This is a genomic window from Enterococcus crotali (assembly GCF_000633635.1).
Classification (GTDB): Bacteria; Bacillota; Bacilli; order Lactobacillales; family Enterococcaceae; genus Enterococcus_L; species Enterococcus_L crotali.
Genome location: NZ_AYPQ01000007.1, coordinates 173,015 through 230,685, shown reverse-complemented (window position 1 = coordinate 230,685; position 57,671 = coordinate 173,015). Strand labels below are relative to the sequence as shown.

Sequence of the window (57,671 nt, the reverse complement as noted above, 5' to 3'; positions counted from 1 at the left end):
AGTTGCAAGTCCCGTCTGTCCCGTAATTCCTAATACTGTTTCATTAGTCACTTGTTGCCCATATGTAACATTGACAGAATCAAAATGCCCATAGTAGGTTACAAATCCCCCCACATATTCTACAATGACATAATTTCCCTCATAACCAAGATTTGAGCCAACAACTAATACTTTGCCAGCCTTAACACAATACATAGACGGTTTACTACCCGCAGACGTAATCAGTACCGCCATGAATCACATCCGTTTGATCCCCAATAACATCCCATTCTTGCGATACTTGATAAGGTGTTCTTACTGGATTTTTCCAAGTTCCATCACCTTTGCCATCACCATTTGAACCCGCATTAACATAACTCTCCGCAATATTTAAAACTTTATCTACATACCAATCGGCATGATTATAGGCAAATACAGCTTTTCTTATATCTGTTTCGACACCGGTAGACTTTAAATAATTTTCAAACGCAAATACTGATTTCAACCAAAGTAAAAAAAATAATATAATATTTTGTAACTCTAACGGTCAATACATGAACCGTCAAGACGTATATCAACGAGCTACAAGGTTTTCTAAGGCGTGCAACACAACATAGGTTCTCTTGGTTATCGATATACACAAGCTTCAATGCTCTTTGTGAGTGGCACAACAATGAAAGAGACACAAGATTGTCTTGGTCATAGTTCCATCAAAATGACAATGAACGTTTATACTCACTTAACACAGAAAACTAAAGGAAAAACAGCCGACAAACTAGCCAAATACGCCGACTTTTAACAAACCGTATTCAAGTGTATGTTTACCCCAAACAAAAAAGCTCTATCCCTTACTACACAAGGAATAGAGCCAATCAGTTCAAAAATTATTGAGCTACTGGGTATAGCCCCTAAGCTATCAGTTCTATAAGAATAAACGTGTTTCTTCTAAAATTTTAAATTGAGAATTACTTTATACTTTGGCGCTGTTCTTTTTCAACCAAATAAAAAGTCCTAGAGGAAAAGACCTCTAAGACTCATACTAAATGATTTAATTCTTTGGATTTTCTTCACCAACATTAGTTGACAAAGAGCCATAAAAAGCCACCGCATAAGCGATGACTACAGGATATTATCGATTCTTAAGGTAATCTTAAGACTTTCATATTACAAATATATTTCATTTATGTTACAATCGATTCAGAAAGGAATGATTTATATGAAAAAATTAGCTCTTATAATTAGTTGCTTTGGTTGTATCGTTTTATTAAACATGCCTTACGTTTCGGCAGAAGAACCTGTTCCAGAGAGTACTTCTACAAGTTTGGTAAATGATTCTTCAACAACAGATTCTTCCGTAGCAGAAATGACCAGTTCTGATTTAGGCGTATCATCTATTAATTCTACTGAAACAACTTCAGATGATATTGAATTAACTCTTAGGCAAAACTTATTATTGACAGTTCCATACTATGGTTTGACTGAGGAACTGATAAACCGATTGTCTGATGAACAATTAGGGAATGCAAAAAATATGGCATTTCACTTCATAAACCAAGATATTAGCGGATCAGCAAAAATGGTAGTTAAAATTTATGGAGATAATCCTATTCCGAAAGAGTCATATTCAATAAACTATACTACATTGTCCACAGATGAATTGAAAAATTTCTTGCCTCAAATCAGACTCTCATTAATATACGTTTACGATTTGGATAAAAATCTTATAAATAGCTTAAGTAATCAAGAACTTATAGATATAATCGATAACATAAAACTCTCTTATGACAATAGTGATGACCCCACACTGAATGCTCACGGAGAATATGCTTTAGCTGCAATGGCAGACCAAATAGAATCTGGTAACTACATCAGTGGTAGTTCGAACTCTTCAGCAGACACGGACAGTACAAGCGGTACATCCTCTACTGATACAACGAAAACTACTGAGTCCAAAAAAAATACCTCCAAAAAAGAAAGCTTCCCAAACACCGGAGAAAAAAGAAATAAAGCATTAGTTATTTTGGGTGTTTCTATAATCATTCTTTTAATAGCTACCGTCTTTATAAGAAATAGAAAGAAACATTTTTAATATTATTTCTTAATTAGACACCTTATTTGTTTATTGATGAGGTGTCTTTAATCTGCCTATATCTCACTACATTAAAAATAAATCTGATCCTCATTGAGCTTTATCTCAATAAAACACCCACAGGCTGTAAACTAGGTATTTACCTGTGAGTGCCATAAACCATCCGCAACAATGATCATATTTTAAATTTGGGAATGATTGTGTAATTGTTTGCTTTGGATGGTTTATCTTAGTATTTCATAATATCAATATATCATCATCACATACAGTCGGGAGGCAATTTTTGGGCAAATCAGATTTCTAAATTTAGCTCCCTTGCCATTTCCTCAAAAAACTTAGTACGTAAATTACTTGCCGTCCGTCTACTACAGAAAATCAACTCATTTTCAATCAACCTCGTAATGTAAATTGTGGACGCTTCTTTAAATAAAATTCTTCGATAATCGTTGCCGTCTCTTCGCCTGTCTCGCTCAGTAATTTTGAAATAACACACTTATTGCGCCCTAAGTTAGTCAACCTCTTGTCTTGCTCGATCGTAATCGTCAAGTTAACCTGATTGTCATAACTCGCCTTGCTCCCTTTGATATCTCCATTGGGATCAGACTCACGGTGCGGATAACGCAGCTCGTCCTCACGCTGCTTGATATACTCACCTGTTTTGTAGTAATCCGCTAAGATATCTTTGATATAGTTAAATATTGATGTTCTCAATCCGTTCCCCCTCCTGTACCTTAACAACCTTCTTAACCGCTTTGCATTCCATAGCCCACTTGATAGCCGCTTTTCTAGATGGCTGCTCAAGCATCAGTTTGCCAAACTCCCCCTTATGTGATTGACATATTAGTTTATATGTTTTCATCGTCGACCTCCTGTATTAATTGAATAGTTTTTAATTATATTTTGTCAGGTTAAATCCTCAGGAAAGACTTGGACATAGTTCAATCGAAATGACTATGGATATATATACCCACGTTACCAAGAAGTCTAAAGAAAAAATCGTTAAACAACTAGCGAAGTTTGCAAGCTTTTAGCTGTTCAAGGTCAATCTCAAGGTCAGTCGAAAATTGAAAAAAATAAAAAAGCTCTATCCCTTACTACACAAGGGATAGAGCCGATCAGTTCAAAAATTATTGAGCTACTGGGTAAACAGACACTTGTTTTTTGTCGCGGCCTTTACGTTCGAAACGTACTACACCGTCAACTTTAGCAAATAAAGTGTCGTCTCCGCCGATACCTACGTTTGCTCCTGGGTAAATTTTAGTTCCGCGTTGACGGTATAAAATTGATCCACCAGTAACAGTCTGTCCATCAGCACTTTTAGCGCCTAGGCGTTTAGATTCTGAATCACGTCCATTGGAAGTAGAACCTCCACCTTTTTTGTGGGCGAATAATTGTAAATTCATATTTAATAACATAGTCTGCACCTCCTATTTTTCATTTATGGTTTTGACTTGAATAAATTCAAGACTTTCTTGCTCGATCGCTTGTAGACCTAATAAAAGATTTTCCAAGAGAATTTGGGCAATATTGGTTTGTTCCTGATTAGCATTAGAAATCATCTCAACATAAAGGTAACCACCTTCATCTTCGTTGGTTTCAACAATCGGTTCAAAGCCAGCTAATGCATCAATACCATTGACTGTACTAATCGTTAACGCAGACACAGCTGCACAAACGATGTCACTGCCATATGGACCTGATTCAGCATGCCCCGAGACTTCAAAAGAAACGATTTGGCCTGCGCCATTACGTTTAAAGGAACTTTTAATCATTGATAGGCCTTCTTTCCTATGCAACTTAAAAGAATTATGCGTTGATTGCGTTGATTACAACTTTTGTATATGGTTGACGGTGACCTTGTTTGCGGTGAGTGTGTTTTTTAGGTTTGTATTTGAAAGTCACGACTTTCTTTTGTTTGCCGTGTTTTTCTACAGTTCCTTCGACAGTTGCACCTGCAACAGTTGGAGCTCCTACTTTCGTAGATTCGCCACCCACTAAGATAACTTCGTCAAAAACAACTTTTTCGCCAGCTTCTACGTCTAATTTTTCAACGTAAATTGATTGACCTACCTCAACTTTTACTTGTTTACCACCAGTTTTGATAATTGCGTACATGCTATACAGCACCTCCTTCTTCTAGACTTAGACTCGCCATCCCAAGTGACAACGATTGTTGTGCTTACAAAAACTTGTTCTGTGCGGTTGTAGCTGTGGAGTCCACAATTACAACATTAGTATCATATCAAAATAAGAAGCCCGAGTCAATAAAAACTTAGTGATTTAGCGATATAAACTACTTTTCAAAAAAACTTTGTTGTTATTTCTAATTTATGATTGACTTTGTTTTAGATGTTCATTATAATAAATTCTGTTGCGTTAACGTTTTGCGCCAATAGCTCAGCTGGATAGAGCACTCGCCTTCTAAGCGAGCGGTCGGGAGTTCGAATCTCTCTTGGCGTATTCCTATTAAAAACTATTAACAAGATTTAATTCTTGCTAATAGTTTTTTGTTCCCCCACCTATCAAAAACCTCTTTAAACGGCTTTCTAAGCTTCTTAAAAAGAAACCAGTAAATCGTTTATCAATAGCCGAAAGACGCCTTTAGCCCTATGTTATGTAGCTTAAAGAAACATCCTCAGCTTAAAAGCTATTTAGTATTTGCTTTCCCCCTTTAATTTGACACTATTCTTATTAAATCCAAGTCCATACACTGAAATCCTATCAAAAAAGACCTAAATCCGTTTTGTTATTTCGCTAATCTTCTACCTATTATTTCGTTATTTTTTCAACAAATAAAAAAGCCTATAGGAAATGAATTCCTTATAGACTTTAACATGAATTAAATATTACTTTATGATTATCCTCTGTTTCCTTGTAATGCTGACATCTAAGGGATCATACTTTTCTCTCATCTCGTCATAATATTATTATTTATTATTAAAGAGGCGTAGCCGCAAGCTCCCAAAGTATCTCACCTTGGTAGGTACCTACTTTTTTAACGTCCCCTGGGTCAACTTCTAGTTTAAGTCCATCACCCGTTTTCGTTCCTGACCATGTGCTACTAATATTGTATAGCTCTTGATCACTATTATTAGTGTGGACCATAATAGGTAATGCTTCAACAGTATTCAAGATAATTTCTTTGCCATTATATACATAACGAATAGCATTTCTCAATACAACATTGGAAGAATCCAGCTCTGTACTTTGCATTTCTTTAGTTAGTTTTGCTCTTAAAGTCCAACGGTCTTTTATTAAACGCCCATCTTGTACAACCAAATCTTTATCGTAAAGTGGCTGATCTACGCGGGTAACAGAGCCATTATATTTATAAACATCAAAATTAATATTTTCTGGTGCTGAAAATAATGTAAGCCTTCCTTCAAAAACATATTTCGCTTTATTTTCACCTTCAACGATTTCAAAGTTCGTGACATTATCCGGCTCTGTCAATAATTTATACGGTTTCTCTTCAACAGTTGCAATAGCAGCAACTATCTCTGAATCGTTTTTCAAGTTGATAAATTCTCCAATATTCTTTGTCTGCACGATTGAAGGAAATAATTCCTTACCTGCTAAATCGACAAATTCTATTGTTAATGTTGTTGTTGCTCTTTTATAAAATAATTGGATAGTCTGAGCTTCTTTTATAAATTTTCCTTGTAAAGCTGCACCTTGAGCACGTACAAAAGTATAATTTTTTACTGTCTCAGTCTCTGTATTTACTTCATAGCCTTCTCCAACAATACCTGGAATTGTTTTTGCTTCTTTTAAAACCTTATTGGTCTCTTCTTCCAAATACTCAACGACTACCTTCGATTCCCGTGAAATGATTGTGGTCGTAACCTCATTTGACTGAAGCGGAGTCACTGACAGACTCACCCCATCTTCAAATTCTCCAACAGCAGAAGCTGTTTGAACAATTTTTTCACCTACTAATGCTGAGTCTTTAATCGTTGCATCATACTCTAAATTAAGAACTCCACTTGTTTCAATTAAAGCTTCTGGGATAGTCACTGCTATTGTTTTAGCTGTTTCATTATAATCAAAGGCTTTGTCTGGAACAGGCAATTTTACACCTTGATCATTTGTCACCTGGAAATGTTTAAAGTCCGTTAAGCTATCATGTAGTTGGTTAACAGAAAGCTTCAATGTTTTATACTTAATCGGCTTATACGAAGCAGGTGTTTCAGAAGGTAAAGTTAATGTTGTACTAAACTTATTCTTATAGTGTAATATTTCGTTGCGTCCTGCTTCATTTGAGACTACATCATCAACAGTAAAGGACAGGTCTGTCACAGGTTTGATTTTTTCATAAATATAAACAAATTCTTGTGGGTCCTCTGTATACTTTCCTGATTCAACGTCAGGTGATTTTACCAGTTTATAGCCATATAAATCATTTTTGGAAGAAACAGTAAAATCTGTATTAATTTCTCCAGTCTGATTTACAGTATCTAAAATATTGCCTTCTAAATCCTTGTGTATAGCTGATACCGTACCATCCGTTACAATTTTAGAGTATTTGTAGTAGACATGCCGCTCTCCTTCGATTATCTCAATGTTTGGAGTAAGCACATTTCCAGCTTCATCCACAGGACCCTCAGCTAAATTATAGCCATTAATTATTTCAGACTTTGGTGTAAAAATGTCTCCTTCTATCCCACTAAAAATAATAGGTGGAATCAATTCCGCTTGTGTTTTCTTATCTATATAATGAACATTAATGCTGCCATATGAAACAGCTTGCAAATTGGACATCATTAAATAGCTATCAAAAAATCCGTCCTCAGCATCGCCAATTGCTAATTTTAAGTGATACTGCTTTCCTACTTCTACAGCTTTTTTGGCAGTTAATTTTGTAGTATAACCATTAATTGAAGTAGGGTTGTGTAATGTATAGTTGGGCACAAAATATTGAGGATTTTTAGCTTTTGCACCAGTCTGTGGATTTCCATTATTTACATTATTAATAGAAACGTGCTGGTTTGTCGTCCCTGGAATCAAGGCGATATTTTCTTTTTGTGCTTCTTTTCCTTTTTCGTTTATAAATAAACCAAATACATCATTAAATTCACTACCCACATAGCTATAATACTCTTCTGAGCCAAATACATAGTCGAATATTAAAATATCTTTTTTAGGAATGAAATCAAACTCGATAAAGTTAGCATCTTGAATTTCAGTACCAGCTCCTAATAGTTTTAATAGATCTGCATCTCCAGGACCTTCCAGCCAGTTACTTTGAACCCTGTCTGCTTCAGCTCCATTATTGGTTAATTCAGTTAAATTTCCCGTTGATAAAATAATTCCACCTTTTTCATTTGTAAAACCAAATAGCCCTCCACCAGTAAATGTTCCTTGCTGAGTTTTCTGAGGTCTAGTATTCATTTTCACATTGGAATAATCAATAAATTCTGGATTGATCAACGCCTCTGCTAATGAACTAATAACTGCTGTAGTTGTAATACTTAAGTTTTGAGCAACAGCTTTATTTTCTGGTTGTAAAGGTCCAATTATCGTCTCTTTGTTCTCACTGCTTTTTGGTGCTATAGTTTCTTTAGAATTTTCTTCTTTTATTTCTGCCTTTGGCGCAGCATTTATTTTACTTTTAGAACTAAATAACATACCTATACCACACAATAAAAATAAACTAATTAATATAAACTTTGTTTTTTTCATTTAAGTACTCCTCCTCCAACAAATAACATTGTTTCTTCTATCCTTACTTTCACTAAATTCTCTAATTTATATGTTAAAAAAATGAAAGATCAAATTCACTATTTTGATATGAAAGCGAATACCATACATTAAAATATAAAATGATCTCATTACTTATCTTTAAACATATTATAGATATAATTTACATAAATATAACATGAAAATAATAATTGTAAAGGCAGATCTCTACTTCCTTTTTCAATTATATCAGGTAAAAGAGCTACTCTAAACTTTGGAAGTGCTGTTTCTATTTAATCTGAAAACGCCAGGAATCCTTGCCTATCATAGATAAAAAAACTGTCAATATGAAAAATCTTATTTTCAATTTGAAAATATATTACAATTTCAACTTTTCCTATTTTTTTATTAAAAATAGGAATTAATTTATTTTTTACATAAAATAAGTTTTATCATAAAAAAAGACTACTCAAAGGACTACATAACAACCTGCTTAATTGCATAAAAAAAAGATTAGGGAGTAAGTCCCCAATGAAAAATCCAAATATCAGTCGAATTGATTGGCACTTGAACCACTTTTTGTACAAAACAAGACGCCCCCTTTTAAATAATTTAAAAGAATGTTTCTCTGACGTATCAAACTATACTGTTGCCGACATCAACTACGGAGGAGATGAAAAAGGTAAAATTTATCATCAACAAAAAATTGACATCGAACTTGCTTTCGGCTCTTTGAAGGCTTGCTTAAGCTTCGCTCGGTTTTCTGTTCGTGGGAAACAACAAGTACACAATGAAATTGTGTTCGCTCTAATCGCAGTAAATTTAAGGCAATATTGGCTAAATAAGCGGATAACCCAAATTGATTCCCTCCTTAATCTAAAAATAGAAGATCGAAAAATCATTTTTATGATTTTCGGTCTTCTATTTTATATTTCTTAGGACTTACTTCCCAAACTCATTCTTTAACTGAGTATACGATCAGAAAAAATAGATTCTTCAGCAATAAAGTATGTGTTGATGTTACACAATATCTATCAAGTTCTCGGATTTGAACACTTTTTTCGTTTTCGATAATTTTACTTTACCATTTTTTGACACTACGAAAGTTCTACTTTCCCTGTATACAACTGATGATAGATTCCCTTTTCTTCAAGTAAATCTTCATGCTGCCTCGTTCAATAATACGCCCATGATCCATAACCATAATCGCATCTGAGTTTTGAATTGTCGACAATCGATGAGCGATAACAAATACCGTTCTACCTTTCATCAAACGATCCATTCCTGCTTGCACATGTTTTTCTGTTCTCGTATCTATACTAGAGGTCGCTTCATCCAAAATCATTACAGGTGGATCAGCGATAGCCGCCCGAGCGATCGACAACAATTGACGTTGACCTTGTGATAAGCCTTCACCGTCACCTGTGATGACAGTATCATATTTTTCTGGTAAGTTTTTGATAAAGTCTTCTGCATTGGCTAATTGAGCTGCTTGATGACATCGTCATCTGATGCATCCAATTTTCCATAACGAATATTTTCACGGATCGTTCCTGTAAATAAATGGGTATCCTGCAGCACGATCCCTAATGATCTTCTCAAGGAACTTTTCTTGATTTTCTTCACATTAATTCCATCATAACGGATTTTTCCTTCTTGAATATCATAGAAACGATTGATCAAGTTAGTAATTGTTGTTTTTCCTGCTCCAGTCGCGCCAACAAAGGCAACCTTTTGACCTGGTTCAGCATATAAATTAATATCTTTTAACACCCGATTGTTATCTGTATAGCCAAAAGACACATCTTCAAAACGCACATCTCCAGTCAATTCTGTATACGTAACAGTTCCGTCATTGTGAGGGTGCTTCCAGGCCCAAAGTCCTGTTCTTGCTTCACTTTCAACAAGTCCATTTGCTTCTCGATTTACATTAACTAGGGTTACATAGCCATCATCGACTTCAGACTTTTCATCGATCAACGTAAAAATCCGATCCGCTCCAGCTAAAGCCATGATCACGAAATTGATTTGTTGAGAAACTTGACTGATCGGCATGTTCAGCGAGCGACTTAGCTGTAGAAAGGAAGCAATCATCCCGATCGTTAAACCAGAAACACCATACACTGAAAAGATTCCGCCAACTACGGCTAAAAGCACATATTGGATGTTTAACAAATTCATCATGATCGGCATCAAGCTATTGGCATATTTATTGGCTTGAGTAGCACTTTGACGTAGCTCTTCATTGATTGTCGTGAATTCTTCGATTGTTTGCGGCTCATGATTAAAAATTTTCACCACTTTTTGCCCATGCATCATCTCTTCAATAAAACCATTGACTCTCCCTAAATCTCGTTGCTGCTTACCAAAATAACGACTACTGCGTCCTGCGATCATTCGAATCGTAACGATCATTATTGAAACAGAAACGATTACGACCAATGTCAGTGGTACACTTATGGTAAACATTGCAATAAACACACTCACAAAGCTGACCACAGCCGCCACCAGATTAGGAATACTTTGAGAAATCATCTGACGCAAGGTATCTGTATCGTTCGTAAAATGACTCATGATATCTCCATCTGAATTGGAATCAAAATAACGAATCGGCAACGTTTCAAGATGAGTAAACATTTCATCCCGAATTGTTTTCTGTGTTCCTTCACTGATTCGCACCATGATTAGGTTAAATCCTAAATTCGAAATGATCCCGACACCATAAATCAACGCCATCGTTGTGATTGCTTTTAATAATCCCGAAAAGTTAGGATTACTTTGTCCCAGTAATGGCGTGATATAATCATCGATCACCACTTGCAGAAATAAAGAGCCCCGAACATTGGCAAAGGTACTTAATAAAATGAGGATCATTACTAGTACAAGTAGAAATTTGTATTTTTTAAACATATATGAAAACAGTCGCTTCAATGTTTTCAAAGGATCTTGACTTTTGCGAATCCCTTTTGTTTGTTCATCACGCATCCTCTTCACCAAATCCTTTCTTTTGAGACTCATAAACTTCTTGATAAATCTGATTACTAGCTAATAGTTCATCATGAGTGCCAATCGCATTGATCAAACCCTTATCCATAACAATAATACGATCAGAATCTTCAATAGAAGACACACGCTGTCCAATGATAAACGTCGTTGTTCCAGGAATTTCTTGTCTCATTCCTTCTCTGATCAGACGATCCGTTTTCGTGTCCACCGCACTCGTTGAGTCATCTAAAATAAGAATCTTCGGTTTTTTCAGCAGCGCTCGTGCAATACACAAACGTTGTTTTTGACCACCAGAAACATTATTTCCCCCCTGAGAAATAACAGTGTCATACTTATCAGGAAACTCTTGGATAAAACTATCAGCCTGTGCGATTTTACAAACTCTGATCAAGTCCTCATCAGTGGCATGTTCATTACCCCAGCGCAGATTTTCTTTGATCGTTCCTGTAAATAGGACATTATTTTGTAAAACCATACTGACTTGATCACGCAATGATTTTAAATCGTACTCCCGCACGTCACGTCCACCAACTTCTACTGATCCTTGTGTCACATCGTATAACCTTGGAATCAACTGTACTAAGGTTGATTTAGAACTACCTGTTCCACCCACGATCCCAATCACTTCACCTGATTTGATTTCAAGATTTGCATGCATCAATGCTAATTTTTCGAGATCATTAGCATAACTGAAACTCACGTCATTAAAACGAACAGATCCATCTGCCACTTCATAAATAGGATTAGCGTTATTTTTCAAATCACTTTCCTCAGCTAATACTTCTGTGATCCGCTCGGCTGAAGTCCGTGCAATCAATACAATAACAAAAACCATAGATAACATATTTAAGCTCATTAAAATCTGCATTGTATACGTAAACATGCTGACTAATTCTCCAGTAGTTAAGGTGCTCCCTACTACAAATTTGCTCCTAACCAAGAAATCAATAACATACAGGTATAGACTGCAAACTGTAAAATAGGATTATTAAAAGCAACAATACTTTGAGCTTTTGAGAATGTTTTGTAAATATCTTTAGAAACGGTTTTGAATTTCTCATCTTCATGTTTTTCTCTTACATAAGATTTCACGACTCGAATCCCCTGCAAGTTTTCTTGAACAACGTTATTTAATTTATCATAAATACGGAAAACTTTATTGAAATTAGGATGAGCAAAATAAATAACTAGCGCTAAACCGATCATTAAAAATGGTACAACACCTAAATAAATCAATGATAGGTCCTTGTTGATACTATAAGCCATCGCTAATGAAAAAATCATGATCAAGGGACTACGAACTAACAATCGAATAATCATTTGGTACGCATTTTGAACATTGGTCACATCCGTTGTCATTCGTGTAATCAAGCTTGAGGTAGAAAAACGATCGATATTTGAGAATGAAAATCCTTGGATTCGAACAAATAATTGATCTCGTAAATTTTTTGCAAAGCCAGCTGAAGCAACTGCCGCATAGCGACCTGACATCGCACCAAAAAATAACGCAATAATTGCACAAACAAATAAAATCGCGCCATACATTAAAATCGCTTTGGTATTTCCTTTTTCGATCCCATTATCGATCATCATCGCCATGACTAGTGGAATAATGATATCTAAAATCACTTCGCCTGTTACGTAAATCGGTGCAATGATACTTTCTTTTTTATAGACGCCTATATTGGCAATCAGTTTTTTTATCATGTAATCCGTTCACCTTCCTTATTTATTTTTTTGCTGTTTTCTGATAGTTTTTCCATTAACTTAAAGAAAATCGTTAGATCATTTTCTGAAATTCCTTGAACTAATAATTCATCGAATTTATGTAGCTTCACAATATTTTCTTTAACTTTCTGTTGTCCTAGTTCAGTTAAAATAATCGTTTTGTAACGATTGTCTTTTTCGCAACATTTTCTTTCGATAAATAAGCGTTTCTCCATCGTTTGCAGAACCCCTGTCGCAGTAGATCGACGAATATCAAATTCTTGCTCGATGTCTTTTTGATAAACGGGTACCTGTTGGCTATTGCGGCGATGAATAAAATTTAGAATACGCATTTGGATGCTCGAAGAAGCTTCACCATCATCTTCTTTTAAAATTTCTGCCGCTTTTCGATTTAGTTCATTGGCTAAAATTCTGATTTTTAGACCGATTTTTCTGTCCATGATTTACCTCCTTGCTGGATAGTTCGGTTCCTAACTATATTACGATAAGTGTTAGTAGCAGTCAAGTAAGAATTTCTCGGATAAAGTCCTATCAAACATATTTTTCTGGCGTTAATTTATAAAAAGAGGCACTCCAAATAGAGCACCTCTCACTTCATTTATAGGTTTGTTTAACTTATCAATCATTAAAGATATTAAATTAGCTACTTATAGTTTTATATCATTTTTTCTAATATTCATAAATCTCTGTTATAGCTTGAATATTATTAGGTGCCTGTCCATTCAAAGAATGTCCTTTAATTTGAGTATCACTAATATAAAGATACTTCACACCCATGGTAGCTCCATTATAATTAGATATCTGAAAAACTAACCCTCTATTGTTATGTTTAATCACATGACATTTTGGAACATGAAAATAGTGAAAGGCAGAACTATTCGTTGCTCCTTTATCATATTCTTGAAAAACCAATATCCAGCCTGTCTTACAATCAGATAATTTCTTTTTAGGTGTTATTGTTTGAAGTTCATTTAAAATCCAAGTACCAGTCCACAAAATTCCTGAGTCCAGTTTAGTTTCAACTGATTTCCCATTTAATTGCAAATCACCTTTAAAATTCTTGACCCCGGCAATTTCTTCATTACCAGTTTTCTTCACAACTGTCTCATCAAAATTATCAATAGCGCTTGTATGTGTCTTCGGATAAAGCAAGTTCCCTTTTTCTTCTAATTGTACGATATCTGCCATTATACTGCTCCCACCTTACTAAAAGTTATTGTTGGTAATGTATCTAATTTTTTCTTATCAACGGCACTCATCAATCCATTGACAGTTTGTGTTGCTACAGCTGTCGTTGTAGCATTTGTTCCGGCTGGTCCCTGTGGTCCTGTAGCCCCAGTTGCCCCTTTTAAACCTTGTGGACCAACCGCACCTGCAGCTCCCGTTGCACCTTGTGGTCCTGCTGGTCCTGTTTCTCCTTTTTCACCTTTGATTGTTGTTAATCCTTCTACAGCATTTACATGTGTTTTAGGATAAACAACAGCTCCATCACTTTTTAATTCAACGATATCTGTCATACTGTTCCCACCTTATCTATTGTTATATTTGTTCCTTGGATACCTAAATCTTTGGCTGTTAATGTGATATCTCCGGTTTTTCCATTGATTGATCTCACGCCAGTGCCTGCTGCTGCGATATTCTCTAAACCAAGGATTGCACTGACATGTGTTTCTGGAAAGACTTGGCGTTGTACGCCGGCTTTGTCTGTTTCCATAACTTTTTTGATGTCTACTTCATGCGCCATTATACTGATCTCACCTTTCTTATAAAGAAGGTATTTTGCATTTCACTGTCAATTTCTGCTACAACTAGAGCGGAAGCTTCTTTTTTATGCAAGACTGTTCCTACTTTAGTTACCTTATGATTCAAACTGAATTTATCATCTCGAATGGTTCTAAGGATGCCAGTTTCACCACTTTTCAAGGTGAAATGTGCTAATTTTAATTCTTCGATTACGTTCAGAAGATTACCAGCAACATTTTCATCTAAAATCCCTTTAATTGTAGTAAACCATTTATCAAATTCTGCTCTTTGAACTTCTGTCCATTTGTCATAACGTTGCTGACTTGTTGTAATCCAGCCTTTGAATTCAACAATAATCCGCTGTAACTCTTCTTGTGCTACTAAATACCAGTCATCATAAATCTCCTGGCAGGTTTTCACCCATTCAGTGAAATAGCGCAAGATTTCTTCAAATGTCCAAATATAGTTACGGTCTCTGATTCCCTCGTCGTAAATACTTTCTTTGACTTGATAAACAAAATCTCTCGTCGAAAATTGTTGTCGCCAACTTAAATCTTTTTGAAGTTCTTTAAAGCTGAAGTACGCTGTATTTTCTCCGATATTTTGCATATCATAATTGGTTAATGTATATTGTAACTTTCCTTTTTTTGCGTCGATGATTTTAACGACTTTTTGCTCAGATAAACCGAGTCCAGCATGATGTCCTTGTTTGACGCAGAAAAAGGGGTTAAATTTGAAATGTCTTTTGGTTTTCCATGTTCTGTTACGGTCACATCCAGTACTTGTGTTCCTTCGTCAAATTGACGAATCATGATTGTTGGAATATTATCGTTTGGTTGTGTGATTGATAAGAAAATTGGATATACGATTGACATTTACTCACTCCTTTCTAAAAATTGATTATTTGGGTGGAATCACGATTGAGCTGATTTCGCTTGATCCAATCCATTGACGTTCATATTTACCGACAACTTGCCCTAATCCGATATTTTGTTCATAGGTTTGGAAACCACCATGGGTTAATCCTCGAATAACGCCTGTATGACCATAGGTATAGTCAACGTTAAAACCACCGATATTTCCACCGCGTTTCCAGTTGATGATTGCACCCGGTACTAATTGTTCGTATGACGGATTATATATTACTTTCCATCCAACAGCTGCCCAATCATAAGCGCTACCGATTTCTGCCGCAGCCTCAGTGTCTCCTATGTTATGGCTTAACGGATAGCCAGTACTTGCGCCTAAACCGCAACCACCTAAAAATCCAGAATACTCTGCTGGCACGGCATAACATTGTCCATTGCCTAAAGGCTGTTTATATAAGGTGTCTAAATGAGCTAGCCCTGCAGCTCCAGTTGAAGCTCCTGGTTTCAAATTTCTTAACTTGTCATACCAATATTGAGCTTGTTGTGCTCTTATTGGTTGATTAGGATATTTAGGATGCTCATAAAATGCAATAAAATATTCTGCTGACAATTTGACATCCGAAAGCTTAGTGAAATCTCTAAAAGAGATGTTTGATAAATCTGGTCTTTCATAGTTTGGAAACCATTGCTGATTATTTTCCATTTCCCATTGTATTCGTTGGCATTGGGAATCCAGCGTTCGATGATCCAAACCATTTTCATTACACCAATTAACTAGCTTGGATTTAGGTGTCCATTGAGTTAGTCCATAACCACCGCCTCCACTTAGTTCGTCGATATCAGGCATGATCCCCGATTCTGATTGGATATTCCCCAACATTCCAGCGATCGATTGTTCAGTCCACCCTTTATTTTTAAAGAATTGCCAGATACCCCAAGCGTTTTTTTCTTGATCGGTTGTCAACTCTGGTGGTATTCCTCCACCGATGCCACCAGATCCTCCACTGCCGTTACCGGTTATTTCTTTGCCATTAAGAAATAGCTTGCCATTTATATTTAACTCACCCTTTAAAGCAACTTTTCCATGAATCTCTAATTTGGGATTGTCTGCTGTGCTGTCAGGTGGAATACTGATAACATTCGCATGAACTTTTGCATCTGTTGATTGAGTCGCTATATTGATTGAATAACCTGATTTTTGAATAATTGTATATCCTTTTAATGCTCCGTCTACAAATGCTGGAGCAATAGCCCCGATTTCTTTTCCAGTGTCTGAATTGAGAAACCGAATTTTGCCATCAATAATATGAACTTTAAATCCGCCACTATCTGATTCAAATTTAGAACCATAGATATTGACCCCTTTTATATCAATTGCTCTTAATGTACCTGTATTGATGTAATCGGCATTAAACTGACCATCAATCGTCCAAGCTGTTTTAGGCTTGTTTGCAAAATTATCTTTGATAAAACCAATTCCATCAGAGTTCATTACTAAAAAACGTTTACTATTTTCTAGCGAATTTCCATCCATAAAAACTTGTTGATACGGCTCACGACTATTTGATTTTCCCGTTTCGATTCCATTCATCAGTTTTATCGAGCCGCCTTTTGCTCCACGTATAATGTCATCTTGCCACTTTGAAATTTCTTCAGAATCATAAAACGTCATCTTTTTCTCTTCTAAGGTATCGACATTGCCTTTTAACTCCGAAGTAGCTTTTGAGATGCTTTTTGAAATATTATCTCCTAAACCAGCTTCGACTTTTCCTGTCAAACGATCGATTTTCACTTTAAAAATTCGTGTTTGATAGTGATAGTTTCGGTCATGACGATGGATCGTCACGGTATTACCAATTGCATCTCCACCTAAGATTTCTGTTTTAAATTGAACAAGTGGTCGAGAATATTCGATGAGTGAATCGTATGTTTTTTGTAGTAATTTTTCTGGACTTTCTTCTTCATCAAACGTAATGACTTTTTCTCGTCTTCTCATGCCGCCATTTTTAAGTGGAATACCGTATTGTGTTGTCATTTCAGGAAATTCTAGCCAATTTTGTCCCTTTGGTTTATTTAAAGGTTTACCGTTTGCTTTTTTCCACTCTATATTTGTGAACTCGATACGTTTGCCTTTTCCGTCACCGACATCTTCACCACGTCCGCGTCCGATCAGACTTGTATACACTTGATTGCGATCTTGCTCTTTTATGATGCTTAATGCTTTATCACCATACGTAAAACGTTGGTTGCTTTGCTCGCCAATTTCACGATAGACTTCTAGCCATTTATCTGTGATACCGATACCATCTATTTTATATTTAAATAAAATCTCACAGCCTTTTGTTTGAATATTTTTTAGTGCATCACGCACAGAGAAAAAACTAAAATCTTCTGTGATGACTGGTAAGTTTGTATCGATTTCTCCTAGACGCCACTCTGTTTCTGTTAACAATTTTTGTATTGTATTTTTGATCGAATCGTTTTTAACTTCAACATTTTTTACTACATAAGAATCAAGTTCATCCGGTGCGAAGCTGATTCCTACAAACGATAAAATATTCTCAGATTCAGTGTCTAAAATAATTCTGTATAAGCTATAATAAGAAGCTTCTTCTTTTACAGCCATGTATGCCGCTTGTTTTAATTCTTCATCGTAAACAGTGGAGACATTTAGTGTATCATTCATCAATTCTTCTTTATTTGAAGTAATTTCTTTTTCCTGAATAACTTCTATCAGCTCGTTTTCTTTCACGATCCGAAGTAAGTGCTGACGCTCATCAAAGAAATAAACACTTTTGCTCATAGCTGTACCTCCCGATATGAAATGATCATTTGTCCATTGCTACAACCAATAGTTTGACCTTCTTGAATCGTAAAATTTTCAAAATCACTTTCTAAATCAAGTAGAAACGTTTGATCCAACTTATTTACAAAAACTTTTCCTTTTAAGAAATCAAAAGCGACTTGATCACCTGCACTTAAATTGTAGCTGGTGATTCTAATCGTTTTATCACCATTTGAAATCATTAATGAGCCAAATTTTGCAATATTGACTTCAATCTTTTCAGGAGTCGTTGGATATGGCAAATAGGTAGTAATTGCGCCATCTGTTTTTAATAATACAGAATATTTTTTGGGGTCCGCACAAAGAATTTCAAAACTTGCAATAATGCTGTTGGTATCCCCACGCACCTCATCTGTTGCCACATACTGCCCATAATAATGATAATCAAGTTCGTCTTTGAATCGAATTTCAACATCAGATTCTTTATAAAGCAAACCCATCAACTGATGGTATTTTTTTTGCACATCTTTTGCATCTTTTCCAATTAGTTGATAACTCACCTTGATCGTTCGAGCAGGTAGCTTTTGATTTAGTTTGATACTGCCGACTTGTGTTTCTTGCGTTTCTATATTGAGAGATAACATTTCCCTACCAGTTACAGCTAGTGTGCGGTAGCCTGAGATCATTTTTTCAAGATAAAGGCCGTCATACATCATAGCTGACGAAGGAAGGATCAAATCATCTTTGTGGACTTTTTTGGTTGTATCTTCAAAATAATACATTTTTTCCCTCCTTCTAAAAGGCTAAATTGATAGCTGAATCTTGTCCCATTGCTTCTGAAATATCTGAAACAAAAGCTTTGAATTGTTGATTGCCGAGTTTGATGTTGAAGGTTGCTGGTTGTTTGGTTTGGATCATCATTTGTTTACTACTTGATTGAACTGATACGTCTTTGACCGTTTCTAAATGTTGATCTAAGCTGTCTAAGCTCGGTAGCATAATTTGAGAAGCTAGTTTATCCATTGGTTGATCGATGACATGGGCATTTCTTTCGATACCGATTGCTAAACCTGCTGGCAGCATTGCTCCGATTTCATCTCGCATCCAGCGAGATGGTGAATGGATTTTGAAAAGACCTTTAAATGCATCTCCAATACTTTTACCAATGTTCATTACTGCATCTAATGCAGATTTTGCCATGCCTTTGATACCATCTACCAAGCCTCGTATTATATTCCCACCAATTTCAAATAAATCTACTCCTGTAAGTTCTTTGATTATTTCGTTCCCCATTCTCAATCCTGCACTAGCAATATCTGGTAAAAGCCCAATTATCCCTTCAACAAATGTCGCTAATAACTTACCTGCAGCTAATAGAATATCTGGTAAACTATCCCATAATCCTTTACACAAAGTCGCGACAATTTTAATTGCTGCGTCAATTAAAGTAGGTAACTGTTCTAATAGTGTTCCAACTAAAGTTGCAATTGCTTCTATAGCTACTGGAATTAACTTAGGCAATACAGAAGCGATACCTTCTGCAAGTTTCGTTAACACTTCAACACCTTTTTTAATAATTTCAGGCAATTTATTCGTAATATTGGTAGTGAACGCTTCAATAATATTTGTTACAGTAGTAATAATTTGATCCTTATTAGCTAAAATTCCGTCAACTAAAGCAATTAATAAATCTAATCCCGTTAATAACAACTGGGGTGCTGCAGCTAATAAGCTTGTGGCTAAGGATTCAATCAACATTAAAGCCGCTGGTATCAATGTTGGTAAACTTTCAATTACCCCATTAACTAAAGCTCCGATCAGATCAACCGCACTTTGCATGATTACAGGTAGATTTACGGAAATTGCTTCTGCTAATCCTGCAATTAATTGCGTTCCCGTTTCCATCAATGCAGGAAGCTTCTCTATGATACCTTGAACAAATCCAGCAATAATAGCTGGTCCTTTTGTGGTTGCCGTTTCTATCATCTTACCGATTTGTCCATCGAACTGACTATCTAATAAACCAAAACCAGCTAATGCAATCCCTAAAATAGCTGCTGGCCCCAAAGCTTTTAAGGCAAATCCAAAAACAGAGGACAATCCTTGAACCATTGAGGTCATAGCCGTTGTCCCGATATTAGCTGATCCTTGTAAGGTTGTTCCTATCCCACTGAAAGTCGCTTTTAACAGCTTTGAATTTGTAATCGTATCAGTAAATTTACTTCCTAAAGCGCCAAATTTAGTAGCAACTGTAGAAATAGTTCCACCTACTTGGGAAGACATGTCAGAAAACTTTGTTCCTAATTCAGCCAAAGCCGGATGTTCACTTCTTATATGCATTCCTAAAAGCTTCATTTGATATCTTGCACTTTCAGGTAAACCAGTCATATAGGTTTTTACCCCGTTGAATCCTTCACCGACTTGGCGAAATGCTGACCCCATCATCCCAGAGCTTTGATACATTTTTGAAAAACCTGAAGAGACTTTTGTAGAAACCGTATCAAATGCTGTCCCAAGTTTATCAATTGGAGAGCCTTCTGTCCTCATTGCCATAGTAAAGAGCTTCATTTGATATTTAGTATTTTCTGTAAATCCAATAAGATTTTGTTTCCAATTTGATATGCCTGAAATCATTTGTTTCTGTTTATTCCCAAAACTTTGAGCCATTCCGCCAAAAGACTGTGTTACTTTATCTATGTTACCGTTGATATTCCCGAAGATCGATTCATCCCCTATCATCATTTTCCCCAAGCTAGGCATATGAAATTGTTTTAACTTATCATTGATATCAACGATTGCTTTATCGACAGCACCTATCATTCCAGTAAAACTTGGATTTTCAACAACTGGAGTAAATCTTTGTTTTAATTTTTCCCCAAGAATATCCACCATGCTTGAAGCCTCTTTAGCACTGTGTTTGAACACATCGAAACTCTGTGGTGCAACAGTATAGGATGATAATTTTGCAAAAGATTCAGCTAAACGATCTGATGTACCTTTCGTGCTATTTAGTGCAGCATCAGCACTAGTCAATGTTTTGAAAAAATTATTCTCCATAATAGATAAAACCGTCGTCAGATTATTTTTATTTTCCATTTTCTCCCTCCTTTCCTATGAATTGAAATTGGCAATCCAATTTCGAAGTTTTTCTTTATCAGGAGAAGTGCTTTTTTGTCGGCCTAATAGTTTCTCTTCTGCTTTGCGATAATCGAAGAATTTATCAAAGGTCCTAAAAATTGGTTTCCCTTTTCGTGTTTGCCCCGCCATAACAGTGGCCCAAGCTTGCATATGAATTTCGTATTGACGATCCAATTGTTTTAACTGATAGGCTTTCATTCGAAGTTCGTACTCTGGAATCGTCAACCGATCTATTTCATTAAATGTTTCGATCTTCAAAAAACGTAGACAGTTTAAACGAACCTGCTCATACACTTCATCAAAATCTATGCTCTTTACACTTGTGCTTCTTCCAACATCTTGCTGGTCATCATCCCGGTATATTCCGACTTTTTTAACTCATCGATCACTTCTTCAAACAGATTTTTTGTTCCATTTTGTTCAACATAATCTTCTAAAAATTTAACGGTCATTCTAGGCTTTTCTGTCATATTGGCAATCAACAGAACTTCGAAAAGCGTGTCGACATCCGATAAAAGAAGATTTGAAACAATTGCGCCAACACCTATCTTCAACTGCATTCCACTACGTTCTACTGAATAACGTTTGTTGATTTCTTTTAAAAAGCCGTAGCCAAATTTGCAGCTAAATATTTTTTCATCCATTGTTAGTTCCATCTTTATTCCTCCTGATTTTGAAAGAGGTTAGTTAGACCAACCTCTTCATTTATATGCTTGTGTTTGAAATATTAGGGCGTTTTTTCTACTTTTACAGTGTCTTTAAATTCATAATCGCCGCCTTCAGACGTATCTAGCTCTAATGCCGCAAAGCCGTTCTTACCAGCGCCTTCGATTGCCCACTCTAAAGAATATTCCACTTTATTTTCAGCTGAATCCGTTTCTTCAAAGGAAGTAAAATAACCTTCAAAATATTTAGCTTTGAATTTTCCTTCATCATTACCCGTGCCAATTTCTTTGGTATTAATACGCCAAATTTGAACACGTTTATTTTCATCCATCGCTGTTTCTAATTTATCGATTTGAGTTGAACCGATTTTGTATAACGTTGTAGCAGTTACTGTGGTTTCAGTTGCTCCTGGTGTTACAACACTACCATCTTTCGTTACGGTCGATTCACTTTCTTTCGATTTTGAATAACCATTTTCTGTACTGTAGGCTAATCCCCACGCACGTTCATTTCCTTCGTCTTCGGCTAAACGAAAACGCCAAACTACATCTACTCCGCTTAATGCTGTCATATGTTTATTTCCTCCTCTGGTCTTCTACTGCTGTTTTAACTCTTCTAATTGTTGAAGCGATCGCTTTAATTGAGATGCAAGCAGATTTTTTTGTCTTTGTTCTGCTTTTACTCTTTTTTGCAGCTTTTCGATAACTTTTAATTGTTTTTTGATTGCCTTATCTTGCTGCTCAAAAGCATCATTCAAATCCACTTTGACATCTCCTCTCATTTAACGTCACGGGCGACTCTTTTAACGAATGTTTACAGCAGGTATTGCTTGATGAACCTAGTATACATAGAAATATCGATTCCAAACTCCCAGATTTCTGTTACAATTATCCCAAGTTTCTGTTATTTTTCTTTCTCTATTTGGACGTTACATCCTATTTTTTTCTGTTTCAATCCGTTACTGTGGTAAAATAAATAGAAGTTCTTCCTATTTTATTGTGGGAAGATTATGGACGGACGTGTTAAGCCTATTTAAAAAAACGATAGACAATCCTTTCATCCATCCGATACTAAGGATCAATGATGGACTATTAATGAATTTTTACTATTTTAGGTGAAAAGAAAGAAATTACTTTATATAAAGCACCTTTACTTAGAAGCTTTTCTATTGATCAAAGATACAAAAAGATGAGTTCTAACGATTAGAAAGAATGATCAAAGGGGAATCTGGCCCTTTGTCTATTATGAATTTACATTTAATTAAAGGAGGCTAACAATGTATAAAAAAATAATCGAAAATGAACAGCTCTATTTAAGAGAATTCACATCCGATGATTTTAGGGATTTATGTTTGATTTTGCAGGATGAGGAAACGATGTATGCCTATGAATCAGCTTTCACAGAAGAAAAAGTAAGAGATTGGTTGAACTGGAATTTAAAAAGTTATCAAGAAAATGGCTTTGGTCTATGGGCGATCATTGATCAAAAAGTAAAGACTTTATCGGTCAATGCGGTATTGTTTATTCTGATGTTGAAGATGAATCATTATTAGAAATCGGCTACCTGGTTAACAAACGCTATTGGAATCATGGCTATGCAACTTCTGCTAGTCAATTATGTATTACTTATGCAAAAAATATATTAAACGCAGAGAAGATTTGTTCGATCATTCGAGATACAAATCTCTCTTCTCGAAAAATTGCTGAAAAAAATGAGATGACGATCGTCAAACAATTTGATAAGAATTATTCTGGACAGCCCGTTCGCCATTTTGTTTATAGTATTGATTTAAATTAACGATATTGGAGGAATCAAATGCCTATTTTAAACGTTTCTGGTGCTACTATTTATTTTGAATCTAAAGGAAGCGGCCCTCATCTTTTATTGATCCATGCAGGTATCGCAGATTCACGGATGTGGGACTATGAATTCCACTCATTAGCTCAGCAGTTTCAAGTGACAAGATTTGACCTTCCTGGTTTTGGTCAAAGTTCATTTACGGGAGGTGCTTTTTCTTATGCAAGCATCATAAACAAGCTTTTAGATCATTTAGCTATCAAACAAACATATATCTTTGCGGCTTCTTTCGGAGGAAAAATAGCGTTAGACTTTGTCACTGCAAATCCTAAACGCTGTTTACAATTAGCTTTAGAATCTTCAGCTATTGATGAATGGGATTTTTCAGAAGAATTGCAACGATATGATGAAAAAGAAGAACAATTATTGACCTTGAAGCACTTTGAACAGGCAGCTGAGTTAAATTATCAAACGTGGATTCTCAGAGGCCGTAGTCCAGAGACACTTGATTCTTCTATTAGAGAGCTTGTAATTGATATGCAGATGGTGGCTTTTACGCAACCAGAGCCGCCTTTACCAATCGAAGAGCTTCCAACAGCTCAGCCCTTGTCCGAAACGCTTGATCAACTCACGCTTCCAGTTTTGATCATCATTGGCGAGCGTGATGTAGATGATTTCAAAAATATAGCTGCTTTTTTACATCAAAAAATTACTCATGCCAAAAAAGTAGCGATTCCCGAAGCGGCACATTTAGCCAATTTAGAAGCGCCAAAATTAGTTGAACAACTGATCGTTTCTTTTTTTCTAAGCTAAATAAATACTAATTATGAACCAAGAAAGTAGTGAATTACTTGTTATTTTTAGATCATAGTCCTGACCTTAGTCCCATCGATTTAGAAATTTATAAATATGTTGCGTCTCACATAGATGAAGTCGTGTATATGAGAATTCGTGAGTTAGCGAAAGAAACGCATAGCAGTACAGCTAGTATTTTGCGTTTTTGTCGAAAGTTTGGTTGTGAAGGATTTTCTGAATTTAAAATCAAATTGAATTTATATCGAAAATCATTGGCTGAACCCGTTACCACTCATGCCGTAGATGAAACATCTTTTACTAATTTTATCCAACGGTCGACCGAAGCTTTTTATCAAGAACGAATTCAAGCAGCGGCAAAATTGTTATCTGAAAAAGATCTTGTTCTATTTATTGGAACAGGCTCATCCAATATTATTGCTGAATATGGCGCATTGTACTTTTCATCTATTTTTAGCATGGCTTTCCATATTGAAGATCCGATCAATCATCCTGTGAACTTCTTCAATAAAAGCATGGCGAAAAATGTTTGTGTAATTGCTCTTTCGGTCAGTGGTGAAAATGAAGCGATCATCAATTATCTAAATCATTTTATTACCAATGATAGCTCCATTATTTCGATCACGAATAGTGAAAAATCACCGATTGCAGCCCTTTCTGATGTAAACATTCCCTATTATATTTCAACGGAAAGAATTGGTGATAGTGATATTACCTCCCAAGTTCCAGCGCTTTATACCGTCGAGTATTTAGCAAAAGAAGTACAAAAACAAAAGCAAGACCACTCATAAAATTGAGCCGTCTTGCTTTTTTAGTTTATTTACTTTCTTTAAAGAATGCAGGTAAATACTGTTTATGTGCTTCTAATAATTCATCCATTACTTCTTTGGCAACATTTCCACTTGTAATCAATGGATTCATTGTAAATGCTTGTAACAACGTACCATAATCACCTGTAACAGCTGCTTCGATCGTTAGTTCTTCCATTGATTTCATTACTTGCAGCAACCCACGTTCTTGAGGTTTAAAGCTACCAAAATTGTATGGAACAGGTCCTTTTCCAGTAATCGTACAAGTTACTTCTACGGCACTTTCAGCTGGTAAGTCTGTGATCGTGCCATTATTTCTAGTGCTAACTGTCATTGTTGTGCGTTTATCATTGTGGATAGAGTTGATAATTTCGCATGCGGCATCACTGTAACGTGCACCACCACGTTCGGCTAATTGTTTTGGTTTGTAGTCTAGATTTGGATCTTTATATAGTTCAAACAATTCATGCTCGATTTCTTTCACTTTTTCAGCGCGTGTGCCATTGTTTTTAAAGTCTTCTAATTCTTCAGCTAACATTTTATCTGTATAGTAATAATAATTGTGGTATGGACAAGGAACCATGTGTAAGTTTTCTACTTGCTCCCAAATCAAATTATTGTCTTTGATATTCGCTACGATTGATTTTGCATCATCTTGACCGTACATTACTTTGATTAGCTCATCTGTGCGATCATTCCCATTTTTATCTGTGATCGTATGCCAATGTAAATGATTGATCCCAGCAAACTGGAAGAACAAGTCACTATTTTTTTCACCTAATAATTCAGCTTCTTCAAACACCGCATTAACTGGAATATTACATAAACCGACAACTTTATCCCAATTTCCGTAACGTAAAACGGCTTCTGTAACCATACCTGCAGGATTTGTAAAGTTGATCAACCAAGCATTTGGACATAGTTCTTTCATGTCTTCAACGATATCTAAAATCACAGGAACAGTTCTCAACGCTTTGAAAATTCCGCCAGCCCCATTTGTTTCTTGTCCGATCAACCCATGACTTAATGGGATACGTTCGTCTAGAATACGAGCATCTAAAAGTCCAACACGTAATTGTGTTGTCACAAAATCTGCATCTTTTAAGGCTTCGCGGCGATCTAATGTTAAATGAACTTCGCAATCCACGCCAGCTGCTTTAACCATACGTTTTGCCATCGCGCCAACGATTTCCAGCTTTTCTTTTCCTGCTTCAATATCAACCAGCCATAACTCACGTACAGGCAATTCATCATAACGTTTAATAAATCCTTCAACTAATTCTGGTGTATAACTTGATCCTCCACCGATCGTAACGATTTTAATTCCTTTTGACATCTCGTTCAGCTCCTTAAGCGTTTTATCTGATATCAGTATAGCCTTTTGCTCAGTGAGAATATATAGAAAAGAAGAAAGTGGTTACATAATAAAGGAAGAAGTAACTTGTAACATCTGAGTAACAAGACGTTACAAAAAAAGCATTGAACACCGTTTCATGCTCAATACTTTTATTTCTCTCAATCGATCATCATGCTCATCAAGTGAACATCTAAAAATTCACCTTCATCGGTTTTCGCCCCGCGCGGCATGATTGCTTCTGTTTTAAAGCCCATTTTTTCGTAAACATGGACTGCACGTTGATTCCGATGTTGCACAGTTAATTCTAATCGGCGAATCACTTCACTTTCTTTCGCCCATAAAATCAACTCTTCCATCATCAAACTTCCTAAGCCAAAGCCCCAAAACTCTTTTAAGATACTGATCCCGATCTCACCGATATGCTCCATACGCTGCTTCGATGATGCCTTGACAGAAGCCGTACCAATGACCTTCCCGTCTGCTAAAGCAACCATCAATACGTTGTTCGGCGATTCATAAAGATTGGCTAAATTCTCACCCATCTCCTCTGGTGTCATTTCCATCCCTTTTTCATCCATTACAAGATAAGGTGTCTCACTGCCAATAACTTTTAATGCATGTAAAATCTCTGCTGCATCATCTGGAATGGCTTCCCGAATTGTAAACTCAACCTCTGTCATGCGCGTTCCTCCATTTTTTTCTGAATACGTTCTAAAAATCCTTCTGCCTGTATTCCAATTGCTTGAATGGATACTTTTCTTTTTTCCATATCTTCTGAATCCTTTGTGATCGTGATATCTAAATAGTCTACGGGTAAAAATTCGCCTAATAATTTTCCCCATTCAACCACAGATAAGCCGTCACCTTCAAAATATTCATCTAGTCCAAGGTCATCCGCACCGTTTTCAATACGGTAGACATCCATATGATATAGGGGGAGACGTCCTTCTTGATACTCTCTAATAATCGTATAGGTCGGGCTTTTGATCATTTTCTCGATGTCTAAACCTAAAGCAATTCCTTTAGTCATTGTGGTTTTGCCTGCGCCTAAATCGCCTGAAAGAATAATCGTGTCACCAGGTGCTGCGACAGAACCGATAATTTTAGCTAATGCTTCTGTTTCTCTTGGATCATTGATTTGTATATCCATTTTTTCACCTACCTATTTATACAATTCATGTTTCTATGTAGTGTAGTATACCGAATTATGGTAAAAAAACTAGAGAACTAAGACAAAACATTGAATGCTTTATCCCAATTCTCTAGTAGTTTTCATTAGCTCATTAATGTTTGTGCAGCAGTGATGATCGATAATTTGTAGATATCTTCTTCGTTCGCTCCACGAGATAAGTCAGAAACCGGTTTGTTCAATCCTTGTAAGATTGGGCCGATTGCTTCAAAGTTACCTAAACGTTGTGCAATTTTGTAGCCAATGTTTCCTGATTGTAATTCTGGGAAAACAAAGACTGTCGCTTGTCCAGCAACTGATGAATTTGGTGCTTTCAATTGTGCAACTGAGGCAACATATGAAGCATCAAATTGTAATTCACCATCGATTTCAAGTTCCGGCGCTAAGCTTTTCGCAATTTTTGTTGCTTCAACGACTTTATCCACTTCAGGTGCTTTAGCAGACCCTTTTGTTGAAAAGCTCATCATTGCAACTTTTGGTTCGATATCGAACAATTCAGCTGTTTTTGCACTATCAACAGCAATCTCAGCTAATTCTTGAGCTGTTGGATTTACGTTGATCGCACAATCTGCAAAAATGTATTTTTCTTGGTCACGGCCACGAACCATGATCATCGCACCACTTGTACGGCTAACACCTGGTTTTGTTTTGATGATTTGTAGAGCTGGACGAACAGTGTCTCCAGTTGAGTGGATCGCTCCACTGACCATACCATCAGCTAGTCCCATGTAAGTTAGCATTGTACCAAAATAGTTCACATCTTTTAAAATCTTACGTGCATCTTCATCTGTGACTTTTCCATTACGGCGTTCAACAAACGCTGCAACCATTTCTTCCCAGCCATCATAATTATCTGGATCGATGATCGTAAAGTTAGATGCTTTGATTCCGCGAGCATGAGCTGCTTCCACAATCGCTTCTTGTTTACCGATCAAGATCGGTTCCATTAATTCTTCTGCTTTCAAACGAGCGGCAGCCCCTAAAATACGAGGATCTGTTGCTTCTGGGAAAACAATTTTGATGTTGCGGCGAATGACTTTAAATTTTAAGCTATCGAATAATTCCACGATATACCCTCCAACTGATTATTTATACAAACTTATCATACACCATTCTGCAAGAAAATAACAGTTATTTATAGCTGTATTAGTGGAAAAAATGCTGATTCTGATATTGTTTTCACAAACAGGCTCTACTGCACTATAACAGAAGCATCTGTTTTAAGACACTGTATCAGGCAACTGCCAATCGATTGGCGTCTCTCCAAGTTGCTCTAAAGCTTGATTTGTTTTTGAGAATGGTTTTGAGCCAAAGAAGCCACGATGGGCTGCTAAGGGACTTGGATGTGGTGATTTAATGATAATATGTTTATTGGTATCAATCATTTTGATTTTTTCTTGGGCAGGCTTGCCCCATAAAATAAATACGATCGGCTTATCTCGTTCATTCAATTTTTTAATAATGGCATCAGTCAAATTTTCCCAGCCTTGACCACGGTGCGAATACGCTTGACCGTTACGAACGGTTAGGACTGTGTTTAATAAAAGAACGCCTTGTTTTGCCCAGCTTTCTAAAAAGCCATGCGAAACGGGAGGATAACCTAAATCAGCTTGCAACTCTTTATAAATGTTCATTAACGATGGGGGCGTTTTGACCCCAGGTTGTACAGAAAAACTCAATCCATGAGCCTGATTTGGTCCATGATAAGGATCTTGTCCTAATATCACTACTTTTACATCTTCATAAGGTGTTAGCTCTAAAGCGGAATAAATATGATACATATCTGGGTAAATCGTTTGTTGGCTGTATTCCTGTTTCAAAAAATCGCGTAAGTTTAAATAATAATCCTTTGTAAATTCTTCTTCTAAAACATTTTGCCAACTATTATGAATAATTGCTTTCATTCGTTGTCCTCCTTGATTTTGATCCGTACACTTTTTTTCTAACGTTGATTAATTAAAACGTCTATTCTGACAGCTTTCTTTTACACATCAAGCATATCTGATTTTTTAAGTAGTGACAAGGAATTTTTTCTGCACCGAAATGGAAAAAACATGGTAAACTATAGATAAGTTAAATAAACGAGGTGTAGAAAATTTTATGATTAAATTGATTGCTTCAGATATGGACGGAACATTACTAGATTCGAAGATGGGGATCTCAAAAGACAATGCCTCAGCTATTAGAGAAGCGGAGCGTTTAGGAATTGAGTTTATGGTGGCTACAGGACGAGCATATACCGAAGCGAAACCTGCTTTGGATGAAGCTGGAATTGAATGTGCGATGATTACTCTGAATGGTGCGAAAGTTTTCGATAAAGCTGGTAATTCACTTTTTACTGCCGGAATTGAAAAGAAAACAACTATAGAAATTTTAGACATTTTAGATGCACATGATATCTACTTTGAAGTCTCTACGAACAAAGGCATTTATTCTGAGCGACAAGAAAAAAGGATTGAAAACTTTGCTTCTCACATCGCCACTACTATGCCCCATTTGACCTACAAAGTAGCAATTGCGATGGCTGCAGCCCACCTATCTTTATTAGATATCACCTATATTGACGATATGCGTACTTTGATTATGCAAGATGACATTGAAGTCTTAAAAATTATTGGTTTCAGTATGGAAGGACCAAAAGTACTAGCTCCCGCAAGTACTCAAATCAGAGGCTTAAATGATTTAGTTGTTACATCATCTGCTCAAAATAATATTGAAGTCAATCATAAAAATGCGCAAAAAGGAATCGCTGTAGCTCATGTGGCACAGAATCGCGGAATTTCAGCAAAAGAAGTCATGACAATCGGAGATAATTTTAATGATGTTAGCATGCTGCAATGGGCTGATGTTAGTTTTGCGATGGGAAATGCTGAGTTAGAAGTTAAAGACCATGCAAAATACATCACCTCCACTAACTTAGAAAATGGAGTTGGCGAAGCGATAACACGTGCTATTAGAGAAGATTTATAACCATTCTCTACTCTAGCTACCAACGAACGAGGAAAAGAGGTGAGATATTGTGTCTGAGTTTTTTATTCAAGAACAACAGCTAAGCAATGTTACTAGGACGATCGTTAAAGATGAAGACGGCAAGTCTCTTTTCTTACTTGTTGGTCGCTGGGGCACACGCGGCGATGCCCTTTCTCTTTATACGATGAGCGGCGAATTAGTTGCTAGCATCAAGCAGACATCTTTTGCTTTTGGTTCACGCTTTGATCTATATAAAGGATTTGAAAAAGTCGGTGTGCTCCGAAAAATTTTAAATTTAAATGCAGATTTTTATTATATCCAGCATATGCATTGGACGGTTTTAGGTGATATTAAAAATCACCAGTACTCTATTTATCAGGTCAATCGAAAAATCATGGTAATGAATAAGGCTACACTTTTTACCGGTAACTATTTTAGTTTGGATGTGACCAATGATGATGATGCGCCTCTATGTATTTGCGTTGCTGCTGTGTTGGACTACTGGCTGTACAATAAAAAGAAAAATCAAAATCATAAGCCGATCATCGGTTGGGGAACATGTTAAAAAAATCAGCGGCTATTCGCTGATTTTTTTTTGCATATGATCGTATAAATGTCCGCTGATCATCATCTCAGCTACATCTTTAAATCCTTTACGGCTATACAATTTTTTTGCATTCGGGTTGGCTTTATCCACACTTAACCCAATAATCTGTTTGCCATCTTTTTGGGCCATTTTCGGTAGGGCATCCAACAACTTAGACCCGATCCCTAATCCGCGATACTTTTCATCAACAGAAATCGTATCCAAATACCATTCATTTGGTAAGGTTTCAGGATCGACAAATATCCTGATTTCTTCATCCAAATTGTATTTACGTAGTATTTTTTTCAAAGGCTCATCAATTAGTGGTTCATCTTCATTTGGGTAGCCAAAAGCAATTCCAGCAACCTCTCCGTCTTGTTCATAGACCAGTCCTCGTTGATAACCATAACGATATACTGGATCTGCAACTGCTTCAGCTAAGACAGCTAAAATTGTTTCTTCAGGTATAATTTCTAATAAAGGTAATTCCATATCTTTTAAAATAACTAATACTAACGGAGCAATAGCCTCTCCGTCTTCTTTTGTTGCAAAACGAATCATTGTTATTCCTCACTTTCTATATTGAAGTGTACCATTTATCTTTTGGTAATGCATTACAATAAGTTTTAATTTTAATTTGTTTTAATAATCATAGCAAGGCAACCCAGCAAATCATAGCCAATTCTTTATTTTAATAGATATCAACTGATTTTAGGCTTATTCTTATATTCTCGTTCTATGAAAAAATTAGCAAAAAAAAGACACTCTGATGAGTGTCTTCACTTTTTTATTGAATCGTTACTTTAACATTGTTTCTACGTCCCCAAGTTAAGCATTGCTCAACTGATGGAAAATGGACATCTATGATGTTTCCCTTGATTGCGCCACCTGTATCTCCAGCAATAGCAAAACCATAGCCCTCTACTTCAACAAATGATCCTAGAGGAATCACGCTTGGATCAACTGCGATCACACTGCTTTGTGAGCGAAGATCGATCCCTGTTGCTGTGATAAAACCTGAACCGGCTTCTTTCCAAGAATACGCAGTTGATTGCATATAAAGTACTCGACCGTTTGTTCCACCATTACCAGTATCCCCACCAGTATTTGGTGTTTCTTCTGGTTGAGTTGGCGGTGTTACAACTGGTTGCTCTTCACTGCTTGAGCTTGAACTGCTGCTACTTGAATCACTACTTGAAGAAGACGATGATGAACTGCTGCTTGAGCTTGATGAAGTAATAGCATTCGCTTTTCTTTGAGCTTCGGCTGCTACCTCTTGTTGTTTACGAGCTTCAGCTGCTTTCTTTTCATCTGTAATTCGTTTTTCTTCTGTTTGTTTTTGGCCAGCGATTTGTTGCAGCGCTGCTTGATTATCAGATAATTGCTGTTTTAAAGTTACAACTTGTTCATCCATAGCCGATGCTTCATCCTGTAATTTTGTTTCGTTGGTTTGCAATTCTTCTTGTTTGCTTTTTACAGTTTCTTGAAGATCGGATAATTTTTCTTTATCTTTAGATAGACTTTCAATCTTTTCTTGTTCTGCATTTTGTAAGATTGTCATCGCATACGCTTTACTAAAGAAATCTGATACACTTTCAGCATCTAATAATACTTGCCATGTACGTTGTTCCCCACTCAATTGGATATCCTTCATACGATCTCCAACGACTTCTTTGCGGCGTGCAATACTTTGTTCTGTTACTGTGATTTCAGCTTCAGAGCTTTTGATTGTTTCTTCAGCTTTTAAAATATCTGCTTTGAGTTTTTCAATTTCAGCATATTTTTCATTAACATCATTCAAAGCTGTATTGATATCTTCGCTAAGTGACTCTCCCGTTTGTGCGGCTTGTGCTTCTTTGTTCTTCAGCTCATCTAATGATTCTGCTGCGGCACTGATTGGAAAAGCAGCATTTACTAGCATGATAGCAGCTAAAAATGGTATCAATTTTTTTACTTTCACTGAATCCAACACCTTTCCTAACTAAATCCAACTCTACCTATTATACTAATCTATAGAGCTTATTTTATTTCAATAACGTTACAATTTATTACATTTCAGAGAAAACACCTCTTTTTCTGTAACAATAGATGGTTCTATTTGCTTCATTTTACTAGGATGTCATCTATAAAAAGACCGTTCTATCAACCTTTATCGATCATATAGAACACAAAAATATCCTGTTATACTTAATAAGAATTAGTTGACATCTTTTTTATTTTTTTTGATGATTTGCTGTACTTCAGAAGAGTTTTTTAGGTTTTTGAGCTTCAAATTAGGATAATTTCGCACCCAGCGGTTTTGATTGAAGTTCATATGAGCAACTATTTTTTTGATAGCTGGTGTCTCTTTAAACTCTTCTATCCAAGAAATTCGTTCAGCTGTTTTTGTTTGTTTTCGCTCATTGATTTCTTCTGATACAGATTCTTTTAGCTCAGAAAAATTTGCGGATAACTCGTCACGTTTCTCAGTTAAAGCAGCTGCCAGTTCTTGTTTACGTTCCTCAACAGCCGTACTGATTTGTGCTGTAGCTTTTCTAAATGACTGCATATTGACTAAGGTATAAATCAAGTCACTGATTATGATCACTAATAGCGCAATCGGTAGAATCAGACCAAATTTTTCAGATAGAACGTGCTCTAACATCATTACTTTAGGATGGATCACACGAACGATCAAGACGCAACCAATTCCCCAAAAAAGTGAGACAGGCAATGCGACTCTGCCGTTGATATTTAAAGGAACATCCTTATAATCCCACCATGAAGCATGAAACAGCTTTTCTAGACCATAGCTCGTGATATATTCTAAAATAGTAACCAAAATCGTCGATAATAGATATAAAACCACGATGTTTTGTCTAAGCGGCTCTAAAAAATAGAGTACACCTAAAATACCGAAACCATAAATAGGACAATAAGGTCCAACTAAAAATCCTCGATACACAAATTTTCCGGCCTTCAATGAGCAGTAAACTGTTTCCCAAAGCCAGCCAATAAATGAGTAGATGAAAAATAATAAAACGATTTTAATAAATTCATTCATATATTTTCTCCTTTAAAATAGCATTTACTAACTATTGTAACAAATAACTATGGTTTTATGCGAGCAACTTTATTCTCACGAAGGATTGTTATACAATAGAAGAGATTATTTATATTATTTTGACACATACGAAAAACACGAAAATATTTTAGTTTTTTACATCTATACTATCTGGCTGAATGAGTTGATCGTTGAAATAAAATATGGCAAAATCCACTCTAGTCTTGTACTCTTATTTTATCAATTTCAATTAGCTTATTTAGCCTTTAACTTTAGGAGGAAACCATGATCGATTTACTAAAATATACAAGAAAATATCGCAAGCAAATTATCCTTGGTCCGTTCTTCAAGTTTTTAGAAGCTTGTTTTGAATTAGTTTTACCCTTATTTATGGCTCGTTTAGTTGATCAAGGTATTCGCAATAATGATCGATCCTATGTAATTCAAATGGCCGGTTGGATGCTGTTGATGTCAATCATTGGACTAATCTGCGTGATGATCTGTCAATATTATGCTTCAATTGCTTCCCAAGGATTTGGGACAGAATTGAGAAATCAATTGATGAAAAAGATCAATCAACTTTCTCATGCTGAATTAAATAGTTTTGGGACGGACACGTTGATCACACGTATGACGAATGATATCAATCAATTACAGCTAGCTTTAGCGATGTTGATTCGACTCGTGATCCGGGCACCTTTTTTAAGTATCGGTTCTGTGATTATGGCTTTTTATATTAATGTCCAGATGGGGCTGATTTTTCTGCTGATGTTGCCGATTTTTTGTCTTATTCTTTATTTCATTATAAAAACGACAGTTCCATTATATAAAAAAGTTCAAGAAAAGCTAGATCTGTTAAATCGACAAATCAGTCAAAATTTAAGTGGAGTTCGGGTCATTCGAGCCTTCGCTAGAAAACAAACGGAAGAAAAACACGTCAATAAAGTAACAGATGACCTTTCTTCTATCTATATCCGTGTTTCCAATATTTCTGCTTTACTGACTCCTGCAACCACCTTAGTAATGAACCTTGGTATTTTGGCATTGCTTTATCTTGGCGGAATCAAAGTCGAGATTGGTGGATTACAACAAGGAGAAGTATTGGCTTTGATCAATTATATGAATCAGATGCTGCTTGCATTGATCGTTGTTTCAAACTTAGTGATCATTTTTACACGCGCCTCAGCCTCTGCAACAAGGGTGCAGGAAGTTTTGACGGTTGATCCTAGCATTCAGTCAACAAATGATGGACTTACTTCTGATGGGCAAATAAAAGAAATCATCTTCGATCATGTTTCCTTCCGTTACCAACCAACCGCTGGCTTGGCGTTGAAAGATATTTCGTTGAAAATACCTAAAAACTCAATTTTAGGTATTACGGGACCGACTGGCGGCGGAAAAAGTACGTTGACTCAATTGATTCCCCGTTTTTATGATACCAGTGAAGGGAATATCTTCGTTGATGGAATCAACGTTCGTGACTGGTCTATAGAAAAACTACGCAAAAAAATCGCACTTACGCCTCAAACAGCGGTTTTATTTACAGGCACGATTCGAGAAAACCTTCAGTGGGGAAAAGAGAATGCCACCGATGAAGAATGTTGGCAAGCGTTAGAAACCGCACAATGCAAAGATTTTGTCGAAAACCTAAGTGATGGTTTAGATACACAAGTATACGAAGGTGGGAAAAACTTTTCTGGCGGTCAAAAACAGCGCTTGACGATTGCCCGTGCTTTGATTCATAAACCGGACGTTTTGATTTTAGATGACTCTTTAAGTGCTTTAGACTACCAAACTGATCTAAATTTACGCACCGCATTACGCCGAGATTTAAAAGAAACGACGCTGATTATTATTTCTCAGCGAATCAGCTCGATTCAACAGGCAGATCAAATTTTAGTTTTAGCTAGCGGCAAACAAGTTGGATTAGGAACGCACAAGGAATTATTACACCATTCTAAAGCCTATCAAGAAATCGTCGCTTCACAAGAGGAGGAAACAAACGAATGAAAACGAAAAAAGCAGCTACAAATTCATTTAATCGTTTCATGCCTTATTTGCTTCAATATCCAAAAGAAATGATTGCAGCGGTTATTCTTGGTATTCTCAGTGGATTGACCACTGTTTTGATGACTTACTATATGGGGAAATCTGTGGATACGATGATTGAAAAAGGCAATGTTGACTTTACGATTCTCTTGCGATTTCTTAGCACTTTAGCTGGTATTTTGGTTATTACAGTCATCAGTCAATGGCTGATCCAACGTTTAGGTAACCGTGTTTCTTATCTTTCTGTAGCAGAACTTAGAAAAGATGCTTTTGCTCATTTAAATCGGTTACCGTTAAATTATTATGATCAGACGTCTCATGGAAATATCGTTAGTCGTTTTACAAATGATATGGATAACATTTCTGTCGCTTGCTCAGCTGTTTTTAACCAATTATTTTCTGGGCTATCTGTGGTGATCATTGCGTTTTTCTTTATGCTTAAGCTAAGCCCACTCCTTACAGCCGTGGTTCTGGTTGCTACACCCATTATTTTTCTAGTCAATTGGGTCGTTGCAAAATCCTCTCAGAAAAATTTCTGCTCAGCAAAAAATCGTAGGAGAAATTTCTGGTTATGTTTCTGAAATGGTTGGGAATCAAAAGATCGTCAAAGCTTTTCAGCAAGAAAATGTTTCTCAACAACGGTTTGAAACATTGAATCAAGACTTATATGTACGCGGACAAAAAGCGCAGTTCTCTTCTTCACTTACAAATCCGCTCTCTCGTTTTATCGATCATTTAGCCTATCTATCGATTGGTCTTGTCGGAGGACTTCTGTTATTAAGTGGAAATCAAGCTATTACGATCGGTGTCATTTCTAGTTTCACTATTTATTCCAGCCAGTTTTCTAAGCCCTTTATTGAGCTATCAGGAATCACAACTCAAATTCAAACAGCTCTGGCCGGATTAGATCGCACCTTTGAAATCATCAGCCAACCTGAAGAAAAACCAGATGGTGCACATGCTTTTGTTTTAAATGAGGTTACGGGAAAAGTTGTATTTGAACATGTAGATTTTGCTTACACGCCCTCAAAACCATTGATTCAAGACTTTAATCTGACCGCCTTACCTGGTGAAACGATTGCGATTGTGGGGAAAACAGGTGCTGGTAAATCAACCTTGGTCAATTTACTGATGCGTTTTTACGAAGTAGATAGTGGACAAATTTCGATCGATGGTCATAACATCACACAGGTCACAAGAGATAGTTTGCGTAAAAGTTTTGGGATGGTTTTGCAAGATACTTGGTTATTTGACAGCACCATCCGTGCTAATCTGACTTACGGAAACGCTGAAGCCACGGATGACGAAATCGAGGCGGCCATGAAAAAAGCTTATATTTTTGATTTTGTTACCCGTTTGCCTGAGGGGTTAGATACGTTGATTGGTGCCAGTGGAATCAAAATTTCAGAAGGTCAAAGACAACTGATGACGATTGCCAGAACAATGATCAGTGATCCGCCTATGTTGATTTTAGATGAAGCGACTAGTTCCGTTGATACGTTGACTGAAAAAAACATTCAAGATGCCTTTTTACAAATGATGAATGGTCGTACAAGTTTCGTAATTGCTCATCGGCTTTCCACAATCAAGAATGCAGATAAAATTTTAGTGATGGAACAAGGTTCTGTTGTTGAAATCGGCAGTCACGATGAGCTGATCGATAAAACAGATGGCTATTACCACGCATTATACGAAGCACAATTTAAAAAGCAAGTATGATCTAACACGCTAAAAATCAAAAAACTCAAACTTCTTGGGATGTTGGAAAGTTTGAGTTCTTTTTTTTATTTTAAATTAGTTAATGATCTATTTAATAACTGTTTATAAGGAATTTTATTGCCTAAATAGTATGTTGCAATAACTTGGATTGGGAAAAAGATGATATTTTTAATTATCCGTGGTGCCCACCAAGCCAGGTTGGAGATATCTACCCCATACATCAGCCCCAGCCACAATGGTGTCAAAAACATATGAATAATCAACGTAACAGATAAAGTTGCCATGATCACTCGTTTCCAAGTCAACTCTTTCTTATAATAGAAGAACCCATAAATTGCTCCTGAAATAAACGCATTTAACGTAAATCCAGGAAAATAAGCTCCCTTTGGAAATAGCAGCATACCAACTGTATCAGCAACTGCACTACCGATTCCTGTCCAAAATGGACCAAAAAGTATTCCCATCAATGATTCTGGAATAAAGGTCAAGCTAACACGTAAAAATTGGGTTTCAAACGAAATAAATCGTGTAAAAACCACCATTAACGCAATCAGTAAACTCATCAACGTTATGGTTCTAGTACCAATCTTATTTTTCTTCATTTCTAGCATCTCCTCAAAGAGCTGCTACACAAAATATGCAGCGAATGCGAAAACAAAACCGCGATCATCAAATGTAATCTACACTACTTTTGATTGATCTTCGTCCGAAAGGCAACATCCCATCCTTTCAGCACTTAACGCTTTATTTCCTACTCTGTTTTATTTAGGCCTAAGCCTAAAGGCAATATAGCATATTCCCTACATTGCTGCAAGTAAATTCAACGACAAAATAGTCAAAATGACAATGGCTTATTATCAGTTTCATGAACTACATTTCTAAAATCTGCAAAACCTGCCTGCAAACCTCTTAATAGAATCTCAGCTGTTCCAATATTCGTCGCCAAGGGAATTTCGTACACATCGCTTAAACGAATCAATGCTGTAACATCGGGTTCATGAGGTTGAGCTGCCAGCGGATCTCTCAAAAAAATCACCATATCCAGCTTATCTTCTGAAATCATTGCACCAATTTGCTGATCTCCACCTAAAGGCCCTGACTTAAACCGATGTACTGGTAAACCTGTAGCTTCTGAAATTTTTAACCCAGTTGTTCCTGTAGCAAATAGTTCATGTTCTTTTAATATCGGTTGATATGCCAACGTTAATTTAACCATTAATTCCTTTTTCCGGTCATGTGCTATCAATGCAATTTTCATCGTCGATCCCTCAATTCACTTATTTTCCTCATTATAGCAAACTCTTTCCGTTTAAAGTTAAAGGAATGATCGTTTATTTGTCACTTTGACGAAAAAACAGATTTTTTCTTGTGCAACCTTACGTTGAGCATGTATAGCGCTTTCATTTATACTAAGAATACAATAAAAAAGAAAAGAGTGACGACAATGGTAGAAATGGCGTTAAAGCATGTCTATAAAAAATATGACAATGCAGATAATTATTCCGTAACAGATTTCAACTTAGAAATAGCAGACCGTGAGTTCATTGTTTTTGTCGGTCCATCCGGTTGTGGTAAATCAACAACTTTGCGTATGATTGCAGGATTGGAAGACATCACAGAAGGTGAACTTCTATCGGTGATAAAGTCATGAATGATGTTGCACCAAAAGATCGTGATATCGCTATGGTTTTCCAAAACTATGCGTTGTATCCTCATATGACTGTTTTTGACAATATGGCTTTTGGTCTGAAACTTCGTAAATATGACAAAGCAGAAATCAAAAAAAGAGTAGAAAATGCCGGAGAGATTTTAGGTTTAACTGAATATTTACATCGTAAACCAGCGGCTTTATCTGGTGGACAACGCCAACGTGTGGCCCTTGGGCGTGCCATTGTTCGTGACGCAAAAGTCTTCTTGATGGATGAACCTTTGTCTAACTTAGATGCAAAATTACGTGTTGCCATGCGTGCAGAAATCGCAAAATTACATCGCCGCTTAGAAACGACTACTGTTTATGTCACTCATGATCAAACGGAAGCTATGACCATGGCGGATCGGATCGTCATCATGAAGGATGGTTTCATTCAACAAATCGGCTCACCAAAAGAAGTCTACGACACACCAAACAATGTCTTTGTTGCAGGCTTTATCGGCTCACCAGCTATGAACTTCTTCAATGTAACTTTAAATAATGGGGTCATTCGTGATGGGCACGGATTAGAATTGATTATCCCAGAAGGTAAAAATAAATTATTAGTCGAAAAAGGCTATGAAGGAAAATCAGTTATTTTTGGAATTAGACCTGAAGATATTCACAGCGAACAAGTTGCTTTAGACACAATGAACGATGCTGTGGTTCGTTCTGAGGTTGTGGTATCTGAACTCTTAGGTGCTGAAACAATGCTTTATACAAAATTAGGTGACACAGAATTCATCTCAAAAGTGGATGCTCGTGATTTCCATAAGCCTGAAGAAATGGTTGATTTAGCCTTTAACATCAACAAAGCTCATTTCTTTGATCCAGAAACAGAACAAGTCATCAAATTACCTTAACCTCTATTTAATCATTATAAAAAAAGATGAGATTGGATCAGAAGCACCCCCTTCTGACCGAATCTCATCTTTTTATTGTTGCGGTTCAATCTCTTGGGGAAGAATGGCCACTTTTGCTTGCTCCAATTTTTTAGCCTGACTAAATACTGGAATATCAAATTGTTTACTTAATGCATTTGCCACAAAATAAGCAATGTTGTAATCAATCAAACTATGGATCAGTCCACCGATACCCATCAACAAGAAGATCGAATACAGATATCCTTGTGTATAATACGTTTCCGGCAAATTCCCCATCGTAAAAAAAACACTTACTACAGCTAGTTCTGCAGCAGAATGTATTAAGCCAATCACAAAATTAAACAATTGAAAACGACCGTTGATCAACACAAACTTATGTTTAGCTAAAACGATCGTTGGATGCTTCTGCAAGTAAAGGGCACCTATCACTGCAAATAGCAGATGAGAAAATGCTCTTAATGCAATAATCGGTGTTGCTGAAAGAAAAAAGCCAAAACCAGTACCTAGACTCACTATCATCGCTACACCTGGTGAAAAAAACATCGCTAAAAATACCGGAACATGACTAGCCAAAGTAAATGAGGCTGGTCCTATCGTGATTCTTGGCATGACCATTGGGATGATAATTCCCATCGCTACTAGTAAAGATGCAATCGTTAACTGTCTGACTGAGTTCTTTTTCATATGCTCCTCCAATGTGTCTTGACATATATGACATACCTTATTTTACGAGAAAACCAACGATGTGTCAAGACACCTTGAGCGTTAATTTTTGCTAAAAAATTTAAACAGTATGCTTTTTTGCTTCAGAAAAAAACACTCCGATCATTCAATTCAAACAATTGATCGGGGTGCTTTCTATTTTTCTTTATCATTGCACTAGAATAAACCAACAATCTTCCCATCGGAATCTACATCGATTTTCTCATAAGCTGCTTTTTTTGGTAACCCAGGCATGGTCATTACTGTTCCAGTATACGCAACAATAAATCCTGCTCCAGCCGATATCTTGATATTACTGATCGTTATCGTAAAATCAGTTGGTCTGCCCAGTTTTGTCTGATCATCTGAAAATGAATATTGTGTTTTAGCCATACAAATCGGTAAATGACCAAATCCAAGTTTCTCTAGTTTAGCAATTTCTCTTTCAGCGATCGGTTCATAGCGAACAGCGTTCCCACCATACACTTTCTCCACAATAGCACTGATTTTTTCTTTGATCGGTAATTCATCTGGATAAGCAAATGAAAAATGATTGTCCTGATCTGCTAAACGAACAACTTCTTTCGCCAACTCTTCACCACCAGCACCACCATGTGCCCAGACATCTGAAAGAACTACATTTACCTTGCGTTTTTGACATTCAGCCTTCACAAGTTCAAGCTCTGCATCTGTATCTGTAGGAAATTTATTGATTGCCACAACCGTTGGTAAACCAAATACAGTCGTTGTATTTTCGATATGTTTTAAAAGATTCGGTAATCCGTCTGTCAATGCTGCAATATTTTCAACTCCGAGATGATCCTTGGGTACACCACCATGCATTTTTAGGGCACGAACAGTTGCTACAACAACGACAGCTGACGGACGAATACCAGATTTTCGACATTTGATATCAATGAATTTTTCCGCCCCTAAATCTGCACCAAAGCCTCCTTCTGTCACAACATAATCAGCTAATTTTCTCGCAGCATTCGTTGCAATCACACTATTACAGCCATGTGCAATATTGGCAAACGGCCCACCATGGATCAAAGCTGGGTTATTTTCAAGCGTTTGTACTAAATTAGGCTTGATTGCATCTCTCAATAAAGCCGTCATTGCCCCTTGTGCATTCAGTTCCCTGGCAGTGACAGGCTGATTATCATACGTATAACCAATAATGATATTGGCTAGATTCTCTTTTAAATCTTCGATATCATTGGACAAACACAAAACAGCCATGATTTCTGAAGCAACGGTGATTTCAAATCCATCTTCTCGTGGAACACCATTGACTCGAGCGCCTAAACCATCAACGACATGTCTTAATTGTCGATCATTCATATCCACTGCTCTTTTCCAAGTGATGCGGCGATTATCAATTCCTAGCTCATTGCCTTGAAAAATATGATTGTCAATGATTGCTGCTAACAAGTTATTTGCCGCACCAATTGCATGAAAATCTCCTGTAAAATGAAGGTTGATATCTTCCATCGGCACAACTTGAGCATAGCCACCACCTGCTGCTCCACCTTTTATGCCAAAAACGGGGCCTAAAGAAGGTTCTCTTAATGCGATGATCGCATCTTTGCCGATTCGATTCAACGCATCGCCTAACCCAACAACTGTGGTTGTTTTTCCTTCACCAGCAGGTGTCGGCGTGATTGCTGTAACTAGAATCACCTTACCTTCTTTATGTGCGTCGATTTTTTCAACTGCTATTTTTGCTTTATATTTTCCGTATAACTCAAATTGCTCTTCATTTAAACCAATTTTTGTTGCTACTTTGGTGATAGGTAACATACTTGCTTCTTGTGCAATCTCAATATCTGTTTTAACCACTTTTTCCCCTCCATTTGCTTAAAAATTTTTAGCCTTTTTTCAGCCAAGACATCGCTGTATCTGTATAAACTTTCGCACCTTCAACCAAGACTGATTCATCAAAGACAATTGCCGGATTATGAAGATTGATATTTTCTTCTGACGCAACTAATAAAACAGTTGTTGTCGGGATCAGCTGACTGATTTCACCAAAATCCTCACTTCCCATAAGCGGAGTTGATGTAGGAATCGCAACGATTCGATCTGCTCCGAATGTTTCTGTTAGTGACTTTTTAGTAAAAGCTGTCAAAGCTGGATCATTGACATTCGTCGTACAACCATTTGTGAAAACTACTTCTGCTTCGGCCCGAAACGCTTTAGCGATGTTTTCAGCCATTGCTGTCATTCGCTCTTTCACCTGTGCACGAACATCTTCTTTTAACGTCCGTAAGGTGCCTTTCATGACCGTTGTTTCTGGAATAATATTTGAAGCACCAGGCGTACCGCCAGTAAATTCACCGATCGTAAGTACAAAGCGCTCCTCTGATCCAATTTCTCTTGCTGATAGCTCTTGTAAGGCTGTATAAATATGAACCGCCACATTGATTGGATCGATCGATGTTTCCGGCTGTGAACCGTGTCCACCTCGTCCTTTAATATTGATTTCAAACCAATCTGCGCTAGCCATAAAGGTTCCTTCAGGTGTCGGCATGATTTGTCCTGCTTTAAATCCTTTAAAAGGGAAAACGTGGATCATCATACCCGCATCAACTTTCGGGTTTTCTAAAACATGATTTTCGATACAAACTTTGGAACCTGAAAGAATTTCCTCGCCAGGTTGAAATAATAATTTTACTTGACCATCTAGCTCATCTTCAAATTCTTTTAGCAACTTCGCCGCTCCAAGCAACATTGTTGTGTGCATATCATGACCGCAGGCATGCATATACCCATTTTCAGATTTAAATGGTAAATCGGTCAGCTCACGAATTGGCAATGCATCCATATCTCCGCGTAATAGAAATGTTTTCCCTGGCTTTTTACCAGCAACTACTGTAATCCCTGATTCCCCACAAGCTTGCGGTTCATAACCATATTCTGTGAGTTTTTCTTTTACAAAAGCTACTGTATTTGGTAAATCCATTCCAATTTCTGGATTCTGGTGAAGGTGTCTTCTAATGTGAATCAGTTCTTCTTCTAAACTATCGGCAACTCTTTTTTGTGTTTCTGTCAGCATTATTTTTTCTCCTTTTCTTTTTAAACGAAGTGACTTTTGATGACTTTATAAAAACCAATAATGCACCCAAAGCTAACGGACAAGTTGATTCTCTTATTATAGTACCAAATATTTTAGTTTATTTGCCATATTTCTGTCATTTTTTTGGAATTGTGTGAATACCAAGCCCCTGAAGATTTTCATAAGCCTCGCCTATCCCTTCATTATAGGTTGGATGTGGATGAACAATCGATGTTACTTCATCGATCCTCAACCCGTTGACAATTGCTGTCGTAAATTCACTGACCATATCTGTTGCTCGATCACACATTAACTGAGCCCCAATAATTTTGTTACTTTGTGCATCTGCAATCACTTTTATGAATCCTAATGTATTTCCAGCAATCATTGTTTTTCCGTTTCCTGCCATGTTATATTTACCAATCGTTACAGAGATTCCTTGATTTTTTGCCTCATCCTCCGTTATTCCAACAGTGGCGATTTCAGGTGTGGTGTAGACACAAGCAGGTATGATCTCTAAATCGTATTCCGTGGCTTTATTATTCATCGCCAAAACAGCATTCACTCCTTGAGCAGAAGCTAAATGGGCCAATTGTGTTCCACGGCTTGCTACATCTCCAATAGCATAAATACCTTTAATAGACGTTTCAAAAGAGTCGTCGACCCAAATACTTTGATTTTCTATTTTCACATTCAAATCAGAGGCAAATATCCCTTCAAAACTTGCTTTTCGGCCAGTAGCGATCAAAACTGCATCACTTGTAACAGTATTTTCTTTCCCTTTAGTCGTATAAGTACATGTCAGCTGTGTCTCTTTAGAAATACCCGTAACAATCGATTTTGTTGCTACTTTGATTCCTTGTTTTTTTAGAACCATTGCTAATTTTTTTGACACTTCACCATCAAAATTTGGCAACAACGTATTCGCTGTTTCAATGATCGTTACATCACAGCCTAGCTCATTAAAGATCGTAGCAAACTCTACACCAATCACTCCGCCGCCGATAATAGTCAATTTTTGATAGGTATTAGCATTTCTTAAAAGTTCGTTACTGGTTAATACACCGGGCAAATCACTGCCTGGGATCGGTGGAATAGCTGGTTTTGAACCTGTTGCAATCATGATTTTTTGAGTCTCGTATATCACTCCACCCACTTCGATTACACCTGCTTTGATGATTCTAGCTGTTCCAAAGATCAATTCTATTTTATTTGCTTTGACCAGACCTTCGATTCCTTGAACGAGCGTATCGACCACTTTATTTTTCTTTGCATAAATTTCTTCCATGTCGATTTGAATATCTTGAACATGAATACCATTTTTGCTCGCATTTTTTATTTCACGAACCGTTTCTGCTGAATGCAATAGTGCTTTCGTCGGAATACAGCCTCGATTTAAACAAGTTCCACCAACACGATCACTTTCAACAAGGGCCACGTTCATCCCCAGCTGAGCAGCCTTGATCGCTGCAACATACCCACCGGGCCCCGCCCCGATTATGATTAGATCATAACGCATACATTTCCTCCTTATTTTAAAAGCGTAACGGGCTCGTCCTGGCTCGACTGAACAACAGGAAAAATGAACGATGACGCTTTTTGTCACATGTCATTTTTCCGAGAGACTAGCCCGCGTAGCTAGATAACTCACAGTAACAACGTTCCGCTTTGCTTCACCCTGTACTTTTCAACATCAAACAGCTAAATAAACCCACTATTCCTTTCAGTCCCTTTGTACCACGAGACACACTCTATTTTCTTCGTCGTATGATCTAGTCATGTTCCAAAGCAAAATCATAACGAACAATTGGGTGCCTTGCAGCTCTTACTTCATCCACACGATGAATTTGAGCGTGTAGCGGATACTCATGAAAAGCTTCCGGATCTTTATGAGCATCTTCATAAAGCTTACGGTAAACAGCGATTGCATCGTCCATCCGCTCTTTTGACTCTGTTTCAGGCGGTTCTACCATTAATGCTTCCGGCACAGTTAACGGGAAGTACATTGTTGGTGGATACATATTATGATCTAAAATTCCTTTGGCTACGTCTAACGCTGTAACACCTGTTTCTTTTTTCAATTTATCTAAGCTAATCACAAATTCGTGCATACATGAATCCCCGTATGGCACTTCAAAGATATCTTTTAATTCATGAAGCATATAATTCGCATTCAACACCGCGCTCTTAGAGGCAGATGAAATCCCTTCTGATCCTAAAAATAAAATATACGTCAACGCACGTAAGAAAACTGAAAATTGACCATAAAACCCTTTCACTAAACCAATCGAATATTCAGGTCTCGTAAAGCTTATTTCTGATCCTTCTTTGACAGGATAATAATCAGGTAAAAATGGTTTCAATAGCGATTTACATCCTACAGCGCCAGAACCTGGTCCACCGCCACCATGAGGTGTTGAAAAGGTTTTGTGTAGATTTAAATGAATAATATCAAAGCCCATATCTCCTGGACGAGCAACCCCCATGATGGCATTTAAATTCGCACCATCATAATAATTCAACCCACCAGCATCGTGAACGATTTTCGTGATTTCTAAAATATTTTTATCAAATATTCCAGCTGTATTTGGGTTAGTCAACATCAAACCGGCCGTATCTTCACCAACCGCATCTTTCAATGCTTCAATATCTACACAACCATATTTATCGGATGGAATATTGACGGTGATCATCCCTGTCATTGCTACACTTGCAGGATTTGTTCCGTGAGCAGAATCGGGGACAATAATTTTATTTCTTTGTGTTTGACCATTTTTTTCGTGATACGCTTTGATCATCAATAAACTAGTAAATTCACCATGCGCTCCTGCTGCAGGTTGAAACGTTATCGCATTCATCCCAGTAATTTCTTTCAGCAACATTTCAGCCGTAGTGAAGACTTCTAACGATCCTTGAACTGTATGCTCTGGTTGTAAAGGATGAATATTGGCAAAAGCAGGGTAAGCTGCCATTTCATCATTGATTTTAGGATTGTATTTCATCGTACATGACCCTAAAGGATAAAAACCATTATTGATACCGAATGTTGCATCCGCTAATTCAGTGTAATGCCGACTGATTTCAGGTTGAGGAAGTGATGGTAAATGGAGTTCTTTTTGACGTTTCATTTCTTCTGGAAGCTTTGTCGTTGGGACATCACACGGAGAAATCATTTCGTTATAGTACCCTTCTACGCTACGTTCAAAAATTAATTTCATGATTCACACGCCTCCTTCACCAATGCGACTACTTCATCTATTTGCTCTTTGGTATTCATTTCTGTCACACACCATAATAAACCTTGCTCTGTAGGATAGCCGCCCAAAATATCGTGTTCTTCTAATTTAGTTAGCACAATTTCATTCGATACTGGAAAAGTTGTCACAAACTCATGGAAAAACGGACTATCGCTATTTCTTTTGACTTCTTTGATTTGCGTTAATTGGTCACAAAGATAATGGGCCTTACTGTAACATTGTTCAGCTACTTCCTGAATGCCGCGCGCACCCATCATACTCATATAACTGCGTTTGTTAAAGCGCAAAGTGCTTGATTTGAACAGATATTAGAAGCTGCTTTTTCTCTGCGGATGTGTTGCTCACGAGCTTGCAGTGTTAAAACAAACGCTCGATCACCTGCTTCATCCACCGTTTCTCCTGCGATACGTCCAGGTAGTTTACGGATCATCTTTTCTTTTGTCGCAATAAAACCAATATACGGCCCACCAAAAGCCAGCGGTATCCCAAATGGTTGTGAATCACCAACCGCAATATCTGCATTAACTTCACCAGCTGTTTTCAGGACTGTGCTTGCCACAGGATTGACACTCATAATAAATTTAGCTTTTGCTTCGTGAACCATTTCTGCCATTTCTTCAACGGGTTCAATTCCACCATAATAGTTTGGCTGTTGAACAATACAACAAGCACTCGTATCATTTAGTTTTTCTTTTAAAACAGACAAATCTGTCAAGCCATCTTTTTCAGGAATCATGATAAATTCGATGTCTCTAGAACTAAAATAAGTCAAGGCTGTTTGAATTGTCATCGGATTCGTTGTTTCTGAGATCAAGACTGTTAAACGTTTTTTTTCTAAACACATATTGATCGCTTCGGCCGCCGCCGTTGCCCCATCGTAAACAGAGGCGTTTGTCGCATCCATTCCGGTAATTTCACAGATCATTGTTTGATATTCAAAAATCGACTGTAACAACCCTTGACTGATTTCTGGTTGATACGGTGTGTAAGATGTCATGAATTCTTCTTTCGCTGAAATTTGCTTCACAATAGCAGGAATGTAATGATTATACGCACCAGCACCACGAAAGATACTTGAAAAGACTTTATTTTTCTTCCCCATATTTTCTAAAATACGCCGGACTTCAAACTCCGATTTTCCCGCTGGAATATCTAAATTTTCGACAATCATTTCTTTAGGAACGTCTAGGTACAGGTCACTCATGTTTTTTAAACCAATCGTTTTCAGCATTTCTTGTTGTTGTTGTTCTGTTGAGCCAAGATAGTTACCCATTCATTATGCCTCCTCAGATTCTTCGCAGAATTTTTTATATTCCTCAGCACTCAGTAAGTCCTCGATTTCTTCTACTCCTTCCACTTCGATCAACCATGATTCTAAAGGTGTTGAGTTGATCAGCTCTGGACTGTCTAGTAACTCTTCATTGACCGCCGTAACTGTAGCTGTGATCGGAGAGTAAGCTTCTGAAACAGCTTTAACAGATTCGATATCTGCAAAGGATTCGCCTTTCGTCACATCGTCTCCTTCATCTGGTAAATCAATAAAAACGATATCACCTAGCTGGTCTTGTGCATAATCTGAAAGACCGATTTTCACTTTGTCTCCATCAAAAAGTACCCACTCATGTGATTTTGAAAACTTCAATTCCGTAGCTTTTGTCATAATAAACGACTCCTTCTTTTCTAATTATTTTTTTATAAACGGGATTGTTACAACTTCTGCTTTAATCCTTTTCCCTCTAACTTCAACTTCTATAGGAGAACTGATTTCTACACTATTTTTCTCAACTAACGCCATTGCACATGCTTTATTGATAAACGGACACATTGTGCCTGAGGTTGTTTGACCAATTTTCTTGTCATTAAAATACACATCTGCCCCTTCACGAACAATTCCTCGATCCGTTAACTGTAGACCGATTCGAGTGATTTTAGGTTCGCCTTTGTCAATAAGAGCTTTTTTGCCGATGAAATCTTCTTTGTTCATTTTGACTGCAAAGCTTAAATCCGTTTCAAGAGGCGTAATCTCTTCTGTCATTTCATGACCGTAAAGCGGCATTCCTGCTTCTAACCGTAACGTATCACGAGCGCCTAAACCACAGGGAATAACCCCATATTCTTGACCCGTTTTCAGTAATAAATCCCATAATTTGATCCCGTCTTCTGGTTTGCAGTATAGTTCGTAACCAAATTCTCCTGTATAGCCTGTTCGTGATAAAAGACACATCACGCCACCTATATTGGCATTTTCAGTAAAGCTATAATATTTTTTAGGAATCTCTTCTTCTTTCGTTAATTTCCCAATAATTTCTTTTGCAAATGCGCCTTGCAATGCGATTTGCACAAATTGGTCCGATTGATCAGAAAATTCGACTTCCCCGAATAAGTGCTCTTTCATCCATGCAACATCTTTTGCTCGATTCGCTGCATTGACGACTAATAAATATTTTTCCTCACTACATTTATAAACAAGTAGGTCATCGATCACACCGCCGTTTTCATTACACATCAAAGTATATCTAACACGGCCTACTTCTAAATTACTAAAATCATTTGTTAATACATATTGCAAATTCGCTAAAGCATCTTTTCCTTCATAAACAACTTCCCCCATATGGGAAACATCGAATAATCCTACTTGATTTCGAACAGCTAAATGTTCTTTGATCACACCGCTATCTTTATATTGAACAGGCAGCGTGTAACCAGCAAATGAAACCATTTTCCCGCCTGCTTCAAGATGTGCGTCATATAAAGGTGTTTTTAAATCCATCTTTTCTACTCCTTTGCTTTTTTGTATTTTTAGTACCTAACTTATGACACCTCCAAGCTGTATAAACTATATAAAAACAGAGGAACAGGCATGTTAAAAAAATGCCTGTTCCTCTGTACAAAACCTGAGAGATTCGTCTTCTTCTTGAAGAGTTGCTCCTTCGGTGCTTCCGCTTTCCAGAGTGATGTCCAATTACGGTCCTTTTACCTGAGATCTTCATAATCAACGGTTTGCGCCATTGTTTATTTATTCCTTCGGTGCTATGGCTAGTCTCTCCCGTAATTCTCTTCCATCTATTTTATAGTGTGCCTATAGTTCATTTTTTAGGCATTGAATAATACTGTTGTTCCGTCTTTAATTCAAAATACTGAGGGACTGGACTATCTAATATCCCCGACGTTAAAGACAATGTTTGAATCATACGATTCTCATACAAATGAATATACATTTGTTTTTCTTTACTGTCATAAGCACTTGTATATTGGGTATATTGTACATCTGTATCTGAACTGACTTTTACAACACCTTTGGGAATATCAAAGCTATCTAAAATATGAAAAATCTGTTCCACTGCTTGTTCATCGTCTACTGGCTCTGAAAAATGCTTTAGATACGCCGCACGGACAAATCGAGATTGCGGTGTAAAATCACCTGGAATCCCTCTTAGCCCAGAACCTTTACCATTTGAAATCACATGAAGATCATCCATCTGAATATCCGGTGCTATCGTATCACTAAGTCCAACGTAATTTTGAAGGTTGGTCAAATGCCAATCAAATTTAGGGCTGTTCGTAAAAACACCGACAGGATTATCATAAATTTCATAGCCACCATTGATCGACGGTTCAACGACAACAGAGGCCCCAGACTCATCTTGAAACACATAATGTTGAGGAATTCCCATTTGGTTATCAACAATTGCGATTGCGGTATCTTGATTTACCCGTTCTTTTATTTCTTTTACAGAAGCATAGTTTGTTAATGCATAGGTCACAAATTCAGCGCCTGCTAAAGGTAATTTTCCCACCGCACGAATTTTTTCTGATTCGATATACCGATTATAATGACCAAAATAAAAAGAACCACCCATCAATCCTTTTTCATTAACACCATCTACTAATAATGGCTGACCTGAAATTGCGACACCCATCGCAGCATAACGTGTTAAAAAGTGATCTAACGAAACAGTCAAATCATAATTTGCCGGAATAATTGCACCATCATATTCCAATAACAAATTAAATTCCTGAGTTCTCCCCCAGTAACTATTCCCATTGATTGATTTAATCGTTATTCCTGTACACATTTTCTCACACCCTTCTCATTTTTTCAAAACTCTGAACTAGAATTAGTCTCTTTTTTTTTACGAGTAAAGTAATTCCTCCAGCAACAATGAATGAAATGCCTATAAATAGAAATGAACTGAAGAAAGCACCATTAGAAAGTTGGATCAATGCTCCAATAATCGTCGGCGCAACAAATCCACCTGAAACACCAATCGCGTTGATCGTTGCATATTTCGCAGACACTTCATCTGTTGGAAATATCTTTAATGGAATACTCATCAATGTTGCAAATGCTAAACTAGCAAAAGCCACAGCACACGTCAACGCAACCATACTCATGAAAAACGTTCCAACAACTGAAACCAAAACAGCAAAAATGCCGCCGCCTACAGTTGCAACAAAAATCACATTTTTTTCTTTGCCAATAAAATATTTATTGACCACAACGCCCCCTACCATAGCTGCTACCATCGTGAAAAAGCCAATAACAGCCGTTACATATGCTGTTTGAGTTAATGCCAGTCCATGAGCTTCAACCAAATAAGTTGCCATCCAGCCATTCAATCCGTATATCGCAGCGTTGATAAAAAATGCCGCAAAAATCAAAATCCAAACATTTCGATCCTTCAGCACTTCTCGAAATGAAATCCCCTGTTTATTTTTCAAATGTTCCTTCACGCCGCCAAATTCTTTTGGAATCACAAGATACATTAAAACGGCTATCAAAAGAACCACTACACCTAAAAAATAATAGGTCTTATGCCAACCGACTTGTAATAGAAGCGGTGCAATCAATAACGGTCCTACGATGGCCGCAAAACCAGAGGAGGCAATCATCGTCGATTGTGCGGGTCCCCGTTTTTCTATTGGCAGTTCTTGTGAAATAAAGGTACTTACAGAAGACGGATAACCAGAATGAGCCACAGCTCCTGTCATAAATCGAATCAAAATCAAATACAACAAAGAAAAACCGAAGCCAAATAAAAAAAGAAAAATTCCAACTAAAAAAACAGAAATAATCATCATTTTTCTCGTTCCGATCTTATTAGATAAATAACCAAACGGAATTTGAAAAATCGTATAACCTAGAAAAAAAGCACTGAGGATCAATCCTTTTTGCTGTGGATCAAACCCTAAATCATTTGCAATTGTCACCAGTGACATTCCAATTGTCGTCTTATCAACATAAATACAGGTGTATCCCAGAAAAATAGCTGCAAGCATCCACGTAACATTTCTTGTTTTTTTATTTTCCACTGTCTCACTCCTTACCAAAGAAAGCGCTTTCTAATTTCAATTATCCTAGATATTTGAAAAAAGTCAATATCTCAATTCAATTATTTTACATAAAGTCAAAATAAATTGGTTCTTTCTTATTTTACGTTTATTCAATAGATGCTGATTAATTGAAAAAAGTCTATCCAAAAAAGAATCCAGATACCCATCAAATTGACGATATCTGGATTTATCCTTAAAAGCTATGTCTCACTATCTATCAAATACGATGAATTTCTGCGCAACTGAGAGTACCTAAAAAAAGATAATTTTTTCTCAGTACGCTTGTTTAACGATTTTTTTCTAGCGTATTACTTAAACGACCAAATTCCTCTAATGACAAGGTTTCTCCACGGCGTGAAGGATCGATTTCAGCTTCTGTCAAACTCTTAGTCAGCCAAGCTTTAGTTTCATCATCCTTACCGTAAAAATGAATCAAATTATTCCACAACGTTTTACGGCGCAATTGGAATGATGCTTTTGTTAGTTTGAAAAATTCTTTTTCATTGGTTACCTCAACAGCTGGTTTATCTCGTTTTGTTAGTTTGATGATGGCCGAATCAACATTTGGCTGCGGAATAAACACTGTTTTCGGTACAATAAACGCGATACTCGCTTCCATAAAATATTGAACCGCGATCGATAATGATCCGTAGGCTTTTGTTCCAGGTTTTGCCGAGATTCGATCTGCGACCTCTTTTTGCATCATGACGATCATTTCTTGTACATCTAAATCCGATTCTAAAAAGTGCATCATGATCGGTGTAGTAATGTAATAGGGTAGATTAGCCACTACTTTGATCGGTAACTCTTGTTTGAAAACCTCTTTTGTTGTACCCACTAAATCTGCTTTTAACACATCATTATGAACAACAGTAACGTTTGAATAAGGACTCATCGTATCTTCTAAAACAGGAATCAAGCGATCATCGATTTCAAATGCCAACACTTGGGCAGCATTTTTAGCCAGCTGTTCTGTTAAAGCCCCAATACCAGGACCGACTTCCACTACATTAGTGTGAGTATCGATTCCTGCTGTCTCAACGATTTTACGTAAGATATTTGGTTCTGTTAAAAAGTTTTGGCCTAAACTTTTTTTGAATGAAAAGCCGTGTTGCTTCAAAATTTCTTTCGTGCGTGAAGGGGTGGCTATTTCTTTATACTCTGTCAAATTGATTCCTCCGATTTTTCACTGGGTAATTCATTTAGGTTATTCATGACATCTCTTAATTCTTTTTCGGTAATGCGAAACATTTTCAACCGTTTGGTCAATTGTTTACTATTTGTATAGCCAATACGCAATTCATCGCCTAATTTTTCGCGGCGTTCTTTTGCATGAGCTCCCGCTATTAAACCATATTCGATCAAGGTTTGTCTAGGGATTTCTTGATAGTCATCTGTCTCATTGACTGGTGTCACGATTTTTTCCAAAGCTTCTAAAATCGCTTCATCACTGGCATGCTCCACACCTAAACTACTGCCTCTTTTTTTAGGTGTCGCAAGTTGCCGCGAGAGAAAGGCATGCTTGGCATCAGGCACCACTTCCATGATTGTTTTACGAATCTTTTCACCTGAAAAATCTGGGTCCGTAAAAATGATGACACCGCGTGTTTCTTGTGCATGCTCGATTTGTTCTAAAATATCCTCATTGATTGCTGAACCGATCGTCTCGATCGTGTCTGCGTCAACAACTTCTTGAATCCGTCTTGTATCGTCTTTTCCTTCAACGACAATGATTTCTTCTATTCTCAACTTTTCTGTCATTCAGCTAACCTGAATAAGCGATGGGCATTGATTGTCGTTTGCTTTGCAATTTCTTCAAATGGAACTTCTCGTAGTTCTGCGATTTTTTCCACTACATAACGAGTATAGCCCGGTTCATTGCGTTTACCTCTGTATGGAACAGGCGCTAAATATGGTGCATCTGTTTCGACTAATAAACGATCTAAAGGAACAGCTTTCGCTACTTCTTGTACTTCTAACGCTTTTTTAAATGTCACAACACCGCTTAAAGAAATATGCATGCCCATATCTAAAAATTTCGCCATCCACTCTGGATCCCCACTAAAGCTGTGCATGATTCCGCCAATATCACGAATATCCTCTTCTTTTAAAATCTTATACGTATCTTCCATCGCATCTCTAGTATGAATACTGATGGGTAGATTCATTTCTTTGGCAATCGCGATTTGACGACGAAACACACGATCTTGGACTTCTTTCGGGTCTTCCATCCAGTAATAATCTAAACCGATCTCACCGAGGGCCACTACTTTGGGTGTCGTTAATAATTGCTGCAGCTTTTTCTCGATTTCAGGCGTATAGCTGCCCGCTTCTGTTGGATGCCAGCCGATGATACTTTGGATCTCTTTATATTGTTGGCTAAGTTCTAGAGACTTTTCGATCGTCGGTGTATCAAAACCAACCACTGCCATCTCTGTCACACCTAACTCTTTTGCACGTTCAATTGTTTCTGGAATATCTTCATTAAATTGTTCTGCGTTTAAATGGGTATGAGAATCAAAAATCATGTTCATTCACTCCTTTGTCTTCTATACTTTATCACATTTCAACCAAAATCTGAATGGACAGCACCGATAAATTATCAGCTTCTTATAATTGCTTTATCTTCAAAAATAGCTTATACTATTCGGTCACGGAAATTTATGTCAGGAGGAACCCATATGTCAAATGATCGCACACAAGAAACCCAACATCTGTGCCAGGTTTATGAGGAATTAAGCCAAGCAAAAGATACTTATCAAACCGCTATCAATGAAGTCAATACCACGGGAAAATCGGTGCTGGAGCAATTTAGTGGCGATACGAAACTAAATTTTGATAGTTACTCAGATAATTTAGAAACATTTGCCATGATGGAAATGAAAAATCGCGAAATCGATCAGTTAAATATCCAAAATGAAACGGCTGCTAAACAACTAGAGAAAGTCGAACGACTACTGAAAGTTCCTTATTTTGGAAAAATCGATGTGACGTTTTTAGATGATGATTCTGATCGAGACGTTTTTTATATCGGCATGAATGATTTTACAAACTTAGAGGGCGAGTCACGAATCTACGACTGGCGTTCACCCATTGCTTCACTTTTTTACAATAATGTTTTAGGCGACAGCAGTTATCATGTCAACAACAATGAAATTCCTGTTACATTAAATCTAAAAAGACAATTGATCATTGAGGAAGATCGTTTGATCAATTTTTTTGATACAAGTCTTGCGATTCAAGATGATATTTTACTTCATTCACTTGAAGCAGATTCTTCTCAATATATGAAAGATATCACGACCACCATCCAGCAAGAACAAAATGAGATCATCCGTGATGAAAGTCATCCTTTGCTATTAGTCAATGGGATTGCGGGTAGTGGAAAAACGTCTGCGATCATGCAGCGAATTGCTTATTTACTGTATAATCACCGGAAACAAATTACTGCTGATGATATTTTGCTGCTCTCTCCTAATTCGACCTTTATCGATTATATTTCTCAAGTATTACCAAATTTGGGCGAGCGTAATCCATTGAATTTAACACTGCTACAATTTCTTAAATTTACCTTTCGTGAAAAAGCACCTATAGAAAGTGAGTCAGCTTATTTCAAACGAATCACTGCAGAACAAGTAAGTGCCCAGCAAAAAGTGATTCAATCTCAAAAGTTTGTAGAATTTATTCAAAGCTTCAATGATCCAACGCTCATTCAACAATCACTGTTTCAACCCATTTTATTCAAACGAAAACCAATTTTTTCTGCTGAATTGATTTTTAGTTTGTATCAAGAAACACCAACGACTTTATCAATCAGAGATAGACTTTCAGCAACAAAAGAAAAACTCTCAAGTTTATGGAGTCGTTACTTGCTCAAACAGTCAAAATCTAAACAAATGATCGATCAAATGCAAGACTTGACTGAAGCCGAACAATTGCGTTATTTTGACACGACATTTGCTGAGGAAGATGAGGAACAATTAGCAGAATTTGCCCTTCAACGATTGCAACAAAAATACCGTAAAGTAGTAGATGCGATTGCTGATTTTTCTTGGTTTGATCAATGGTTGCTTTTTGAAGCCTTGTATCAACGTTATCAAGAAAACTCATATGAACGAGTAACGACTGCCTATACTGCAGACGAAGTGGTTATTTTGTTACTGATTAAAGATAAATTTATTGAAGATTTATCGAATCGTCAAATGGCGTTTATTTTGGTGGATGAAGTACAAGATTACACGGAAGCTCAAATTCTTTTGTTGCTTAACTTATTCCCACAAGCAAACTTTACATTAGCTGGGGATGAAAATCAGGCTATTTTCAATACCTCGATCAGTTTTATGGATCTCAAAGAGTTATTATCTGCTTCAAGCCGTTCGGTTACGTCCTATCAATTATTGAATAGTTACCGCTCAAGTAAAGAAATCACTCAGCTATTTCAGACCTTAGTGACAAATCATAAAAAGCTCAAGATTGTTTCTATTCGAAAAGATGGCGAGAAACCTGTCTTTATTTCTTGTGAAGATGAAACGGCATATTTAGAGACACTTGCGTCACTTTTGGATTCACTAGCGCCTGAGGAAGATACTGTCGTGATTACAAAAACAGCATCAGAAGCAGAATTATTGAAAGAGCAGCTTCTACAAAAAAACAGCGCTATGGAGGCTCAAATTCTTTCAATCGATATGGCTAAAGGGCTTGAGTTTGATAATGTGATCATTCATGATCCTTC

The 57,671-nt window shown here is 36.9% G+C and carries 52 protein-coding genes, 1 tRNA gene, 6 pseudogenes, 2 riboswitches and 1 other annotated feature (2 of these 62 running past the window's edge); of the genes and pseudogenes, 13 read left to right on the top strand and 46 right to left on the bottom strand.

Annotated features, from left to right (window positions below; translation table 11 throughout):
• A protein-coding gene (locus tag V192_RS0116010; RefSeq protein ID WP_082266056.1) for a M23 family metallopeptidase crosses the window boundary here: on the bottom strand, nt 1–234 show its 5' portion. Its footprint begins 84 nt before the window's first position; only the first 234 of its 318 coding nucleotides appear in the window; the start codon lies at nt 232–234; the stop codon falls past the left edge of the window.
• Complete coding sequence (locus tag V192_RS21450) at nt 206–484, bottom strand: lysozyme family protein (protein ID WP_025873322.1); 279 nt, start codon at nt 482–484, stop codon at nt 206–208. Before V192_RS21450 ends, V192_RS0116010 begins: the two co-directional genes overlap by 29 nt.
• Before the next feature lie 711 nt (nt 485–1,195).
• Between V192_RS21450 and V192_RS0116000 the strand changes: the two genes are divergently transcribed.
• A complete protein-coding gene (locus V192_RS0116000) occupies nt 1,196–2,068 on the top strand; it encodes an LPXTG cell wall anchor domain-containing protein (RefSeq protein ID WP_051581969.1) in 873 nt (290 codons plus the stop codon).
• 292 nt (nt 2,069–2,360) lie between these two features.
• Here V192_RS0116000 and V192_RS20495 read toward each other — a convergent pair.
• The 5 genes and pseudogenes from V192_RS20495 to rplU form a co-directional block, all read right to left on the bottom strand.
• Nucleotides 2,361–2,779: pseudogene (locus tag V192_RS20495) on the bottom strand (transcriptional regulator).
• Nucleotides 2,760–2,927: a hypothetical protein gene (locus tag V192_RS21575; protein ID WP_158001110.1), complete on the bottom strand. Its 168-nt coding sequence runs from the start codon at nt 2,925–2,927 to the stop codon at nt 2,760–2,762. The pseudogene V192_RS20495 and the gene V192_RS21575 overlap by 20 nt, the downstream one beginning before the upstream one ends.
• 268 nt (nt 2,928–3,195) lie before the next feature.
• The gene (gene rpmA / locus V192_RS0115985; protein ID WP_010762831.1) at nt 3,196–3,483 is read right to left on the bottom strand and encodes a 50S ribosomal protein L27; all 288 of its coding nucleotides are present in this window, start codon (nt 3,481–3,483) and stop codon (nt 3,196–3,198) included.
• A gap of 12 nt (nt 3,484–3,495) precedes the next feature.
• Entirely contained in the window at nt 3,496–3,840 is a 345-nt protein-coding gene (locus V192_RS0115980) for a ribosomal-processing cysteine protease Prp (RefSeq protein WP_025873320.1), read from the bottom strand.
• A 34-nt stretch (nt 3,841–3,874) separates the two neighbouring features.
• Nucleotides 3,875–4,183, bottom strand: coding sequence for a 50S ribosomal protein L21 (gene rplU / locus V192_RS0115975; RefSeq protein WP_025873319.1), 309 nt, complete (start codon nt 4,181–4,183; stop codon nt 3,875–3,877).
• Nucleotides 4,184–4,202: 19 nt separating this feature from the next.
• Nucleotides 4,203–4,282 (bottom strand) — a sequence feature (ribosomal protein L21 leader region).
• A gap of 172 nt (nt 4,283–4,454) precedes the next feature.
• Between rplU and V192_RS0115970 the strand changes: the two genes are divergently transcribed.
• Nucleotides 4,455–4,528, top strand: a tRNA-Arg gene (locus tag V192_RS0115970).
• 477 nt (nt 4,529–5,005) lie between these two features.
• Here the strand turns inward: V192_RS0115970 and V192_RS21000 are convergent.
• Nucleotides 5,006–7,750 carry a choice-of-anchor L domain-containing protein gene (locus V192_RS21000; protein ID WP_025873318.1) on the bottom strand — a complete coding sequence of 915 codons (2,745 nt, stop codon included), beginning with the start codon at nt 7,748–7,750 and terminating at the stop codon, nt 5,006–5,008.
• Between the two features lie 528 nt (nt 7,751–8,278).
• On the opposite strand from V192_RS21000, the gene V192_RS22895 reads away from it, so the two are divergent.
• Nucleotides 8,279–8,686, top strand: coding sequence for a transposase (locus V192_RS22895; RefSeq protein ID WP_025873317.1), 408 nt, complete (start codon nt 8,279–8,281; stop codon nt 8,684–8,686).
• A gap of 158 nt (nt 8,687–8,844) precedes the next feature.
• Here the strand turns inward: V192_RS22895 and V192_RS20490 are convergent.
• The 14 genes and pseudogenes from V192_RS20490 to V192_RS0115890 form a co-directional block, all read right to left on the bottom strand.
• A pseudogene (locus V192_RS20490) lies at nt 8,845–10,732 on the bottom strand (ABC transporter ATP-binding protein).
• Nucleotides 10,725–12,460 (bottom strand): annotated as a pseudogene (locus V192_RS20485) (ABC transporter ATP-binding protein). The pseudogenes V192_RS20490 and V192_RS20485 overlap by 8 nt, the downstream one beginning before the upstream one ends.
• Nucleotides 12,457–12,921: a MarR family winged helix-turn-helix transcriptional regulator gene (locus V192_RS0115945; protein ID WP_025873316.1), complete on the bottom strand. Its 465-nt coding sequence runs from the start codon at nt 12,919–12,921 to the stop codon at nt 12,457–12,459. Before V192_RS0115945 ends, V192_RS20485 begins: the two are co-directional and overlap by 4 nt.
• Nucleotides 12,922–13,150: 229 nt before the next feature.
• On the bottom strand, nt 13,151–13,669 hold the full coding sequence (locus V192_RS0115940) for a hypothetical protein (protein WP_025873315.1): 519 nt from the start codon (nt 13,667–13,669) through the stop codon (nt 13,151–13,153).
• Nucleotides 13,669–13,998, bottom strand: a complete 330-nt coding sequence (locus tag V192_RS0115935) for a hypothetical protein (protein ID WP_029948303.1) — start codon at nt 13,996–13,998, stop codon at nt 13,669–13,671. Before V192_RS0115935 ends, V192_RS0115940 begins: the two co-directional genes overlap by 1 nt.
• Nucleotides 13,995–14,225, bottom strand: a complete 231-nt coding sequence (locus tag V192_RS0115930; RefSeq protein WP_025873313.1) for a hypothetical protein — start codon at nt 14,223–14,225, stop codon at nt 13,995–13,997. The genes V192_RS0115935 and V192_RS0115930 overlap by 4 nt, the downstream gene beginning before the upstream one ends.
• Nucleotides 14,225–15,036: pseudogene (locus tag V192_RS20480) on the bottom strand (phage baseplate upper protein). Before V192_RS20480 ends, V192_RS0115930 begins: the two are co-directional and overlap by 1 nt.
• An 88-nt stretch (nt 15,037–15,124) precedes the next feature.
• The gene (locus tag V192_RS0115920; RefSeq protein WP_025873312.1) at nt 15,125–17,896 is read right to left on the bottom strand and encodes a phage tail spike protein; all 2,772 of its coding nucleotides are present in this window, start codon (nt 17,894–17,896) and stop codon (nt 15,125–15,127) included.
• On the bottom strand, nt 17,893–18,660 hold the full coding sequence (locus V192_RS0115915) for a distal tail protein Dit (RefSeq protein WP_025873311.1): 768 nt from the start codon (nt 18,658–18,660) through the stop codon (nt 17,893–17,895). Before V192_RS0115915 ends, V192_RS0115920 begins: the two co-directional genes overlap by 4 nt.
• A gap of 13 nt (nt 18,661–18,673) precedes the next feature.
• Entirely contained in the window at nt 18,674–20,974 is a 2,301-nt protein-coding gene (locus tag V192_RS0115910) for a phage tail protein (RefSeq protein WP_025873310.1), read from the bottom strand.
• 15 nt (nt 20,975–20,989) lie between these two features.
• Nucleotides 20,990–21,274, bottom strand: a complete 285-nt coding sequence (locus tag V192_RS0115905) for a hypothetical protein (protein ID WP_029948301.1) — start codon at nt 21,272–21,274, stop codon at nt 20,990–20,992.
• 56 nt (nt 21,275–21,330) lie between these two features.
• Nucleotides 21,331–21,672 carry a tail assembly chaperone gene (locus V192_RS0115900; RefSeq protein ID WP_025873308.1) on the bottom strand — a complete coding sequence of 114 codons (342 nt, stop codon included), beginning with the start codon at nt 21,670–21,672 and terminating at the stop codon, nt 21,331–21,333.
• 71 nt (nt 21,673–21,743) lie between these two features.
• Nucleotides 21,744–22,253, bottom strand: coding sequence for a phage major tail protein, TP901-1 family (locus tag V192_RS0115895; protein WP_025873307.1), 510 nt, complete (start codon nt 22,251–22,253; stop codon nt 21,744–21,746).
• 24 nt (nt 22,254–22,277) lie between these two features.
• Complete coding sequence (locus V192_RS0115890) at nt 22,278–22,445, bottom strand: hypothetical protein (protein ID WP_239644713.1); 168 nt, start codon at nt 22,443–22,445, stop codon at nt 22,278–22,280.
• 513 nt (nt 22,446–22,958) lie between these two features.
• Between V192_RS0115890 and V192_RS22665 the strand changes: the two genes are divergently transcribed.
• From V192_RS22665 to V192_RS0115875, 4 genes are read left to right on the top strand one after another with little or no spacing between them, the layout of a single operon-like run.
• Nucleotides 22,959–23,234: a GNAT family N-acetyltransferase gene (locus tag V192_RS22665; protein ID WP_275574552.1), complete on the top strand. Its 276-nt coding sequence runs from the start codon at nt 22,959–22,961 to the stop codon at nt 23,232–23,234.
• Nucleotides 23,183–23,479 (top strand): GNAT family N-acetyltransferase, encoded by a 297-nt coding sequence (locus V192_RS22660; protein ID WP_338030886.1) that lies wholly within the window; start codon nt 23,183–23,185, stop codon nt 23,477–23,479. The genes V192_RS22665 and V192_RS22660 overlap by 52 nt, the downstream gene beginning before the upstream one ends.
• 18 nt (nt 23,480–23,497) lie before the next feature.
• A complete protein-coding gene (locus V192_RS0115880) occupies nt 23,498–24,292 on the top strand; it encodes an alpha/beta fold hydrolase (RefSeq protein WP_025873306.1) in 795 nt (264 codons plus the stop codon).
• 38 nt (nt 24,293–24,330) lie between these two features.
• A complete protein-coding gene (locus V192_RS0115875; protein ID WP_025873305.1) occupies nt 24,331–25,083 on the top strand; it encodes a MurR/RpiR family transcriptional regulator in 753 nt (250 codons plus the stop codon).
• A gap of 25 nt (nt 25,084–25,108) precedes the next feature.
• On the opposite strand, the gene V192_RS0115870 is transcribed toward V192_RS0115875, so the two are convergent.
• From V192_RS0115870 to V192_RS0115850, 5 genes are all read right to left on the bottom strand, one after another.
• A complete protein-coding gene (locus V192_RS0115870; protein WP_025873304.1) occupies nt 25,109–26,437 on the bottom strand; it encodes a 6-phospho-beta-glucosidase in 1,329 nt (442 codons plus the stop codon).
• 179 nt (nt 26,438–26,616) lie between these two features.
• Nucleotides 26,617–27,138: a GNAT family N-acetyltransferase gene (locus tag V192_RS0115865; protein ID WP_025873303.1), complete on the bottom strand. Its 522-nt coding sequence runs from the start codon at nt 27,136–27,138 to the stop codon at nt 26,617–26,619.
• Nucleotides 27,135–27,608: a tRNA (adenosine(37)-N6)-threonylcarbamoyltransferase complex ATPase subunit type 1 TsaE gene (tsaE, locus tag V192_RS0115860; protein ID WP_025873302.1), complete on the bottom strand. Its 474-nt coding sequence runs from the start codon at nt 27,606–27,608 to the stop codon at nt 27,135–27,137. The genes V192_RS0115865 and tsaE overlap by 4 nt, the downstream gene beginning before the upstream one ends.
• 125 nt (nt 27,609–27,733) lie before the next feature.
• Entirely contained in the window at nt 27,734–28,714 is a 981-nt protein-coding gene (pta, locus tag V192_RS0115855; RefSeq protein WP_025873301.1) for a phosphate acetyltransferase, read from the bottom strand.
• A 153-nt stretch (nt 28,715–28,867) separates the two neighbouring features.
• Nucleotides 28,868–29,551 carry a uracil-DNA glycosylase gene (locus V192_RS0115850; protein WP_025873300.1) on the bottom strand — a complete coding sequence of 228 codons (684 nt, stop codon included), beginning with the start codon at nt 29,549–29,551 and terminating at the stop codon, nt 28,868–28,870.
• A 196-nt stretch (nt 29,552–29,747) separates the two neighbouring features.
• Here V192_RS0115850 and V192_RS0115845 point away from each other — a divergent pair, with 196 nt between their 5' ends.
• Entirely contained in the window at nt 29,748–30,617 is an 870-nt protein-coding gene (locus tag V192_RS0115845; RefSeq protein ID WP_025873299.1) for a Cof-type HAD-IIB family hydrolase, read from the top strand.
• A gap of 49 nt (nt 30,618–30,666) precedes the next feature.
• Nucleotides 30,667–31,182, top strand: a complete 516-nt coding sequence (locus V192_RS0115840) for an LURP-one-related/scramblase family protein (protein WP_025873298.1) — start codon at nt 30,667–30,669, stop codon at nt 31,180–31,182.
• A 12-nt stretch (nt 31,183–31,194) separates the two neighbouring features.
• On the opposite strand, the gene V192_RS0115835 is transcribed toward V192_RS0115840, so the two are convergent.
• The 3 genes from V192_RS0115835 to V192_RS0115825 all read right to left on the bottom strand — a co-directional run bounded on the left by V192_RS0115835 (nt 31,195) and on the right by V192_RS0115825 (nt 34,246).
• On the bottom strand, nt 31,195–31,764 hold the full coding sequence (locus V192_RS0115835; protein ID WP_025873297.1) for a GNAT family N-acetyltransferase: 570 nt from the start codon (nt 31,762–31,764) through the stop codon (nt 31,195–31,197).
• Between the two features lie 226 nt (nt 31,765–31,990).
• On the bottom strand, nt 31,991–33,175 hold the full coding sequence (locus tag V192_RS0115830; RefSeq protein WP_025873296.1) for a 3D domain-containing protein: 1,185 nt from the start codon (nt 33,173–33,175) through the stop codon (nt 31,991–31,993).
• Nucleotides 33,176–33,400: 225 nt separating this feature from the next.
• On the bottom strand, nt 33,401–34,246 hold the full coding sequence (locus tag V192_RS0115825) for a putative ABC transporter permease (protein WP_025873295.1): 846 nt from the start codon (nt 34,244–34,246) through the stop codon (nt 33,401–33,403).
• 285 nt (nt 34,247–34,531) lie between these two features.
• Between V192_RS0115825 and V192_RS0115820 the strand changes: the two genes are divergently transcribed.
• Complete coding sequence (locus tag V192_RS0115820) at nt 34,532–36,256, top strand: ABC transporter ATP-binding protein (protein WP_025873294.1); 1,725 nt, start codon at nt 34,532–34,534, stop codon at nt 36,254–36,256.
• Nucleotides 36,253–38,014 (top strand): annotated as a pseudogene (locus V192_RS20470) (ABC transporter ATP-binding protein). The gene V192_RS0115820 and the pseudogene V192_RS20470 overlap by 4 nt, the downstream one beginning before the upstream one ends.
• A 65-nt stretch (nt 38,015–38,079) precedes the next feature.
• On the opposite strand, the gene V192_RS0115810 reads toward V192_RS20470, so the two are convergent.
• The gene (locus V192_RS0115810; protein WP_082266054.1) at nt 38,080–38,616 is read right to left on the bottom strand and encodes a folate family ECF transporter S component; all 537 of its coding nucleotides are present in this window, start codon (nt 38,614–38,616) and stop codon (nt 38,080–38,082) included.
• Nucleotides 38,617–38,652: 36 nt separating this feature from the next.
• Nucleotides 38,653–38,775, bottom strand: a riboswitch (THF riboswitch).
• A gap of 74 nt (nt 38,776–38,849) precedes the next feature.
• Complete coding sequence (gene mgsA, locus V192_RS0115805; RefSeq protein WP_010763995.1) at nt 38,850–39,272, bottom strand: methylglyoxal synthase; 423 nt, start codon at nt 39,270–39,272, stop codon at nt 38,850–38,852.
• A gap of 186 nt (nt 39,273–39,458) precedes the next feature.
• Between mgsA and V192_RS20465 the strand changes: the two are divergent.
• A pseudogene (locus V192_RS20465) lies at nt 39,459–40,567 on the top strand (ABC transporter ATP-binding protein).
• 72 nt (nt 40,568–40,639) lie between these two features.
• Here the strand turns inward: V192_RS20465 and V192_RS0115795 are convergent.
• From V192_RS0115795 to V192_RS0115735, 14 genes are all read right to left on the bottom strand, one after another.
• The gene (locus V192_RS0115795) at nt 40,640–41,272 is read right to left on the bottom strand and encodes a hypothetical protein (RefSeq protein WP_025873292.1); all 633 of its coding nucleotides are present in this window, start codon (nt 41,270–41,272) and stop codon (nt 40,640–40,642) included.
• Between the two features lie 195 nt (nt 41,273–41,467).
• A complete protein-coding gene (locus V192_RS0115790; protein WP_025873291.1) occupies nt 41,468–43,132 on the bottom strand; it encodes a formate--tetrahydrofolate ligase in 1,665 nt (554 codons plus the stop codon).
• Nucleotides 43,133–43,160: 28 nt separating this feature from the next.
• Entirely contained in the window at nt 43,161–44,348 is a 1,188-nt protein-coding gene (locus V192_RS0115785; protein ID WP_025873290.1) for a M20 metallopeptidase family protein, read from the bottom strand.
• Between the two features lie 136 nt (nt 44,349–44,484).
• The gene (gene lpdA, locus V192_RS0115780) at nt 44,485–45,867 is read right to left on the bottom strand and encodes a dihydrolipoyl dehydrogenase (protein WP_025873289.1); all 1,383 of its coding nucleotides are present in this window, start codon (nt 45,865–45,867) and stop codon (nt 44,485–44,487) included.
• A 253-nt stretch (nt 45,868–46,120) separates the two neighbouring features.
• Nucleotides 46,121–47,566: an aminomethyl-transferring glycine dehydrogenase subunit GcvPB gene (gene gcvPB, locus V192_RS0115775; protein ID WP_025873288.1), complete on the bottom strand. Its 1,446-nt coding sequence runs from the start codon at nt 47,564–47,566 to the stop codon at nt 46,121–46,123.
• Nucleotides 47,563–47,862: a PLP-dependent aminotransferase family protein gene (locus V192_RS22440; protein WP_239644712.1), complete on the bottom strand. Its 300-nt coding sequence runs from the start codon at nt 47,860–47,862 to the stop codon at nt 47,563–47,565. The genes gcvPB and V192_RS22440 overlap by 4 nt, the downstream gene beginning before the upstream one ends.
• Before the next feature lie 2 nt (nt 47,863–47,864).
• On the bottom strand, nt 47,865–48,878 hold the full coding sequence (gene gcvPA, locus V192_RS20460; RefSeq protein ID WP_239644711.1) for an aminomethyl-transferring glycine dehydrogenase subunit GcvPA: 1,014 nt from the start codon (nt 48,876–48,878) through the stop codon (nt 47,865–47,867).
• A 3-nt stretch (nt 48,879–48,881) separates the two neighbouring features.
• A complete protein-coding gene (gcvH, locus tag V192_RS0115765) occupies nt 48,882–49,265 on the bottom strand; it encodes a glycine cleavage system protein GcvH (protein WP_025873287.1) in 384 nt (127 codons plus the stop codon).
• 24 nt (nt 49,266–49,289) lie between these two features.
• Entirely contained in the window at nt 49,290–50,375 is a 1,086-nt protein-coding gene (gcvT, locus tag V192_RS0115760; RefSeq protein ID WP_025873286.1) for a glycine cleavage system aminomethyltransferase GcvT, read from the bottom strand.
• A 185-nt stretch (nt 50,376–50,560) separates the two neighbouring features.
• Nucleotides 50,561–50,664, bottom strand: a riboswitch (glycine riboswitch).
• Nucleotides 50,665–50,691: 27 nt separating this feature from the next.
• Complete coding sequence (locus V192_RS0115755; protein ID WP_025873285.1) at nt 50,692–51,681, bottom strand: choloylglycine hydrolase family protein; 990 nt, start codon at nt 51,679–51,681, stop codon at nt 50,692–50,694.
• 4 nt (nt 51,682–51,685) lie between these two features.
• Nucleotides 51,686–52,918 carry an MFS transporter gene (locus tag V192_RS0115750; protein WP_025873284.1) on the bottom strand — a complete coding sequence of 411 codons (1,233 nt, stop codon included), beginning with the start codon at nt 52,916–52,918 and terminating at the stop codon, nt 51,686–51,688.
• A 307-nt stretch (nt 52,919–53,225) separates the two neighbouring features.
• Nucleotides 53,226–54,107: a 16S rRNA (adenine(1518)-N(6)/adenine(1519)-N(6))-dimethyltransferase RsmA gene (rsmA, locus tag V192_RS0115745; RefSeq protein WP_025873283.1), complete on the bottom strand. Its 882-nt coding sequence runs from the start codon at nt 54,105–54,107 to the stop codon at nt 53,226–53,228.
• Complete coding sequence (rnmV, locus tag V192_RS0115740; protein ID WP_025873282.1) at nt 54,104–54,700, bottom strand: ribonuclease M5; 597 nt, start codon at nt 54,698–54,700, stop codon at nt 54,104–54,106. Before rnmV ends, rsmA begins: the two co-directional genes overlap by 4 nt.
• On the bottom strand, nt 54,697–55,467 hold the full coding sequence (locus V192_RS0115735) for a TatD family hydrolase (protein WP_025873281.1): 771 nt from the start codon (nt 55,465–55,467) through the stop codon (nt 54,697–54,699). Before V192_RS0115735 ends, rnmV begins: the two co-directional genes overlap by 4 nt.
• 153 nt (nt 55,468–55,620) lie before the next feature.
• On the opposite strand from V192_RS0115735, the gene V192_RS0115730 reads away from it, so the two are divergent.
• Nucleotides 55,621–57,671, top strand: partial view of a HelD family protein gene (locus tag V192_RS0115730; RefSeq protein ID WP_029948298.1) — the 5' portion only. 124 nt of this gene lie beyond the right edge of the window; 2,051 of the gene's 2,175 nt are visible here — the first part of the coding sequence; its start codon is at nt 55,621–55,623; the stop codon falls past the right edge of the window.

Excerpts from the sequence above, each read along its gene's own strand:
- V192_RS0115835 (WP_025873297.1), bottom strand. The coding sequence starts at position 31,764 with ATGATTCGTTTTGCAACAAAAGAAGACGGAGAGGCTATTGCTCCGTTA.
- V192_RS22895 (WP_025873317.1), top strand. The coding sequence starts at position 8,279 with ATGAAAAATCCAAATATCAGTCGAATTGATTGGCACTTGAACCACTTT.
- V192_RS0115810 (WP_082266054.1), bottom strand. The coding sequence starts at position 38,616 with ATGAAGAAAAATAAGATTGGTACTAGAACCATAACGTTGATGAGTTTA.
- V192_RS0115915 (WP_025873311.1), bottom strand. The coding sequence starts at position 18,660 with ATGTATTATTTTGAAGATACAACCAAAAAAGTCCACAAAGATGATTTG.
- V192_RS22440 (WP_239644712.1), bottom strand. The coding sequence starts at position 47,862 with ATGATGGGTGCGCGCGGCATTCAGGAAGTAGCTGAACAATGTTACAGT.
- V192_RS0115795 (WP_025873292.1), bottom strand. The coding sequence starts at position 41,272 with ATGAAAAAGAACTCAGTCAGACAGTTAACGATTGCATCTTTACTAGTA.
- V192_RS0116000 (WP_051581969.1), top strand. The coding sequence starts at position 1,196 with ATGAAAAAATTAGCTCTTATAATTAGTTGCTTTGGTTGTATCGTTTTA.
- V192_RS0115945 (WP_025873316.1), bottom strand. The coding sequence starts at position 12,921 with ATGGACAGAAAAATCGGTCTAAAAATCAGAATTTTAGCCAATGAACTA.
- rpmA (WP_010762831.1), bottom strand. The coding sequence starts at position 3,483 with ATGTTATTAAATATGAATTTACAATTATTCGCCCACAAAAAAGGTGGA.
- V192_RS0115880 (WP_025873306.1), top strand. The coding sequence starts at position 23,498 with ATGCCTATTTTAAACGTTTCTGGTGCTACTATTTATTTTGAATCTAAA.
- V192_RS0115980 (WP_025873320.1), bottom strand. The coding sequence starts at position 3,840 with ATGATTAAAAGTTCCTTTAAACGTAATGGCGCAGGCCAAATCGTTTCT.
- V192_RS0115850 (WP_025873300.1), bottom strand. The coding sequence starts at position 29,551 with ATGAAAGCAATTATTCATAATAGTTGGCAAAATGTTTTAGAAGAAGAA.
- V192_RS21000 (WP_025873318.1), bottom strand. The coding sequence starts at position 7,750 with ATGAAAAAAACAAAGTTTATATTAATTAGTTTATTTTTATTGTGTGGT.
- gcvPA (WP_239644711.1), bottom strand. The coding sequence starts at position 48,878 with ATGGGTAACTATCTTGGCTCAACAGAACAACAACAACAAGAAATGCTG.
- V192_RS22665 (WP_275574552.1), top strand. The coding sequence starts at position 22,959 with ATGTATAAAAAAATAATCGAAAATGAACAGCTCTATTTAAGAGAATTC.
- V192_RS0115870 (WP_025873304.1), bottom strand. The coding sequence starts at position 26,437 with ATGTCAAAAGGAATTAAAATCGTTACGATCGGTGGAGGATCAAGTTAT.
- V192_RS0115940 (WP_025873315.1), bottom strand. The coding sequence starts at position 13,669 with ATGGCAGATATCGTACAATTAGAAGAAAAAGGGAACTTGCTTTATCCG.
- V192_RS0115755 (WP_025873285.1), bottom strand. The coding sequence starts at position 51,681 with ATGTGTACAGGAATAACGATTAAATCAATCAATGGGAATAGTTACTGG.
- gcvPB (WP_025873288.1), bottom strand. The coding sequence starts at position 47,566 with ATGAAATTAATTTTTGAACGTAGCGTAGAAGGGTACTATAACGAAATG.
- gcvH (WP_025873287.1), bottom strand. The coding sequence starts at position 49,265 with ATGACAAAAGCTACGGAATTGAAGTTTTCAAAATCACATGAGTGGGTA.
- rplU (WP_025873319.1), bottom strand. The coding sequence starts at position 4,183 with ATGTACGCAATTATCAAAACTGGTGGTAAACAAGTAAAAGTTGAGGTA.
- V192_RS0115825 (WP_025873295.1), bottom strand. The coding sequence starts at position 34,246 with ATGAATGAATTTATTAAAATCGTTTTATTATTTTTCATCTACTCATTT.
- V192_RS0115935 (WP_029948303.1), bottom strand. The coding sequence starts at position 13,998 with ATGACAGATATCGTTGAATTAAAAAGTGATGGAGCTGTTGTTTATCCT.
- V192_RS0115910 (WP_025873310.1), bottom strand. The coding sequence starts at position 20,974 with ATGGAAAATAAAAATAATCTGACGACGGTTTTATCTATTATGGAGAAT.
- V192_RS21575 (WP_158001110.1), bottom strand. The coding sequence starts at position 2,927 with ATGAAAACATATAAACTAATATGTCAATCACATAAGGGGGAGTTTGGC.
- V192_RS0115820 (WP_025873294.1), top strand. The coding sequence starts at position 34,532 with ATGATCGATTTACTAAAATATACAAGAAAATATCGCAAGCAAATTATC.
- V192_RS0115900 (WP_025873308.1), bottom strand. The coding sequence starts at position 21,672 with ATGGAACTAACAATGGATGAAAAAATATTTAGCTGCAAATTTGGCTAC.
- V192_RS0115865 (WP_025873303.1), bottom strand. The coding sequence starts at position 27,138 with ATGACAGAGGTTGAGTTTACAATTCGGGAAGCCATTCCAGATGATGCA.
- tsaE (WP_025873302.1), bottom strand. The coding sequence starts at position 27,608 with ATGGATATACAAATCAATGATCCAAGAGAAACAGAAGCATTAGCTAAA.
- gcvT (WP_025873286.1), bottom strand. The coding sequence starts at position 50,375 with ATGGATTTAAAAACACCTTTATATGACGCACATCTTGAAGCAGGCGGG.
- mgsA (WP_010763995.1), bottom strand. The coding sequence starts at position 39,272 with ATGAAAATTGCATTGATAGCACATGACCGGAAAAAGGAATTAATGGTT.
- rnmV (WP_025873282.1), bottom strand. The coding sequence starts at position 54,700 with ATGACAGAAAAGTTGAGAATAGAAGAAATCATTGTCGTTGAAGGAAAA.
- V192_RS0115895 (WP_025873307.1), bottom strand. The coding sequence starts at position 22,253 with ATGACAGCATTAAGCGGAGTAGATGTAGTTTGGCGTTTTCGTTTAGCC.
- V192_RS0115735 (WP_025873281.1), bottom strand. The coding sequence starts at position 55,467 with ATGATTTTTGATTCTCATACCCATTTAAACGCAGAACAATTTAATGAA.
- V192_RS0115845 (WP_025873299.1), top strand. The coding sequence starts at position 29,748 with ATGATTAAATTGATTGCTTCAGATATGGACGGAACATTACTAGATTCG.
- V192_RS0115920 (WP_025873312.1), bottom strand. The coding sequence starts at position 17,896 with ATGAGCAAAAGTGTTTATTTCTTTGATGAGCGTCAGCACTTACTTCGG.
- V192_RS0115930 (WP_025873313.1), bottom strand. The coding sequence starts at position 14,225 with ATGGCGCATGAAGTAGACATCAAAAAAGTTATGGAAACAGACAAAGCC.
- V192_RS0115785 (WP_025873290.1), bottom strand. The coding sequence starts at position 44,348 with ATGCTGACAGAAACACAAAAAAGAGTTGCCGATAGTTTAGAAGAAGAA.
- lpdA (WP_025873289.1), bottom strand. The coding sequence starts at position 45,867 with ATGCGTTATGATCTAATCATAATCGGGGCGGGGCCCGGTGGGTATGTT.